A 57,671-nucleotide genomic window follows, 5' to 3' on the forward strand; every position below is an offset into this window, starting at 1 on the left:
CTCGCGGCCCTCCTTCTCGCAGCGGTTGGCCGCGTCGATGTACCCGCAGTAGCCGGCTGCGGGTTTGTCCTGGCCGTACTGGGTGCCGTTGTACTCCGGGGTCCTGGGGTAGGCCTCCTGGACCTGCGCCCAGGCCTGGGCGCCGTTGTCGACGCTGGGGTTCCAACCCGGGTCGAGGTACCAGGGGCCGGTGCCCTGACCGAGCACCGAGGCGTCCGGCACCAGGTCGATGCCGCTGCCACTCACGCTGGTGGCCATCGGCGCCGTCCTGGCGTTGGCACCGGGCCCCTTGCTGCTGGACTCGACCGGTACCGGCGTGTTGTCTGCGGGGGCCGCTGTGGCGGCCTTGCCCTGGGCTTCGGTCCGGGGCGCCGCACCGGGTGTGGGTGCGGTCGCTGGGGTGGAGTCCCACATCGCCGGTGCCGGAGCGGTGAAGCGAGGCTTGCCGGACACGTCCTCGGCCGTCAGGTTGCCGACGGCATCCGCCTTGACCGTCAACCCGTCGGCGACGATGTCCAGGTGCAGGTTCTTGATCTTCGGGTTGGTCGCGGCCTGGGCGGTGCGGACGATCAGGACCTGGCGCCAGCCGCCGGCGGTGGTGGCGCTCATCTCCAGATCGACGTCGGGCAGGACGGAGCGGTAGAGCGCGCTGTTCCCGTTGATCTCCGGCTTCGGCAGGTCGAACGGGGCCTTGAGTGACAGCTTCTTGCCGTCTGCTGTCGCCATGGTGGCCAGCGGTCCGCTGCCGCCGCCGGAGAGGGTCAGGGCGGAGGGGACGGCCGTCGGCGCGAGTGTGCCGTCCGGGTTGGTCCGGAGGGTCGCGTCCACGGCGCGCCAGGTGCCGTCGGCGTTCTTGACCCGCTCCGCGACCGAGGTGGAGTCGCTGGTCAGTGTGCCGTCCGGGTTGGCGGAGGTCTGGCTGCTGCCCGTGGTCAGTGCGTCGACGATGACGGGCTTCCCGGTGTTCTTCGCCTTGACCTGGGCCGCTCGTATCGCCTCGGCCTGCGCTGACCGGGGGTCGGTCGGGCCGCCCTTGGCTGGAGGCGCCGGATGGGGTGGCCAGGAGGTGTCGGCGGGGCCGTGGTTGCGGTCGGGGGGAGCCGCGAACGCGATGCTCGGCTCCGCCAGCAGGCCGGCACCGAGGGAGAGCGCGGCCGTGCAGGCGAGCGGCAGAAAGGCTGCGCCGAATGTCCGGCTTTTCATAGTTCGCTTGGAAGCTGAAAGGGATGGAGGTTGTGGCCTCGGCATGAAGAACCTGTCGTCTTTGGTGATGTGAGTAGAGGTCAGCCGCACGCTGCCTTCACGCCTGTTCGACTGTCAAAGCATTTTGTCGACAAGGTGTCCGAGTTGTCTGAGGTGGTGGCACATTGCTCTCCGAGTGACATGGATCACGCGGAGTAATTTTAAGATTTCCATACTGTTGATTGGTCGTGTGCCCCTAAAGTGCCGGTGGCCTGGGCTGACGTGGTCGGCCCGCTTCAAGGTTCGGCAATGTGTGGGGGAGTCAATTGTCTCGTCACTTCCGCCTGTTCAACCGCTCGAGAAGTTCGCGGCTGGCCGCGATGGCCGCCCTGGCCGTCTGCATGTCGGTGGTGACGCTCCCCTCGGTCGAGGCGGTCGCCAGCACCGCCGACCCCCCGAAGGTCTGGGTGCCGCCGAACACGCCAGTGCCGGAGACCCTCCCGGTGAAGGGCTCAAACGCCAAGGCCTCAGGCCGTACGCCCGACCCCGGAAAGAAGTGGTCGCCGCCGGCCGACTCCAGTCCACCGTCCGGCAGAGCCATCGCCACGCTCGACGGCGCGGGTGCCAAGGCGACTGCGGCGTCGGCCTCCAATGACGCGCTGGCCCCGACAGCCGCTTCCACGGGCGCGGTCCAGGCCGGCTCGCTACCTGTCTGGATCGCGCCATCCGCCGGCGCCCAACAGGCCCCCCGGAACGCCCCGTCGGCCCCGGCCGCCAAGGGCGGAGCCCCGACCCTCCAGGTCGACCTCGCCGACCAGGGCCTCGCGACGGCCGCCGGCGTGAACGGCGCCCTGGTCGCCCTCAGCGACACCGGCGAGGGCGGCGGAGCCGGGCGGGTCCAGGTCGGGATCGATGTCCAGCCCTGGGCGAAGAACGCCGGCGCCAACTGGGCCTCGCGGGCCCGGCTCGTCCAGTTGCCCGGGTGTGCCCTGACGACCCCGGGCGCCCCCGGCTGCACCTCGCGGACCCCCGTACCGTCCCACCGGGACGAGGCCACGGGCCGGTTGGTGGCCGAGGTCGACGTCCCGCAGCCGACTGCCGACGTCGCTTCCAAGTCCTTCGCCGCCGGCGCCTTCGGGAGTCCAGCAGCGAACACGTCCGCGGTGGCGCTCGCAGCCGAGGCGGCCCCCAAGGGCAGCGGCGGTGACTTCACCGCCTCGCCGATCACCCCGTCCGCCTCCTGGCAGGCGGGCGCCAACGCGGGCAACTTCACCTACGGCTACACCGTCGAGCTGCCCTCCGCACTGGCGGGCCCGGCTCCCGATGTCTCGCTCGGCTACGACTCCTCCGCCGTGGACGGCAAGACCGCTTCCACCAACGCCCAGCCGTCCTGGATCGGCGAGGGCTGGGAATGGCACCCGGGTTCCATCGTCCGCGGCTACAAGGGATGCAAGGACGCCGGGATCGACAAGTCGGGCGACCAGTGCTGGGGCGGCGACCTGCTCCAGCTCTCGCTCGCCGGCCACGCCGGCCAGTTGGTCAAGGACGACGACTCCTGTGAGTGGCATCTGCAGGGCGAGGACGGTACCAAGGTCGAGCGGCTGACCGGGCAGGCCAACGGTGCCTGGAACGGCGAAGCCTGGCGGATCACCACCGTCGACGGCACTCAGTACTACTTCGGCGCGAACCACCTGCCCGGCGGCGACGGCACCGACCAGGCCGGCAACTCGGTCTCCACCGTGCCGATCTACTGGCCAGGTGGCCAGGACCCGTGCCTGAAGGGCGGCTCACCGGCCACCAACTCCTGGTCCCAGATGGGCTGGCAGTGGTCGCTCGACTACGTCGTCGACCCGCACCAGAACCTGATCACCTACCGGTACGAGCAGGAGCAGAACTCCTACGTCCAGGGCGGCGGCCAGAACAACGGCAACGGCCCTCGGACCAAGTACCAGCGCGCGAGCTACCCGGTCTGGGTGGGCTACGGCCAGCGGCTGCCCGATCAGATCGCCGCCAAGGGCAAGGCCAACCCGGCCGCCCAGGTGTGGTTCCGCACCGCCGAGCGCTGCCTGCCGAACGGCACGACCACCTGCGACCCGTCGCAGCGGACCAAGGCCAATGCCAAGTCCTGGCCGGACACACCGATCGACCAGACCTGCGACGCGACCGGCGACTGCACCGTCTACTCGCCCACGTTCTGGACCACCAAGCGTCTCACGACGATCGACACCGAGGTCTGGACCGGCACCTCCTACCGCCCCGTCGACTCCTTCGCCCTCAAGCAGTCCTTCCAGGACCCGGGTGACGGCACCTCCCCGTCGCTGTGGCTGGACTCGGTCCAGCGCACCGGCAGCAACGACCGTACGCCGCTCACCCTTCCGGCGGTCTCGTTCCAGCCGCTGCAGATCGCCAACCGCGTCAAGGGCCAGATCGTCCGGCCGGACGGCACCTCGGCCTCGATCGAGCCGTACAACCGTCCGCGTATCCAGACGATCACCACCGAGACCGGTGGCCTGATCAACGTCGTCTACCGGACCGCCGAGTGCTCGCGCGAAGCGGGCGGGAAGATGCCGTCCTCCGAGGACGGCAACACGATGGCCTGCATGCCGGTCAAGTGGTACCTGCCCGGGCAGAGCGCGCCGGAGCCGGTGAACGACTGGTTCAACAAGATCGTCGTGCAGTCCGTGACCCAGGAGGACTCGGTCGCCGGCGGCCAGCCCGCGGTCGTCACGGACTACGTCTACGGCGGCGGCGCGGCCTGGCACCGCAACGACTCCGAGATGGCCGACCCCAAGACCCGTACCTGGGACCAGTTCCGCGGGTACGCGACGGTCACGACCCTCACCGGTAGCGGCAGCGACGTCGAGCCGCCGCGCACCAAGACGGTCGCCACGTTCCTGCGCGGCATGGACGGCGACGTCCGTGCCAACGGAACCGCGCGCCAAGTGTCCGTGACCGACGTCCACGGCGGCACCATCAAGGACGAGAACGTCCTGGTCGGCTACATCCGCGACTCCACCAACTACAACGGGGAGAACGGAGCGGTCCTCTCCACCACGGTCTCCGACCCGTGGCTGGGTCCGGTCACGGCCACCCGCAAGCAGTCCAGTGGCATGCCGCCGATCACCGCCCGGGCCGTCAACGCGGCCAAGGTGACCAACCGGGAGAAGCTGGCCAACGGCTGGCGCACGAGCGAGCGCTCCACCACGTACGACTCGACACCCGTCGCCCGCCCGTTGACCGTCAACGACAACGGCGACCTGGCCCACCCCGAGCAACTGCTCTGTACCTCCTTCACCTACGCCGGCGGCCCGAACGGCGCGGTGACGCAGCTCGCCTCGCGCACCCTGGTCCTCAAGGGCGCCTGCGGTCGGACCGCGACGAAGGACAACACCGTCGCCGACACCCGGGCGTACTTCGACGGCCTGCCCCTCGGCAAGTCCGGCGCCAAGTCCGAGCAGACCGCCACCGAGGTCCTGGAGCGTTACGACACCGCCGGCCAGCCGGTCTACCGGGCCACCGCGCGGGCGAGCTTCGACGCTTACGGCCGCGTGATCAGCACCGTCGACCCGAGTCGCACCGACGCTGCTCACCCGACCGGCGCGGAGACCAAGACCGCGTACTCCCCGGCCACCGGTCAGCTGCCGACCCAGGTCACCCACACCAACCCGATGGGCTGGCAGACCGTCAGCACTTTGGACGTGGGCCGTGGTTCGCCACTCAAGATCAAGGACGAGAACGGCCGCATCAGCGAGCAGGACTTCGACTCCCTCGGCCGCGCGACCGCGGGCTGGAGCCCGGGCAACGACCGCAGTAGTTTTCCGGACCGCCCGAACCGAAGGTTCTCCTACTCGGTCAACGGCACGAACGCGCCCTCGCAGGTGCTCACCCAGGCGCTGATGGGCGACCTGAAGACCTACACCTCCAGCTTCACCATCTACGACGGCCTCGGTCGCGTCCGCCAGACCCAGGCCAGTACCCCGTCGGGCGCCACCGGCCGCATGATCACCGATGCGCTGTTCGACTCGCAGGGTCGGCAGACCAAGACCAGCGCCGCCTACTACAACGACCAGGAGCAGCCCAGCGGCCAGCTCTTCCTGCCCAACGGCGGAGTGAACCCAGACCACAAGATCCCCTCTCAGACCGTCCAGATATTCGACGGCGCGGGCCGGGTCACCGACTCGATTTTCCAGTCCTATGGCGTCGAGCAGTGGCGCACCCACACCGACTTCCTCGGCGCAGACGAGGTCCGCACCACCCCGCCTGCCGGAGGCTATGCGTCCGCGACCGTCAAGGACGCCCGCGGCAACACGCTCGCGCTGCGCCAGTACAAGGCCAACACCCCGACCGGCGCGTACGACGAGACCACCTACGGCTACACGCCGGAAGGCAGGGAAGCCTGGCGCAAGGACGCGGCCGGGAACCTCTGGACGTACGAGTACGACCTGCTGGGCCGCCCGGTGAAGTCCACCGACCCTGACTCAGGCACCGGCACCACCAGCTACGACGACGCCAAGAACCTCGTCACCGCGACGGACTCTCGGGGAAAGAGCGCCACCACCGTCACCGACCTGCTCGGCCGCACCGTCGCGGCCTACGAGGGCGCGGTGACCGATCCGGCCAAGCAGGTCGGGGTCTGGACGTACGACACCCTTGCCAAGGGCAAGCCGACCTCCTCGACCCGCTATGCCGGCGGTGCTAGCGGGGCGGCGTACAAGTCGGAGATCACCGGTTACGACATTGGATACCGGGAACTCGGCACCAAGAGCACTATCCCTGCGGTTGAGGGTGGCCTCGCGGGCACTTACCAGACCGACAACACCTACGACGATGCCGGCACGCTGGCGAGCACGCTGATGCCGGCTGTAGCCGGCATGGGCCGGGAGACACTCAGCTTCACCACAGACAGCGTCGGGCAGTTCGTCGGCCTGACCAGCGTCTTCGGGTACGAGCCGTCCACGGCCTTCGTGGCCGACGTCCGCTACGACCCGTACGGCCGGCCGTACCGGACCACCGTGGGCGGCGCCGGCGCGCAGGTCGTCTCCACCATGATCATTGACAACGCCACCGGCCGGGTCACCCGTTCACTGCTCGACAAGCAGAACGCCCCTCTCTCACACGTCGACGCGATCGACTACACCTACAACCCGATGGGTCAGGTCACCTCGGCCCGCAATGCGCAGGACGGCCTGGTCGCCGACCTGCAATGCTTCACCCACGACTACCTTGGCCGGCTCACCCAGGCCTGGACCGACAACGGCACCCAGACCACCCGTCCACAGCCGAGCGTCCCCGGCGTCGGCGCCTGCGCCAACACCGATGGCCCGTCCATGAACGGTGGCACGTCGAGCGTCGGCGGTCCGGCCCCGTACTGGCAGCAGTACGAGTACGACCTCATCGGCAACCGCACCAAGCTGGTCCAGAAGGACGTCAACGGCGACACCGGCAAGGATGTCACCACCACCCAGACGTTCGGCGCCGGCCCCAACACCCCGTCCTCCGACCCGAAGACGGGCGGCGGCACCGGCGGTCCGCACGCGCTGATGAAGTCCACCCGGACCGGTCCGGCTGGCGCCGGGGTGACCTCGTACACCTACGACGCCGCAGGCAACACCGCCTCGATCACCGACACCCCAGGCACCAGGAACCTGACCTGGAACGCCCAGGGCAAGCTCGACCAGATCACCGGCACCGGCCAGAGCGGCGCCACCAGCTACCTGTACGACCTGTCCGGAAACCAGCTGATCCGCCGCGACCCGGGCAAGACCACGCTCAACCTGGGCGCGGACCAGCTGACCCTCGACACCAACACCGGAGCGGTCACCAACGTCCGCAGCTACGCGGCGCCCAACGGCCTCTCCATCACCCGCACCACCACCAACGGCACGTCCACGCTCGCCTACCAGGGTTCCGACCCACACGGCACCAACGGCGTGCAGTTCGACTCCTATGACCTTGCCCAGGTCCGCCGTCCCACCGACCCGTTCGGCAACGAACGCGGCACCCAGCCGGATGCGGGCGTCTGGGCCGGCGACAAGGGCTTCGTCGGCGGCACCAAGGAGAAGGCCACCGGCTTCACCCTCCTCGGTGCCCGTGAGTACGACCCCAAGACGGGCCGCTTCATCAGTCCCGACCCCATCACGGTCGCCAGCGATCCCCAGCAGTGGAACGCCTACTCGTACGCCAACAACAGCCCGATCAACAAATCGGACGCCAACGGCCTGAGGCCCACGTGTGACACCCCGGCCGAGTGCAACGGTCTAGCCGCCGAGAAGGACGACGGCCACGGCTACTCCTACATCACCCCGGCGACCTGGTCGCCCAGCACCCTGGCCTCGCTGCCCAAGCCCACAGCGCAGGAGCAGACCGCGAAGAGTCGGATGGACGCCGCCGACAAGGTCGTGAACGAGGCCAAGCACAAGCGCGATGAGCTCGTGCACAAGGTGGTCGACCTGGTCGGCGATCTGATCGGTTTCAACGACGCTCGCGACTGCTTCACCAAGGGCGACGTGATGAGCTGCATCAACACTGCGCTCAACGTGGTGCCCTGGGGCAAGATCCTCAAAGCCGTGAAGGCCGGCATCCAAGCGCTGAAGATCTACAAGGAGATCAACAAGGCCTACGACGCCATCAGGGCAGGTGAACGCACTGCCAGGGAGGCCGAAGCCGCCTACGTCACCGCCAGAACCGCAGCAGCGGAAGCTCGAGCGGCTGAGAAGGCAGCAGCCAAGGCGGCAGAAGAAAAAGTAGCAAGAGAGACGGCAACCGACGCGGCGGGAACGGAGAGTAAGGCCGCGGCCAAGGAAGCCGACGAAACCCCTGTCAGTTGCCGCAACAGCTTCCCCACCGGCACCAAGGTGCTGATGGGCGACGGCAGTCTCAAGTCCATCGACGACATCCACGAGGGCGACGTCGTCATGGCCACTGACCCCCAGACCGGCGAGACCCGCCCGGAGACGGTCACCGCCACCATCCTGACCCCCGACGACAAGGACTTCACCGACCTCACCCTCACCGACGACGCGGCCCCCCGAGGCCCGCCGGCGGACCACCAGTCGAAGATCACCTCGACTCACCACCACCCCTACTGGAGCGAAACCCGCCAGCAGTGGGTCGACGCCGGCGAACTCACCCCCGGCGAACACCTCCGCCAGCCCGACGGCACCACCCTCACCATCCAGTCCATCCGCAACTACCCCTACGCCGTCACCACCCACAACCTGACGGTCAACCAGCTCCACACGTACTATGTGCTCGCGGGCGCCGCTCCGGTCCTCGTTCACAATTGTGGGGAAACGGCCAGTGGTGCGGCGGGAGGAGCTGATGAGGCGGCGCAAGAAGCTCAGGAAACTGTGCTTCATGGGCCATTCCACCGCCTCTCGGGTGGGAGTACTCAGACCACGGAAACCCTCTCACTTGTTGAAGCGTCTGGCGAGTTGTGGGGGAATCCGTCGAGGATCTTCTGGCCAGAGGAGGGAATTGTTCAGGCGTGGCGTGGGCCGCTTCCCGAGAATGCTCCTCCAGGGAGTTTCGAGTTCTATACCACGGTCCACCCTTATTCCGCGCGAAATACTCTCCCAAGGCAGGCGTGGTGGCCAGCTAGCTTGCGCGGAGTGAGTTCGGCAAATGGAGGCGATGTGGCAAAGATACCAGTTATGGTATCCCGATCCGTGAGGCAGTAATGATTCCATTGGGGTTGGAAAGCTGGATTCCATCCAGGCCTCAGATGTGCGCTCAACTAAATATTGACAGGGGGGAGATCGAGGCTCTTGGCGGCTCTGTCGAGTCTCCCGTTGGAGATATTGGGGAGACAGAGATATCCGTCTTTGTCCTGAAGTCCGGGAGGATTGTTGCGCTAGTGAGGATCGCCGGGAATCCTGTTTCTGGATATACGCTAATGCTTAATGAGGGTGGTGACTCTAGCGAGGTGCTTCGGGAGTTCTTGGAGGAATCCGAGATCGACTCAAGTTTGGTGACATGGGTGCCCGATCTCCAATGAATGAGTCGTTGCATGGGTTGGCTCTCTGGAACTCAGGCGCCTGATATGTGGCGCAAGCAGTGAAATCGAACGCGTATGAAGCCCTCCCTGGAGTCCAGGGAGGGCTTCATGGCGTCTTGACGGCAGTAGTTGACGGCTCTGACGGCAACAGGGGTGGACAACAACGCGCTTCCACGAACGTTGACCGGTAGATTGCAGCTCATCTGCGAAAATGCAGTCAGGAAGGGGTCGCCTACCATACGTACTATGTGCTCGCAGGTACGACTCTGATACTTTTCCACAATTGTGGTCCGGTTGAGAACAACCAGCCAGAGAAGCTGTCGATGGAGATGCTCGAGGCAGACTTCTCAGGTATTTCCCATGCTGCTGTGAGAGCAGGTGTCTTTAGTGAATCTATTTCGGCCAGCGGTCGCCATATCTGGTCGGTGGACACGGCTGGCACTCTCCGGATAGCACCCGCGATGCCGGGTATCAAACACCCTATCCTGACCGAGGGAAGGGCAGTGGTTGGGGCGGGTGAAGCTCACATCAACGCACGTGGAATCGTCGAGTACATCAACAATCACACCGGGCACTACACGCCCTGCCAGGCATGCTCTGAAGAGTTCCTAATGAATGGCGTGCGCGCGTTCGAGGGGGCTGGAGTTCCAGTTCTTCGTCGGAGAATTACGAATCTGGGAGGTAAGTAGTGGACGTCACTCGACGAGATTTTCTCGACTTTTGCGCCCTAGAGCCCGATGAGCGCAACGGCTGGCTGCGAACTAGGTTTCCAGGAGGCACACCTATCCACTGGTGGTTCTTTGTGATCGAATCACTGGAATCTCAGCTCAGCCGCTTTTCGGAGACTCTGCCAGAGGACCGTGAGCAGGCGCTGACGCGCGGCATTGAGACGGCAGTCTTTGCGGCGTCAATAGGTGACATTTCCGCGGCTAGGAGCGTCGTGTTGATCGCAGGGCTATTGGTGCGGGCATCGCTACTCAAGGGGGTGGTGGATCTTCCCATCGAGGGCAAGGTCGAAAACGTGATCAGGTTGGCATTGGGCGCCATCTCGTTGTCGCCGGAGGCGGCTCTGGCTGCGGCTGATCGAAGGAGTGAGGAGGCGCGAAATCTGGAAGAGTCCGTCCAGTGGTCCGGAACTCCGACGATGCAATCCGAATTGCCTGAGGACGACGAAATATTCCGCTTGGTTGAAATCGAAGAGATGCTGGTGGCTCTTAGGCCTCTGTCGGATCTGACGGTTGACCCCGACCTGCGTCTCCAGGTTGGTATTTGGTTCAATCTCGAGGAGCGTTTCAGATTGGGTGATGCCGCATCAGGTGAGGTGCTTCGCAGGTGGAAGGAGAGGAGGGGCGAATAGGAGGGCGGATCATTTCGGGTGGGGCAATGTCATCACCATGAAGATTCGGCTCAGGTGGGCATAGCCTGTCAAGTCGTCGACAAATGCAGCAACTGTAGCCAGGCGCCTCTCCGGATCACGATCCGTGGGGCGCCTGGCCGTTCTGGCGGCAGCATGTGCGGCTGCCGGCGCGCGGAACCGACAGTATCGAAGAGGTGCAGCTCGAACTCCTGGGGCGCGCCCGTCGGGTCGTGGCCCCCGGAGCCAAGGAGCTATCGACCCCCGAGTGCCGGTGCCTTGCCTGCTGGCTGACCGAAGCTCTGACCGGCGAGCTTCGGATCGCCGAGTCGCGCGGCGAACGTATCCCCGGCCCGCCCGAGAACCCCGACTCCTGACAACCGGTAGATTGCCGTCCACCCGCGAATACGCAGCCAGAAAGGGGGGCTTCTACCACGCATACTATGTGCTGGCGGGCGCCATGCCGGTCCTGGTTAACAATTGCGATCTTGCCGAAATGGCGGATGATCACCGGAGCAAGGCAAATAGCGACCTCGGCGTTAAGGCGGGCAAAAATATCGCCGTAGCGCGGGTGCGTTCGATGGGTCGAATGATTTCATGACGGTGACGAGCGGGAAGCGTGCAGCGTCTCACTCCTGAATCCAAGGGCACGATAGATCTGTACTCTGAGCGCATCGTCGCCCGAGCTGCGAAGGTCTAATGGGTCAGTCCCCAAAGGCGTTTTCCTGGAGTCCAAATCAGTATTTTTACGGGAGCCGGCTGATGCTTTCTATCTCGAATATCGCTGCGACCGTGAGGCGGATTGCCCCTGGTTCCGTCGCGGGGATGACCAATGCAGAAATTGACCGCGTCCGCGACCTGTGGGGCATTCAGGGGGTCCCTGAGCGGCATGGGGAGTTCCTGTCCCTTATGGGGTGTGGTGCTGGCGGGATCCTCCGTGGAACCGGTGCCTTCTTCCCTGTAATCCTCGGTATGAGGCGAGCAGTCGATGATTTTTTCTCCGATAATCACGGAGGGGTGGATCTGCCTGATGGTGCTGTTGTATTTGCCATGCATCAGGGGTGTCAGGTCTATTGGATGGAGTTGACATCCCTGCAAGATCCTCCCGCCTCTCTCTGCATGGAAGGGGAGGCTGCTCCAATGGTCCGCTGGGAGTCTTTTGCGGAATTCCTGAACTCTGAATACGTGAACACCTGTCCGGAATTTTGATTCACTTTGCCAATCCCGTTGGTTCGTGGGGCTTACGGTCCCGGATCCCGTTTCGCAATCCGAGCGCACCCTGCGCTGCTGTGTGTGGGGGACTTCCACAAGGCTTTGCCTGGATGCGGTAGCAGAGCGTCGATCGTGCTGCAACGCGATCGAACATTAGCCCCGTCGGGTGACGGCGGTTTCCAGGGGTCGTTGTAATGCGTGGTTAGTTGATCAAGTCGCGATCAGTTTATTGAGGCGCTCGGCTAGGGTTTCCCAGCCGAGCGTCTTGCGTGGGCCGCCGTAGAGTTCGGCAGCGACGTGGGCCAGGTGTTCCGGGCCGTGGACGGCCAGGTCCGTGCCCTTCGGGAAGTACTGCTGCAGCAGGCCGTTCGTGTTCTCGTTCGAGCCTCGCTGCCACAGACTGGCGGGATCGCAGAAGTAGACCGGGATGTCGGTGGCGACCGTGAGCGAGCTGTGGGCGGCCATCTCGGCACCCTGGGGTCCCAGGTCAGCGGGCGGACCAGGTGGTTGGCCGAGAGCACGATGGCGTCTCGTTGTAGGCGGAGCCGGACGTGGGCGCAGACGGTGGCGGTGACGCCGATGTGGGCGTGGTCAAGCAACTCCTCGATGACGACGAGCTCGGCGCCTTGGTTGAAGAGAAGGATGGCGAACTCCCCCGAGGGCACGGCAAGATCGGTTGCGGCACCATTGAGGTGGTCCCGCGGTGGCGATCGCCGTGATGTGTGCCGTTGAGCCATTCAGAACGAGGGGTTATGGGTAATCCGGCCGGATCCGCAGCGCGGGTCCTCCATGAGTTCCGTACGCGCGGCTCCCTGTCCGTCGAGAGCGAGACCGAGGCGGACTGGGAAGATCGGCCGACTCGGGCCACGCCCGCACTGGTGCTGCTGCTCGCGACGAAAATCCTTCTCCAACTGAGGCGCGAGGCCGGCGAGGAGTTCCCGGTGGAGGCGCCCGCGCTCGCCGCGCGCGGTCTCGGCAGGGACGAGGCCGGCACGATGGTCGCGGCCCTGGTCGGGGATCTCTCCGCTGTCCGGGTCGGGCGCGGCGAGGGCCTGTTCTCCCTGCGGAACACCCTTGTCCTGCTGACGGTTCTGCTGGACGCCGGGGCTGTGCGCGAGAGCGAGGTGACCGCGCTGCTCCAGGCTGCGGAGGAGACCGCGGACGAGTTCCTCCGTGCCGAGGATCCGTTCCGCCCGGCGGGTCGGGGCGTGGATGTCGGTCCGTGGGACGTGAGCGAACGCGGCTGGCAGGGGACGGACCTCATCGACCTCAGAGGGCTCAGGGTTCCCCGGGAACCGGGCGTCAGGATCGAGCTGAACAGGGCGCCGTCCGGTGATCTCGTGGAGGCCGTCGTCGTGAAGGGTCGCCAGGCGGGGCTTCAACTCCAGGCGTATCACGCCACCCGGCCGGATGCCTGGGAAAGGGCACGTGAACGTCTGGCGGCCGGTGTCCTGGCGACGGGGGGCGAGGTCCGTGCCTGGGCGGGCCGGGCTGGGGTGGAGCTCAGGTGCGAGGTCTCCGTGGAGAAGGGGCCGGGTGTCAGGGGAGTGTCCGTCAACCGAGTGCTCGGCTGCGACGGCCCGGGCTGGTTGCTGAGGGGGATCGTGACCGGCGAAGGAGGCGCTGCCGAGACCCGTGACGAGTGGGCGTACGAGTTCTTCGAACGGATCGTGGTGGTTCCCTCCTTCCGGCCGCCTTCCGCCGCGTTCTTGTCGCCGAGCGGATTCGTCGGCCTGCAGCCGGTCTCGGACAATCAGCCGATCCCGTTGCGTCGACCCGACTGATCCGACCGCGCGGTCGTGTCGCGCAGCGTCGTCGGGCCGTCACCCGGGTAGGACTGTGGTCGTCCTGACCAGGCGTTGCCGAGACATCGCAGGAGCCGCGAGTGGCCGCTTATCTCGACCGTGACGGAGCCGACGGGCTGAGGGTGCCGATGCAGGACGCGCCGCCGCCACCGCCCGAACTGGTGGCGCTGGCGCAGGCGTACGGGGTGGACACCCGGTACCCCGGGCCGGGGGGTGTGACCGTGGGGGCGCGCACGCTGGTCGCGGTGCTGGGGGCCCTGGGGGTGGCGGCGGGGACGCCGGAGCAGGCGCGCGAGGCGCTGGAGCGTCACCGGGCCGCGCAGCAGGCCCGGTTGCTGCCGCCCTGCGTGGTGGTCCGTCAAGGGCGGCGGACGGCGCTGGACGTGCCGGCCGACGCGCGGCTGCACGTGGAGCTGGAGGACGGCGGGGTGTGGGAGCTGCCGCGCGGCCACTCGCACTGGCTGCCGCCGGACCTGCCGCTCGGGCGGCACACGCTCAGGGCGGAGAGCGGCGAGGGCAAGGCCCAGGCGGCGCTGATCGTCGCACCGGAGAAGCTGCCCCCGCTGCCCGGCTACAGCTGGGGCTTCCTCGCCCAGCTGTACTCCGTCCTGTCCGACCGCTCCTGGGGCATGGGCGACCTCGGCGACCTCGCCGAGCTGGCCCGGTGGGCGGGCGCCGGCCTCGGCGCGGGCTTCGTCCAGATCAACCCGCTGCACCAGGCGCTGTCCGCCGCCCCCGCCGCCCCCACCGACCCGTCCCCCTACCGCCCCTCCTCCCGCCGCTTCGCCGATCCGGTGCACCTGCGGGTCGAGGCCGTCCCCGAGTACGCCTATCTGACGGGTGACCAGCGCGCCGAGGCGGAGGAGCTGGGCCGCCGGGCCGCCCGGCTGCGCGACGAGGTGCTGGGGCACGACGGCCTGATCGACCGGGACGCCGTCTGGGCGCTCAAGCGCGAGGCGCTGGAACTGCTGCACGAGGTGCCGCGCGGCCCCGGCCGCCAGGCCGCGTACGAGGCCTACCAGCGCCGCGAGGGTGACTGGCTGCGCCGGAACGCGCTGTGGAACGCGATCGCCGAGGTGCACGGCGCCGACTGGCACGGCTGGCCGAAGGGGCTGCGTCACCCGGACGGCCCACAGGTGGGGCGCGCCTCCCGGGAGCTCTCCGACCGGGTCGAGTTCCACCGCTGGCTCGCCTGGCAGGTCGATCAGCAGCTCGCCGAGGCCCAGGGCGCGGCCCGGCAGGCCGGCATGCCGGTGGGCCTGATCCACGACCTGGCCGTCGGCGTCCACCCGGACGGCGCGGACGCCTGGGCGCTCCAGGACGTGCTGGCCGGCGGCATCTCCGTCGGCGCCCCGCCGGATGCCTTCAACGCCCACGGCCAGGACTGGGGCCTGCCGCCCTGGCGCCCGGACGCGCTGGCGGCGGCCGGCTACACCCCGTACGCGGAGCTGCTGCGCGCGGCGGCCCGGCACGCGGGCGCGGTCCGGATCGACCACGTGATGGGCCTGTTCCGGCTCTGGTGGGTGCCGGACGGCCACCCGCCGACCGAGGGCGCGTACGTGCGCTACGACGCCGAGGCGATGCTCGGCGTGCTGGCCCTGGAGGCGCACCGGGCCGGGACGGCGGTGATCGGCGAGGACCTGGGCACGGTGGAGCCGGGCGTCCGGGAGGAGCTGGCGGCGCGCGGGATCCTCGGCACCTCCGTGCTCTGGTTCGAGCGGGACTGGCAGGCGGCGGGGGAGATCCTCGCCCCGGACCGCTGGCGCCCGGGCTGCCTGGCCACCCTCACCACCCACGACCTGCCGAGCACCGCCGCCCGGCTCTCCGGCGAGCACGTCGAGCTGCGGCACCGGCTCGGGCTGCTGGCCCGTCCGCTGGGCGAGGAGCAGGAGGAGGCGGTGGCCGAGCTGGCGGACTGGCGGGCCGAGCTGACCGCGCGGGGGCTGCTCGCGCCGGGCGAGCCGCTGTCGATGCCGGTGCTGTACCGCTTCCTGCGCGCGACCCCGGCGGAGCTGGTCGGCGTCTGGCTGCCGGACCTGGTCGGCGATCCGCGCCCGCAGAACCTGCCCGGCACCTGGGACCAGTACCCGAACTGGCGCCTGCCGGTCGCCGACGGCGCCGGCGACCCGGTCACCCTCGACCGCCTGGCCGCCACCCCGGCCGCCCGCCTGCTCGCCCACCTGCTGGCCCCGCCCGGCGCCCACCCCGCCGTCTGACCCCGCCGTCCGACCCCGGCACCTGATCCCGGCACCTGATCCCGCCGCCTGCCCCCGGCACTGCGGACGGCCCCCTTCCGGAAGGCCGACCCCGACGCGCGGGGGGTCATAAGCGGCGGGTAAGTTGGAAACGTGGACAAGAGGAACGCTTTGCGAGCCGGCGCGGTCTCCGCAACGGTCACGCTGATGATGCTGCTGTCGTCGCCCGCCATGGCCCTCACCAGGGACGACGGCGACGACCCGGGTCCTGGCCTGAGCGTCGGCCAGACCATCGGCCTGTACGTGCTGATCCCGATCGCCGCCTTCGTGATCATCGCCGCCCTCGCGGGCCTGCCGTACGGCAAGGGCAAGGGCAAGAAGAAGTAACCACCGCGTCCACCAGGACCTGCACGACCCCGAAGGGGCACCGGAGATCTCCGGTGCCCCTTCAGGCGTTTCCAGCACCTTGACGGCGCCCGACGGCGCCCCAACGGAGCCCCGTCGGCGCCCGAAGGGACCCCGACCGGGGCCCCGACGGGCGCCCTCAGCAGGTCAGCGGCCGGCGCCCGCCGCCCGGTCGACCGCCTGGGCCTTGAGCGCGCGCTCGATCCCGGCCCGGGCCTCGACGACCTGGCGCCGCAGCGCCGGTGCCGGCTCGGCCTCGGTCAGCCACGCGTCGGTCGCGTCCACGGTGGCCTGCGTGACCTGCAGCGCCGGGTACAGCCCGCCGATGATCTGCTGCGAGATCTCGTGGCTGCGGGTCTCCCAGACCTCCTTGACGGCGGCGAAGTACTTGGCCGCGTACGGCGCGAGCAGCTCGCGCTGGTCGGACTGCTGGAAGCCCGCGATGGTCGCTTCCTGGACGTAGTTGGTGAGGGTGTCCGACTCGACGACGGCGGTCCAGGCCTCGGCCTTGGCCTCGGCGGTGGGCCGGGCGGCGCGGCAGGTGGCGGCGTGCTCCTGGCCGGCCGCGGTGTTGTCGCGGGCCAGCTCGGCCGTCACGGCGGCCTCGTCGGCGCGCCCGGTGGCGCAGAGCCGGGTGAGCAGGGTCCAGCGCAGCTCGGTGTCGACGGCGAGGCCCTTGATCTCGGTGGTGCCGTCGAGCAGGCCGGCGAGCAGGCCGAGCTGCCCGTCGGTGCGGGCGACGGAGGCGAGGGTGCGGGCCCAGGAGAGCTGGTGGTCGCTGCCGGGCTCGGCGGAGCGCAGGTGCTCCTCGGCGGCGTCTGCCCACTGGGCGAGGCCCTGCTCGCGCCAGTCGGGGTCGGTGTAGGCGTCGAGGGCGAGCCGGACCTGGCGCTGCACGGACTGCACGACGCCGATGTCGCTCTCCCGCCCGATGCCGGAGAGGGCGAGCGCCAGGTAGTCGCGGGCGGCGAGTTCGCCGTCGCGGGTCATGTCCCAGGCGGAGGCCCAGCACAGGGCGCGCGGCAGCGACTCGGTGAAGCCGCCGAGGTGCTCGGTGACGACGGCCATCGAGTCCTCGTCGAGCCGGATCTTGGCGTAGGAGAGGTCGTCGTCGTTGAGCAGCACGACGGCCGGGCGGTGCCGGCCGACGAGCTCGGGCACCTCGGTGCGCGGGCCGTCGACGTCGAGCTCGATCCGGTCGGTGCGCACCAGCGCGCCGTCGGCGAGCTCGTACAGGCCGATGGCGATGCGGTGCGGGCGCAGCACGGCCTCGCCCTTGGCGCCGGCGGGCAGCGCGGGGGCCTCCTGGAGGACGGCGAAGGACTCGATCTCGCCGTCGGTGTTCAGCGTGATGGCGGGCCGCAGCACGTTGATGCCGGCGGTCTCCAGCCAGGCCTGGGACCAGGTCCGCAGGTCGCGGCCGCTGGCCTCCTCCAGGGCCCCGAGCAGGTCGGCGAGCCGGGTGTTGCCCCAGGCGTGGCGCTTGAAGTAGGTCTGCACGCCCTGGAAGAAGGCGTCCTGGCCGACGTACGCCACCAGCTGCTTGAGCACCGAGGCGCCCTTGGCGTAGGTGATGCCGTCGAAGTTGACCTGGACGTCCTCCAGGTCGTTGATGTCCGCCATGATCGGGTGGGTGGAGGGCAGTTGGTCCTGCCGGTAGGCCCAGGTCTTCATCTGGTTGGCGAACGTGGTCCAGGAGTTCGGCCACTTGGAGTCGGGGGCCTCGGCCTGGCAGACGGCCTCGGCGAAGGTGGCGAAGGACTCGTTGAGCCAGAGGTCGTTCCACCACTCCATGGTGACGAGGTCGCCGAACCACATGTGGGCGAGCTCGTGCAGGATCGTCGCCGCGCGGGCCTCGTAGGCGGCGTCGGTGACCTTGGAGCGGAACACGTACTGGTCGCGCAGGGTGACGGCGCCCGCGTTCTCCATCGCGCCGGCGTTGAACTCCGGGACGAACAGCTGGTCGTACTTGGCGAACGGGTAGGGGAAGTCGAACTTCTCCTGGAAGTAGTCGAAGCCCTGCTTGGTGACGGCGAAGATGTCCTCGGCGTCCAGGAACTCGCGCAGCGAGGGGCGGCAGTAGACGCCCAGCGGCACCTTCTGGTCGCCGTTCTCGTAGGTGTCGAAGACCCCGACGTACGGGCCGGCGACGAGCGCGGTGATGTAGGTGGAGATCCGGCCGGTGGGCTCGAACGTCCAGACCTGCGCGGCGCCCTCGCCGACCGGGGTCGGGGTGGGCGAGTTGGAGACCACGACCCAGCCGGTGGGGGCGGTCACGGTGAACGCGAACGCGGCTTTCAGGTCGGGCTGTTCGAAGGAGGCGAAGACGCGGCGGGCGTCCGGCACCTCGAACTGGGTGTACAGGTAGGTCTCGCCGTCGACCGGGTCGACGAACCGGTGCAGGCCCTCACCGGTGTTGGTGTAGGCGCAGTTGGCGACGACGCGCAGCTCGTTCTCGGCGGCCAGGTTCGGCAGCGGGATCCGGCTGTCGGCGAAGCTCTCCGGGTCGAGCGGGGCGCCGTTGAGGGTGATCTCCTCGACGCTCGGTGCGACGAGGTCGATGAACGTGTCCGCGCCGGGGGTCGTGGCCGTGAACCGGACCACGGTGGTGGACCGGAAGGTGCCTCCTTCGCGGGCCGAACTCAGGTCGAGCTCGATGTCGTACGCGTCCACGTGGAGGAGGTCGGCCCGGGTGCGGGCCTCCTCGCGGGTCAGGTTGGTGCCGGGCACTCGCTGCACTCCTTCGTCAGGCTGATGGGGCGAATCCTCCCATGACCCAACGGACGGGCTCCCGGAATAATCACAGGCGGGGCGGGTCCGGACAGATCGCCCGTTCCCGCCCCGCCAGGACGGGCCCCGAGGGCCCGCGTTCGAGGAGTGCTCAGCCCCCCGCCGTCACTTCTTCCACTTGGTCAGCGGCGCGTCGGAGCTGCCGCGGCGGAAGGCGTAGACCGCGCTGCCGTCGTTGGAGAGGACGTACTCGGACATGCTCATCCCGATGTCCAGGCCGTTGGGCATGGCCATGGTGCCGAGGTCGGTCATCGAGCCGTCGGCCGGCGAGAGCGTCACCAGCCGGGCGGGCTTGTTGTAGCCCTGGCTGACGATGGCGCGGACCTTGCCGTCCTTGTCGGTGCCGGACACCAGCCGGATGTCCTGGCTGGACGTGGCGCTGGCGGCGGACCAGATCCGCTTGCCGGTGGTCAGGTCGTACGCGTTGACGGCCGACTTGGCGCCGGTGATCTGGGCGTACAGGGTGGTGCCGCTGACCACGTTCTGGGTGTAGGCGTCGGACTGGCCGGACAGCCGCAGGCTGTCCGCGCCGGGCTCCTTGACCGACATCTGGTTGCCGGGCTTGTTGCTCTTGTCGAACGGCAGGATGTAGTCGCCGTTGGGGCCGCTGCTCATCAGCAGCACCAGCGGCTGGTCCTGGACGACCTTGTCGATCCGCTCGATGCTGCCGGTGAGGGTGATCGGCGTGCTGGCGGCCTTGCCGCTGTCGGCGTCCACGACGACCAGCTGCGACTTCGGGCCGGAGCCGCCGTAGCAGCGGTCGCTGACCGCGATCTGGCTGCCGGCCGCGCGGCCGTAGAGGCTGCAGTCCTTGTCGCGCGGCTGGAACTGCCAGGCCGCCGAGCCGGTGTCGATGTTCAGGCCGCCGACCACGTTGCCGCCGATGGCGACCACCTTGTCGGTGACGCTGAGCGTCGGCGAGGACATCCGGTCGGTGGAGACCTTGACGCTCCAGAGCAGCTTGCCCTGGCTGACGTCGACGGCGCCGATGGTGGAGCAGTCGCTGTCACCGGTGTTGAAGGAGACGGCGGCGATGTTCTTCGAGTTGGTCGAGTAGGAGGCGGTGCACACCTCCTTGCTGCCGGCCGGGACCGGGATGTTCCAGGCCTCCTTGCCGTCGGAGGTGTTGTACGCCCGGATGCCGGTGCTGTCGGCGCGCACCGCGACCTTGTCGCTGCCCCAGATGCCGAGCAGCTGCGAGCCGCTGTCCCCGGTGGCGGCCTTGGGGGCGTTCCAGGCGATGTTGTACCCGGCCCCGCCGGTGTTGCCGCCGGTGCTGCTGCCGGTGGTGCCGTCGGCGGTCGGGGCGTTGGTGACGGTGCCTCCGGAGGTGGTGGTGCCGCCGGAGGTGGCGTTCGGCGTGGGGTCGGGGTCGTTGCCCTTGAGGAGCACGACCAGCCCGGCGACGATGGCGATCGCCAGGACGCCGCCGATGATCCCGCCCCACAGCATCACGGGGTTGCGCTGCTTGGGCGCGGGGGGCACCGGCGCGCCCGGGTAGTACCCGGGCTGCTGCTGCGGGTATCCGTAGCCGGCGCCGTAGGCCTGCCCGCCGTCCGGCGCGCCGTAGGCGCCACCGGGCATCGGGTCGTACGGGCCGACCGGCGCACCGGCCGGCGGCGGCGGAGCCTGGCTGGGGAAGGCGGCCGCGGTCGGCGCGTACGGCTGGTAGCCGGCACCGGCACCGGCACCGGCACCGGCACCGGCGGCGGGCGGCTGCGCGGGCGGAGCCGGCGGCTGGGCCGGCGGCGGTCCGGCGGGCGAGGCCGGGCGCGGGATAGCCGCGCCGTCGAGCTGTGTCATCTGGTCCGCCACGGCGGCCGGGTCCACACCGCCGGGCGGGCGCCCGAACGAGACGCCCCGATTGTCCTGCGGGCTGCTGCCCGACGCTTCGCCTGCCCCCGGCGTAGGGTGATCCCCTGCCATCTGATTCCCCGTCATTCCTGGAAGCGTCCCCCTGCCGATACCGCCCCGCGGTCCGGGGGGACGCGTGAGATAGGGCACCATGCTAGTGGCGAGTGTTTTTCGGTCGAACCCAGGACTCCGCAGGCCCGTTTCCGTCCGTTCCCCCGCGGCTTCCGGGCCCGCCGCCACCGGCCCCCGTCGTACCGCCCAGGTCCGATCCGCGCCGATCCACGGCACAGGCCCTACCCTTCAGGAGTTGAAGGGGACGTCCGGCGGAGGGGTCCCCGCCCTGGGAGGGTGGATCATGTCGACGGACACACCGGGCTCGCAGTCGTCCTTGCACCGGGCGAACCTGGAGCGGGTGCTGCGCGCGGTGCGGACGGCCGGTTCGCTGACCCAGGCCGAGATCGCCCGCGGCACCGGCCTGTCCGCGGCCACCGTCTCCAACATCGTGCGGGAGTTGAAGGAGAGCGGCACCGTCGTGGTCGCCGACACCTCCTCCGGCGGCCGGCGGGCGCGCAGCGTCTCGCTCAGCGGGGACGCGGGCATCGTGGTGGGCATCGACTTCGGCCACACCCACCTGCGGGTCGCGGTCGGCAACCTCGCGCACCGGGTGCTCGCCGAGGAGAGCGCCCCGATCGACGTGGACGTCTCCGCCGCGCAGGGCTTCGACCGGGCCGAGGCGATGGTGGAACGGCTGCTCCGGCAGGCCGGGTTCCGCCCGGAGAAGGTGATCGGCGTCGGCCTCGGCGTGCCCGGCCCGATCGACGTGGAGACCGGCGCGCTGGGCTCCACCGCGATCCTGCCCGGCTGGACGGGCATCGCCCCGGGCCGGGAGCTGGCCGAGCGGCTCGGCATGCCGGTGCACGTGGACAACGACGCCAACCTGGGCGCGCTCGGCGAACTGGTCTGGGGGGCCGGGCGGGGGCTGAGCGACCTCGCGTACATCAAGGTCGCCAGCGGGGTCGGCGCCGGACTGGTGGTCAACGGCCAGATCTACCGCGGGCCGGGCGGCACCGCCGGTGAGATCGGGCACATCACCCTGGACGAGGCCGGGCCGGTCTGCCGCTGCGGCAACCGCGGCTGCCTGGAGACCTTCGTGGGCTCCCGCTACCTGCTCTCCCTGCTGACCCCGACCCTCGGGCCGGACCTCACCCTGCCCCGGGTGGTCGAGCTGGCCCATCAGGGTGACCTCGGCTGCCGTCGGGTGATCGCCGACGCCGGCCGGCAGATCGGCACCGGCGTCGCCACCCTGTGCAACCTGCTCAACCCGCGCCGGGTGATCCTCGGTGGCGACCTCGCCGAGGCCGGTGAGCTGGTGCTCTCCCCGATCCGCGACTCGGTGGCCCGTTACGCCATCCCGAGCGCCGCCCGCCAGCTCTCGGTGGTCCCCGGCACGCTGGGCGGTCGGGCCGAGGTGCTCGGCGCGCTGGCGCTGGTGATGAGCGAGATGGGGGAGTCCGGGGCGCTGGGGCGCGGCTGAGCCGCCGCGGCCCGGATCGCGCCCGAACATTCATTCGTCAATCCAGGGTGACGCGCGACCCCCGGGCCGACCTCCGGGAATGGCGGTAACGGGTCGGTGGCACCGGCCGCGCCGCTCGGTGTCCGGCAAGCGGACATTAGACTCGACCGGTCGGCACCGGCCGCGACCGCCGGCCCGCCGCCAGACCGGGCAGCGACGCCCGTCGGACCGCCCGCGGTCCGCGAACACTGAACGAGGAGGAACGGGTGGCCCTGCTGACCCGCATTCGGGGACCGCGTGATCTCGACCGGCTCACGCCGGGACAGCTGGCCGCACTGGCCCAGGAGATCCGGACCTTCCTGGTGACCGAGGTCGCCAAGACGGGCGGCCACCTCGGCCCCAACCTCGGCGTGGTGGAGCTCACCATCGCGCTGCACCGGGTCTTCGACTCGCCGCGCGACCGCATCCTCTTCGACACCGGCCACCAGAGCTACGTCCACAAGCTGCTCACCGGCCGCCAGGACTTCTCGATGCTGCGGATGAAGGGCGGCCTGTCCGGCTACCCGTCCCGCGCCGAGTCCGAGCACGACGTGATCGAGAACTCGCACGCCTCCACCGTGCTCTCCTACGCCGACGGCCTGGCCAAGGCCAACAAGATCCTCGGCAAGCCGGACCCGGTCGTCGCGGTCATCGGCGACGGCGCGCTCACCGGCGGCATGGCCTGGGAGGCGCTCAACAACATCGCCGACGCCAAGGACCGCCCGCTGGTCATCGTCGTCAACGACAACGAGCGCTCCTACTCGCCGACCATCGGCGGCCTGGCCAACCACCTCGCCACCCTGCGCACCACCCAGGGCTACGAGCGCTTCCTCTCCTGGGGCAAGGACGCGCTGCAGCGCACCCCGGTGGTCGGCCAGCAGCTGTTCGAGACGCTGCACGGCGCCAAGAAGGGCCTCAAGGACTTCATCGCCCCGCAGGGCATGTTCGAGGACCTCGGCATCAAGTACATCGGCCCGATCGACGGCCACGACCTGACCGCCCTGGAGTCCGCGCTGACCAAGGCGCGCGGCTTCGGCGGCCCGGTGATCGTGCACTGCCTCACCGAGAAGGGCCGCGGTTACCACGCCGCGGAGAACAACGACGAGGACCGCTTCCACGCGGTCGGCAAGATCCACCCGGAGACCGGTCTGCCGATCCAGAACGCCGGCGGCCGGAGCTGGACCTCGGTCTTCGCCGAGGAGATGGTCGCGCTCGGCCACGAGCGGGACGACATCGTCGGCATCACCGCCGCCATGCTCCACCCGGTCGGCCTCGCGCCCTTCGCCGAGGCCTTCCCGGACCGCATCTTCGACGTCGGCATCGCCGAGCAGCACGCCGTCACCAGCGCCGCCGGCCTGGCCACCAACGGGCTGCACCCGGTCTTCGCGGTCTACGCGACCTTCCTGAACCGGGCCTTCGACCAGGTCCTGATGGACGTCGCCCTGCACAAGCTGGGCGTCACCTTCGTGCTCGACCGGGCCGGCGTCACCGGCGACGACGGCGCCTCGCACAACGGCATGTGGGACATGTCGATGCTGCAGATCGTCCCGACCCTGCGGCTGGCCGCCCCGCGCGACGCCGACCAGGTCCGCGCCCAGCTGCGCGAGGCCGTCGAGGTCAAGGACGCCCCGACCGTGGTCCGCTACTCCAAGGGCACCGTGGGCCCGGCCGTCCCGGCGGTCGGCCGGATCGGCGGCATGGACGTGCTGCGCGCCGCCGAGGAGCCGGGCGGCACGCACCGCGCGGACGTGCTGGTCGTCTCGGTCGGCGCGATGGCCGCCACCAGCCTGGAGGTCGCGGACCTGCTGGCCGCCCAGGGCATCACCGCCACCGTGGTGGACCCGCGCTGGGTCAAGCCGGTGGACGCCGTCCTGCCGGGCCTGGCGGCCGAGCACCGGGTGGTCGTCACGATCGAGGACAACGGCCGGGTGGGCGGTGTCGGCGCCGCGGTGGCGCAGGCGCTGCGCGACGCGGACGTGGATCTGCCGGTGCGCGACTTCGGGATTCCGCAGGAGTTCCTGGACCACGCGAGCCGGAACGAGATCCTGGCCGAGATCGGCCTGAACGCCCCGGACATCGCCCGAAAGGTGACGGCCCTGGTCGCCAGCCTGGACGCGGCTCGGGTCGAGGCCTGAGAACGGGCCCGGAACGCGTTCCACCGACGACTGTTCGTCGTAACTCCGTAACAGTTCGTCACGAAACAAGCTGACAATCGCACCGAAAGGCGGGACCGGCGCCGCCCGCGCCGATCCCGCCCGGTAGGTTGTCATCCGTGCCCACCCCCACCCGCTTCCGCCTCGCCGGACTGGCCGAGCGCCTGCCCGAGCGCGTCCGTACCCATGTGCAGACCGGGTACTGGACGAGGCTGGTGCCGGTGCTCGCGCTGGTCGCGCTGCTCACCCACATCCCGTCCTTCGCCCGGCCCGTCTGGAGCCCCGACGAGGGGTTCCTGGCCACCCAGGCCCGGATGCTGGCCGACGGCGGAGTGCTGTACGACACCGTGGTGGACCGCAAGCCGCCGTTGCTCCCCTGGCTCTACCAGGCCTGCTTCACGATCTTCGGCTCCGCCTCGCTGTGGCCGCTGCGCACCCTGGCGGTGGGCGCCCACCTGGTCACCGCGATCCTGCTGGCGTCCATCGCCCGCGGCCGCTGGGGCAACCGGGCCGGGGCCGGCGCGGGACTGCTCTACCTGCTGGTCTCCATCGGGCTCTCCCCGGAGGACACCCAGGCGGCGACCTTCGAGGTCTTCATGCTGCCCGCCATGGTGGCCGCGTTCCGGTACGCCGAGCGCCGCCGCTGGCTGGCCGCGGGCATCGCGGTGGCGCTCTGCTCGCTGACCAAGCAGACCGGCGGCGCGGTGCTGCTACCGGTGCTCTGGATGCTGTTCCAGGACGCCCGCCGGCGCGGGGTGCGCTGGCCGCCCGCCCTGTTCAAGATCGGCTTCGGCTTCATCCTGCCGATAGCGCTGGTCGCGGTCATCCTGACCAAGCCCAAGGGCTTCCTGTTCTGGGTGGTCACCGGCAGCGGGGACTACGCCTCCTTCGGCGGCGCCTGGCTCCAGATGATCGGCCGCGCGCTCGGCAACTCGGCCATCCTGGTCGCGGCCGGGCTGGGCTTCCTGCTCCCGGTCGGGCGCCGGCTCTGGCTCAAGCACCGCCACCGGCCGCTGCCCGTCGCCGGGGAGGAGCACGGCTCCACCGGGGACCTATGGGTCTGGCTGGCGTCCTCGGTCGTCGCGGTCAGCGTGGGCTTCCACTTCTTCGGCCACTACTACCTTCAGCTGATCCCCCCGCTGGTGCTGCTGGGCACCGGGGCGGTGGCCACCTCGGCGGTCCGCTGGAAGCCCGTCCTGGTGTACACCACGGTCGCCTCGACGGTCTTCTGGGCGCTGGCCCTGGCCTGGCCGGGGGAGCGGCTCAACCGCACCACCGAGGTCGCCACCGCGGTCGCCGCCCAGACCACCCCCAAGGACACCGTCCTGGTCTGGGGCATGCACCCCGAGCTGTACTGGCTGGCCGACCGAAAGCCCGCCACCCGCTACCTGACCGCCGGCTTCCTGACCAACTACAGCGGCGGCAAGGACGGCAACGCCAACGTGGGCGAGCAGTTCAGCGTCAGCAACGCCTGGCAGACCTTCGACAAGGAGCTCGCCGACAACCTGCCCGAGGTCGTGGTGGACGACTCCGGCATCGCCCCGTACCAGCCGGTGCTGGTCCCGCGGATCGAGAACCTGCTGGACACCCACTACGAGATGGTCGGCGTCTTCGCCGACACCGTGGTCTACCGCCTCAAGAAGAGCTGACCACCCCCCCCCGCACACGCCGGAGCCCCGGTGACCGTCCAGGTCACCGGGGCTCCGGCATGCGGTGGCGCTGCGCGTTACGCGGGCACCGAGGCCACGCCGGGGGCGAGGAAGCGCTTGCCGTTCACCCGCTCCGAGACGCCCTCACGGTCCAGGTACGGGGTGATCCCGCCCAGGTGGAAGGGCCAGCCGGCGCCGGTGATCATGCAGAGGTCGATGTCCTGCGCCTCGGCGACGACACCCTCCTCCAGCATCAGGCCGATCTCCTGGGCCACGGCCTCCAGGGAGCGGTTCAGGACCTGCTCCTCGGTCAGCACGGTGTCGCCGAAGGACAGCAGCTCCAGCACCTCGGGGTCGAGGACCTGCTTGCCGTCCACCCAGGTGTAGAAGCCGCGCTTGCCGGCCTTGACCACCTTGCCGAGGTTCTCGGAGACGGCGAACCGCTCCGGGAACGCGCCGTGCAGGGTCTCCGAGACGTGCAGCGCGATGGCCGGGCCGACCAGCTCCAGCAGCACGATCGGGGACATCGGCAGGCCGAGCGGCTCGACGCCCTTCTCGACGGTGGCGATCGGGGTGCCCTCGTCGATGATGGTCTGGATCTCGCCCATGAAGCGGGTCAGGATCCGGTTCACCACGAACGCCGGGGCGTCCTTGACCAGCACCGAGGTCTTCTTCAGCTTCTTCGAGACGCCGAAGGCGGTGGCCAGCGAGGCGTCGTCGGTCTGCTCGCCGCGGACGATCTCCAGCAGCGGCAGGATCGCGACCGGGTTGAAGAAGTGGAAGCCGACGACCCGCTCGGGGTGCTTCAGCTTCGAGGCCATCTCGGTGACCGACAGCGAGGAGGTGTTGGTCGCCAGCACGCAGGTCGGCGAGACCACGTTCTCCAGGTCCGCGAAGACGGTCTGCTTGACGCCCATCTCCTCGAACACGGCCTCGATCACGAAGTCCGCGTCGCCGAAGGCGGCGGCCTTGTCGAGCGAGCCGCTGACCAGGCCCTTGAGACGGTTGGCCTTGTCCTGGCCGATCCGGCCCTTGCCGAGCAGCTTGTCGATCTCGGCGTGGACGTAGCCGACGCCCTTGTCGACGCGCTCCTGGTCGATGTCGGTGAGGACCACCGGCACCTCCAGACGGCGGGCGAACAGCAGCGCCAGCTGCGAGGCCATCAGACCGGCGCCGACGACGCCGACCTTGTTGACCTGGCGGGCCAGCGACTTGTCCGGCGCGCCGACCGGGCGCTTGGCCCGGCGCTGCACCAGGTTGAAGGCGTAGATGCCGCTGCGCAGCTCGCCGCTCATGATGAGGTCGGCCAGGGCGGCGTCCTCGGCGTCGAAGCCGGCCTGGAGGTCGGAGTCCTTGACCTGCTGGATGATGTCCAGCGCCTTGTAGGCGGCCGGCGCGGCGCCGTGCACCTTGGCGTCGGCGACCAGGCGGCCCCAGGCGACGGCGTCGTCCCAGGCCTTGCCGCGGTCGATCTCCTCGCGCTCGACGACGACGTCGCCCTTGAGGACCTTGGCGGCCCACAGCAGCGACTGCTCCAGGAAGTCGGCCGGCTCGAAGATCGCGTCGGCGATCCCCAGCTCGAACACGTCCTTGCCCTTGAGCTGCTTGTTCTGGTTCATCGAGTTCTCGATGATGACCTTGATCGCCTTCGAGGGGCCGATCAGGTTCGGCAGCAGGGTGCAGCCGCCCCAGCCGGGGACGAGGCCCAGGAAGACCTCCGGCAGCGAGAACGCCGGGACGCCCGCGCTGACCGTGCGGTAGGTGGCGTGCAGGCCGACCTCGACGCCGCCGCCCATCGCCGCGCCGTTGTAGAAGGCGAAGGAGGGGACGGGCAGCGCGGCGATCCGCTTGAAGACCTCGTGGCCGCCCTTGCCGATGGCCAGCGCGTCCGCGTGCTCCTTGAGCAGCTCGACGCCCTTGAGGTCGGCGCCGACCGCGAAGATGAACGGCTTGCCGGTGACGGCGACGGCGACGACCTTGCCCTCGGCGGCCTCGGCCTCGACCTGGTCCAGCGCGGCGGACAGCTTCAGCAGCGAGCCCGGGCCGAAGGTGGTCGGCTTGGTGTGGTCGAAGCCGTTGTCCAGGGTGATCAGGGCCAGCTTGCCGGCCTGCAGCGGCAGGTCCAGGTGGCGCACGTGCGCGGTCGTGACGACCTCGCCCGGGAACAGTTCGGCGCCGTGCTGCAGCAGCTCAGTGGTGCTCGTCATGTTCACTTACCACCCTCGAGCTCGGACGACTTTTCCGCTCCGCTCCAGTGCGGGTTCTCCCAGATGACGGTCCCGCCCATACCGAACCCGATGCACATCGTGGTGAGGCCGTAGCGGACGTCCGGGCGCTGCTCGAAGCGGCGGGCCAGCTGGTTCATCAGGCGCACGCCGGAGGAGGCCAGCGGGTGGCCGAAGGCGATCGCACCGCCGTACGGGTTGACCCGCTCGTCGTCGTCCGCGATGCCGTAGTGGTCCAGGAAGGACAGCACCTGGACGGCGAAGGCCTCGTTGACCTCGAAGGCCTGGATGTCGTCGATGGTCAGACCGGCCTTGGCCAGCGCCTTCTCGGTGGCCGGCACCGGGCCGATGCCCATGACCTCGGGCTCCACGCCCGCGAAGGCGTAGGAGACCAGGCGCATCTTGACCGGGAGGCCGAGCTCCTCGGCGACGTCCTCGGCGGCCAGCAGCGAGGCGGTGGCGCCGTCGTTGAGGCCGGCCGAGTTGCCCGCGGTGATGTTGCCGTGCGGGCGGAAGGGGGTCTTCAGGCCGGCCAGGCTCTCCATCGTGGTGCCCGGGCGCATCGGCTCGTCCACGGTGGCCAGGCCCCAGCCGGTCTCGCCGACCTCGGGGTTGGTGTTGCGGATCGAGATCGGCACCAGGTCGGGCTGGATGTCGCCGTTGGCGTACGCCTTGGCGGCCTTCTCCTGCGAGCGCACGGCGTAGGCGTCGCAGCGCTCCTTGGTCAGGTGCGGGAACCGGTCGTGCAGGTTCTCCGCGGTCATGCCCATGAACAGGGCGGACTCGTCGACCAGCTTCTCGGAGACGAAGCGCGGGTTCGGGTCGACGCCCTCGCCCATCGGGTGGCGGCCCATGTGCTCGACGCCGCCGGCCACGACCACGTCGTACGCGCCGAAGGCGATGCCGCCGGCGGTGGCGGTCACGGCCGTGAGCGCACCGGCGCACATGCGGTCGATCGAGTAGCCGGGGACGGACTTGGGCAGGCCGGACAGCAGGGCGGCGGTGCGCCCGATGGTCAGACCCTGGTCGCCGATCTGCGTGGTGGCCGCGATGGCGACCTCGTCGATGCGCTCGACGGGCAGGTTCGGGTTACGGCGCACGAGCTCCCGGATGCACTTGACGACCAGGTCGTCGGCGCGCGTCTCGTGGTAGATGCCCTTCGGGCCGGCCTTGCCGAACGGGGTGCGGACGCCATCGACGAAGACGACGTCCCTCGCGGTACGAGGCACGGGGGCTCTCCTCCCAGGGACCAACATTTGAGGTGGGCAGGCTGCCGCCGGTGAAGACCCGAGCGGCGCCGCTCCACCGCCATGCTACCGGTCGGTAACCAACCTGCCCAGGCCTCACGGAGGGTTCACCCCGTGTGTCCCGCGACACGTCCGACCGGCGGGGTTCGAAAGACGGACCCCGGATACGCCGAAGGGGGCGCCGTCACAAGGACGGCGCCCCCTCCGGACACGCCCCGGGTCAGTCCTGGGCGGCCGCGGCCTCGGCGAACGCGGTGGCCATCACCGGCGCCACCAGGTCGACCTGCCACTGCCGGGCGCCGAGCCGGCGCAGTGCGGCGGCCACGCCCATGGCGGCCGGATCGGCCGGCGGCTCCCAGGAGACCCGGCGCACCAGGTCCGGGGTGATCAGGTTCTCGGCCGGCAGGTTGTGCCGCTCGGCGAGGTCCGCGACCGCGGCGCGCGCCCCGGACAGCCGGGCGGCGGCCACCGGGTCCTTCTCGGCCCAGGCCCGCGGCGGCGGCGGCCCGTCGTGCGGCGCGGAGGCCGGCGGCAGCTGGTTCTCCGGGACTTCCCGGCCCCGCTGGACGGCCGCCAGCCACTGCTCCAGCTGGCGCCGGTGGACCCGCGGCCCGAAGCCCTGGACGCCCTGCAGCGCGGCGATGTTCAGCGGCATGGCCAGCGCGGCGTTGACGATCGCGGCGTCCGAGAGCACCCGGCCCGGCGAGACGTCGCGCTCCTGCGCCAGCCGGTCCCGGGCCAGCCACAGCTCGCGCACCACGGCCAGCTGGCGGCGCCGGCGGACCTTGTGCAGCTGCGAGGTGCGGCGCCACGGGTCGGTGCGCGGTGCCGGGCGCGGTGCGGCGGCGATCGCCGCGAACTCCTCCAGCGCCCAGCCGAGCTTGCCCTGGGCGTCCAGCTCCTGTTCGAGTGCGTCGCGCAGCTCGACCAGCACCTCGACGTCCAGAGCGGCGTAGCGCAGCCACGGCTCGGGCAGCGGGCGGGTGGACCAGTCGACCGCGGAGTGCTCCTTGGCCAGGCTCAGCCCGAGCACGCTCTCGGTCATCGGCCCGAGGCCGACCCGGGCGAAGCCGGCGATCCGCCCGGCCAGCTCGGTGTCGAACAGCTGCCGGGGTCTCATGCCGACCTCGGCCAGGCAGGGCAGGTCCTGGGTGGCCGCGTGCACCACCCATTCGGTGTCGGCGAGGGCATCGCCCAGGCCGCTGAGGTCGGGGCAGGCGATCGGGTCGATCAGCGCACTGCCGGCGCCCACGCGGCGCAGCTGGATGAGGTACGCGCGCTGGCCGTAGCGGTAGCCGGAGGCCCGCTCGGCGTCGACGGCGACCGGTCCGGTGCCCCCGGCGAAGGCGGCGACGGTGGCGGCCAGCGCCTGCTCGTCCGCCACGACGGGCGGGATCCCCTCCTTCGGTTCGAGGAGCGGGACCGGGGCTGCTTCTTCTGGGATGGCTGCTACGGCGTCGGTCACCCACCAAGGGTACGACGGTCCTCGCGGCCGGGAGTGTTGTCGGACTGGTCAGACCGGGTCCGTGACTATGCCACGGGGCCCGGGCGGTGGCCGAGGGGCACGGCTACGGCGGCCGAGGAGGAAACGTTCCTCCTCGGCCGCCGTGGCGGGGCCGTCCGAGGACTCAGTGGATGATGCCGGTGCGCAGCGCGACCGCGACCATCCCGGCGCGGTCGCCGGTGCCCAGCTTGCGGGCGATCCGGGCGAGGTGGCTCTTGACGGTGAGTGCCGACAGGCCCATCGCCACCCCGATCGCCTTGTTCGACTGTCCTTCGGCGACCAGCCGCAGCACCTCGACCTCACGGCCCGACAGCTCGCGGTAGGCGGACTGCTGCGTGCCCGGCGCACCGGGTGCACCGGGGGCTCCGTGGGTTCCGTGGGCGCCCGGCGCACCCACGGCGCCCGGCATGCCCGGCATGCCGGGGCGGCGCATCCGCCCGGCCAGCCCGGCGGCGCCGAGCGGCAGGCCCGGGCGGCCGGGCATCGCCACGTTGGTGCGGGTGCCCGTGACGACGTATCCCTTGACGCCGCCGGCCAGCGCGCTGCGCACGGCGCCGATGTCGTCGGCGGCGGACAGGGCCAGGCCGTTGGGCCAGCCCGCGGCGCGGGTCTCGGCGAGGATGGTCAGGCCGGAGCCGTCCGGCAGGTGTACGTCGGCGACGCAGATGTCGCGCGGGGTGGAGACCCGGGGGCGGGCCTCGGCGATCGAGGACACTTCGATCACGTCTCGGACGCCGAGCGCCCACAGATGGCGGGTGACGGTGTTTCGGACACGGGGATCGGCGATGACCACCATGGCGGTGGGCTTGGTCGGCCGGTAGGCGACCACGTTTGCGGGGTGCTCAAGAAGGACCGACACCAGGCCTCCTGCGGGGAGTGGCGGACGGAACCCCGAGGGGGCGGTCGGAGTGTTCCGCGTTCGGAAAGGGTCACAGTCTGCTTCGGCAGCTACCGTGCCCGGCTTTAGCGAAAGATCACGATCTAGTGAGTAACAATACGGACAAATCGCGCATATGAGTGATGCGACCCGTCATGAATTCGCACAAAATCGATCAGATCTGGTGCTGATCGGTCGGTTTCAACCGGTTAATTGACCCAGAGCGGGATCGAAGTCACACTCCGTCAGCCCTGGGGGTGGCATCGGGGCCGCCGGGGCCGCCCGGCCCGGGGCGCCACTCCTCAGTGCGAACGAGGACGCCGCCGCGCGGGCATCGGGACCACCCCACCGAGTGACGGCACATCGGCCGGCGCCTGCGGGGCCGGCGAGGCCGGCGGCAGGCCGGCGCTGATGCACAGCAGGTCCCCCCAGGCCGCCAGGTGCCGCTCGAACCGGCCGTCGGCCGGCGTCCAGGAGGCCCGGATCTCGATCTCGGTCGAGGACGGGCGGTCCGCCAGCCCGCCGAAGTACTGCGAGGCGCAGTGGCTCACCGTGCCGGACGGCTCCGCGTACCCGGCCCCGTGCGCCTGCAGCGAGTCCAGCAGCCAGGCCCAGCCGACCTCCGAGAGCATCGGGTCGCCGGCCATCTCCGGCTCCAGCTCCGCCCGGGTCATCGTCACCACCCGGAACTCCCCGTTCCAGGCCTCCTGCCCGGCCGGGTCGTACAGCAGCACCAGCCGGCCGTCCGCCAGCTCCTCGCCGTCCACCTCCACCGAGGCGGTCACCGCGAACGCGTACGGGGCCAGCCGGCGCGGGGCCGGCGCGGGGGAGAGCTGGATCTCGGGCCGCAGCCGGGCGCCGTCGAGGGCCTCCACGGCGGCCCGGAACTCGCTCGGAGCCCCCTCCCGACCTGTTCCGCCACCTGCTCCGCCACCCTGCGCGGGGTGCCCGCCGACCGCTGCCATGACCCGAAGACTAGGTCGAAAACCGCGGTTAAGGCCGCAACTTCCGTCCGAGCGGCGTGCCGGAACGGCAAACCCGGCCAGATCTTGGAGGAACCGACGAGACCGGCCGGGAAGAGCGCCCCGAGGCGCATGCGAAGATTTGGACCGTGAGCGAGACTACGGCAGACACCACGGCGGCCACCCCCGACGGCCGGCCCACCCCCGCGCGCCGCGGCGCCGCGCACGACTCCGCGTTCCTGCGCGCCTGCCGGCACGAGCCCGTGCCGCACACCCCGGTGTGGTTCATGCGCCAGGCCGGCCGCTCGCTGCCGGAGTACCTGAAGGTCCGCGAGGGCATCCCCATGCTGGAGTCCTGCATGCGGCCCGAGCTGGTCAAGGAGATCACCCTCCAGCCGGTCCGCCGGCACAAGGTGGACGCGGCGATCTTCTTCAGCGACATCGTGGTGCCGCTCAAGGCCGTCGGCATCGACGTCGAGATCAAGCCCAACGTCGGCCCGGTCATCGCCGACCCGATCCGCACCGCCGAGGACCTCAAGCGGCTGCGCCCGCTGGAGCCCGACGACGTCCCCTACATCACCGAGGCCGTCGGCCTGCTGGTGGACGAACTCGGCGAGACCCCGCTGATCGGCTTCGCCGGCGCCCCCTACACGCTGGCCAGCTACCTGGTCGAGGGCGGCCCGTCCAAGAACCACGAGCACACCAAGGCCATGATGTACGGGCAGCCCGAGCTGTGGGCCGCCCTGGTCGACCGGCTCGCCGACATCACCTCCACCTTCCTGAAGGTGCAGATCGAGGCCGGCGCCTCGGCCGTCCAGCTCTTCGACTCCTGGGTCGGCTCGCTCGCCCCCGACGACTACCGCCGCTCGGTCATGCCGTCCAGCACCAAGGTCTTCGACGCCGTCGCCTCCTACGGCGTGCCGCGGATCCACTTCGGCGTCGGCACCGGCGAACTCCTCGGCCTGATGGGCCAGGCCGGCGCGGACATCGTCGGCGTCGACTGGCGGGTGCCGCTGAACGTCGCGGCCGAGCGGGTCGGCCCCGGCAAGGGCCTCCAGGGCAACCTCGACCCGGCCGTGCTGTTCGCGCCCACCAAGGTCGTCGAGACCAAGGCCCGCGAGGTGCTGCACGCCGCCCAGGCCCTCGGCACCAGCGGCCACATCTTCAACCTCGGCCACGGCGTCCTGCCGTCCATGGACCCGGACGCCCTCTCCCGTCTCGTCGCCTTCGTCCACGAGGCCAGCGCCCGCTGACCCCGGCGGCGGGCTCCCTCCCGGCCGGGAGGGAGCCCGCCGTGTTCAGTCCTCGCTCAGTCCTCGTTCAGTCCTCCGCGGGTCCTTCCTGCGGGCCGGACTTCGGGGGCGGCGCGGCCGCCGGGCGGCGCCGGCGCCACAGCCGGTACAGCAGCGCCCCCGGGACGCCCAGCACCAGCAGGAACGGCGCCACCGCCGCGAGCCCCACCGCCAGGGCGCGCACGATCGCCACCAGTACGTGCCAGCCGCCGCCCAGCGCGGAGCCGACCGACGCCCCGAAGCCCTCGCCGCCACCCTTCGGCGGTCCCGGGGTGGGCGTCGGCGAGGCGGCCGTACGGCGCACGTCCAGCGTGACGGTCGAGAGCGAGGTCTTGCCGGCCAGCTCCTTCTGCTGCTTCTGCAGCGACTCCAGATCGGCCTCCCGGCGGCTCAACTCGGCCTCCAGCGTGGTCACCTCGCTCAGCGACTTCGCCTGCCCCATCAGGGCCCGCACCCGCTCCACGCTCGCCTGCTGGGTCTGCACCCGGCTCGCCACGTCCGCGACCTGCTGGGTCAGGTCGTCCGCCTGGCTCCTGCGGGACACCACCTGGCCCAGCGCGGCCAGCTGGTCCAGCGTCTGCTGGTACGCGGCGGAGGGGATCCTCAGCGTCAGCTGGCCGCCCGCCTCGCCCCCCGCCGTGCTCCCCGGCCCGCCCTCCACCGCGCCGGAGACCGACTCGGCGCCGACGTAGCCGCCCGCGGCCGTCGTCAACTCCCGGGCCTTCGCCAGCACCTGGGCGACGTCCCCGGTCCGCAGCGTCAACTGCGCGGTGTACGCGATCAGCCGGTTGTCCGCGACCGGCTGGGCACTCGCCCCCGCCGCCGGCGCCGTCCCGGCGGCGCTCGGCGCGGCCGCCGGTGCCGCCGGTGCCGCCGGTGCGACGGCGTCCGCCTTCGCCGCCTCCCCCGCCCGGTCCGCACCGCCTGCGCTGCACGCCCCGACCAGCAGCACGCCCGCGGTCGCTACCGCCAGCGCCCCCGCCCCTGCCCGTCTCCCCATTCCGAAGCCCTCCCCAAGTCCGTTGTGAGATCTCCCCATTGGACGAAGGAACGCCCCGGGCGGACCCCGTCGGAAGGTCGCGACTCGATCACAGCTCGGCAGCGGACCGGACAACCTCGATGCCCGCCCGCCGCAGCAGCGCCGCCGTCACCCCGTCCCCGGGGCGCAGCTCCCCGGTGAACGTCCCGTCGTACACCCGCTCGCAGCCGCAGGACGGGCTGCGCGCCATCAGCACCGCCCGCCGCGCCCCCGCGGCCTCGGCCGCCGCCAGCGCCGCCCGGGCCCCGGCCACGAACTCCGCCGTACAGTCCGCGCCCGTCGCGTCCACCACCCGGGCCCGCCCGTCCAGCACGTCCGCGCCGTCCCCGCCCACGATCTCCGCCGCGGGCCGCGGGGTCGGCAGCCCGCCCGCCCCCTCCGGGCACACCACCACCGCCCGCCCCGCCTCGACCAGCCCCACCACGTCCGGCGAGGTCTTCGCCCGCCCGTCGTACCGACACGGCACCCCGGCCAGACACGCACTCACCACGATCGGTTCCATGGACCGAACCTTACGGGGCGTGCCCGATTCGCTACGTTGGGGCCAGGGATGAGCTGCCGGAGTGGATGTACGCACCCCGAGTCGAGGGCTGGTTCGCCGAGGATCTCGAACACCTGCCCGATGCGCCCAAGCACACCGAACTCATCGACGGCGCCCTGGTCTTCCGCAGCAGGCCCCAGTCGTTCTGGCACAGCCATGTCGGGTCGCAGCTGACCGCAGCACTGGACGGGCTGGTGCCGGCCGGGCAGCGGGCGACCGGGGGCATGACGATCACGCTGGACCGGCGCAGCCGCCTGGAGTCGGATGTGCTGGTTACCGATGCGGACTTCGACCCCGATCGGACCTGGTTCGCGCCCGGCGAGGTCCCGCTCGTGGTCGAGGTCGTCTCCCCGGAGTCCGCGCACCGCGACCGTACGGTCAAGGTCCGCAAGTACGCCGAGGCCGGGATCCCGCACTACTGGATCGTCGAGGAGGAGGACGGCCTGCCGGTCGTGCACGTCTTCGAGCTGGAGCCGGCGACGTCCTCCTACGTCCCGGCCGGGATCTTTCGCGGCAAACTCGAACGCCGGGTGCCGTTCCCGATCGCGATCGATCTGGACGGGCTGGTGCCGAGTGGCCGGCGTGCAGCGGATTGAGGGCCCGGTGTAAAGACCTGCGAGACTGCGAGGCATGTCGGATGCACAGGTCGTCGTCGTCGGTGGTGGGATCGCGGGGCTGGCTGCGGCCGCTTTTCTGAGCGGGGCCGCCGGGGGGCCGGTGCGGGCGCGGGTGACGCTGCTGGAGGCGTCGGAGCGGGTCGGCGGGAAGCTGCGGGGCGGCGAGGTCGGCGGGGTCCGGGTGGACCTGGGGGCCGAGTCGATGCTCGCGCGGCGGCCGGAGGCGGTGGAGCTGGCCCGGGCGGTCGGTCTGGGCGAGGAGTTGGAGCCGCCGACCACCGCGAAGGCCTCGATCTGGACGCGGGGCGCGCTGCGCCCGCTGCCGGGCGGGCAGGTGATGGGCGTCCCGGGCGATCTGGACGCGCTGGCGGCCTCCGGGGTGCTCACCGCCGAGGGGCTGGAGCGGGCCCGGCACGAGGGCGCCACCGAGGTCGGGGACGACGTGGCGATCGGCCGCTACGTCGCCGACCGGCTGGGCCAGGAGGTGGTGGACCGGCTGGTCGAGCCGCTGCTGGGCGGCGTCTACGCCGGGCGGGCCGAGGAGATCTCGCTGCGCGCCGCCGTGCCGCAGCTGCTGGCGATCGCGCGGGGAGGCGGCTCGCTGGTCGACGGGGTGCACGAGCTGGCCTCGCGGCCGAAGGTGGTCGGCACCCCGGTGTTCCAGGGCCTGCGCGGCGGGCTCGGCACCCTGCCGGAGGCCGTCGCCGCCGCCTGCCGGAAGGCGGGCGTGGACCTGCGCACCGGTACGGCGGTGGACGGGCTGCACCGCACCCCCGGGGGCTGGCGGGTGGTGACCGGCGGCGGCGAGGTGCTGCACGCGGACGCCGTGGTGCTGGCCGTCCCGGCGCCGGCCGCGGCCCGGCTGCTGCGCGCGGACGCGCCGGCGGCGGCCGCCGAGCTGGACGCCGTCGAGTACGCGGGCATGGCGCTGGTGACCCTGGCGTTCCGCCGGGCCGACCTGGCGGAGCCGCCGGCCGGCAGCGGGTTCCTGGTGCCGCCGGTGGACGGGCGGCGGATCAAGGCATCGACCTTCTCCTCCAACAAGTGGGGCTGGCTGGAGCGTTCCGCCCCGGACGCGTTCCTGCTGCGCACCTCGCTGGGCCGCTACCGCGAGGAGGAGGCGCTGGAGCTGCCGGACGAGGAGTTGGTGGCCCGCTCGCTGGCGGACCTCGGGGAGGCGATCGGCCTGACCGCCCGGCCGTACGACACCGCCGTCTCGCGCTTCCGGGCGGGTCTGCCGCAGTACCCGGTGGGCCACCTGGACCGGGTGGCCCGGATTCGGGCGGCGGCCGCCGGGGTGGGGGGACTGGCGCTGTGCGGCGCCGCGTACGACGGGGTCGGCATTCCGGCCTGCATCGGCTCGGCGGCCGCCGCGGTGGCGGCCCTCGACAAACTGTTGACCCCGGCAACCGGGGAAGGTTCCACGGAGAGGACAATGGGCGCATGACTGAGACCGTTGAGCGGCAGCCGGAGCAGCAGCCCGAGAAGAAGAAGGCGCGCGACCTGAACCAGGTCATCCGCTACACCATGTGGTCGGTGTTCAAGCTCAAGGGCACGCTGCCCGAGGACCGCACGGCGCTGGCCGCCGAGGTGGACGAGCTGTTCGCCCAGTTGGCCGCGAAGGACGTCACGGTGCGCGGCACGTACGACGTGTCCGGTCTGCGCGCGGACGCCGACCTCATGGTCTGGTGGCACGCCGAGGACTCGGACGACTTGCAGGAGGCGTACAACCGCTTCCGCCGCACGGGCCTCGGCCGCCAGCTGGAGCCGGTCTGGTCCAACATGGCGCTGCACCGCCCCGCCGAGTTCAACAAGTCGCACATCCCGGCGTTCCTCGCCGACGAGCGCGCGCGCGACTACGTCTGCGTGTACCCGTTCGTCCGCTCCTACGAGTGGTACCTGCTGCCGGACGCCGAGCGGCGCGCGATGCTCTCCGAGCACGGCCAGATGGCCCGCGGCTACCCGGACGTGCGGGCCAACACGGTGGCCTCGTTCGCGCTCGGCGACTACGAGTGGCTGCTCGCCTTCGAGGCGGACGAGCTGCACCGCATCGTCGACCTGATGCGCGACCTGCGCCCCTCCCGGGCCCGGCTGCACGTCCGCGAGGAGGTGCCGTTCTTCACCGGCCGCCGCAAGCCGGTCAGCGAGCTGCTCAACGGCCTGGCCTGAGTTCCGCGGGATCGGTGAACGGGGTCCGCTTCGGCGGGCCCCGTTTCGCGTGTCACGTCCGGTGGGGGCGGAGGGCGGCGCGCAGGCGGGGGTCGGGGAGGACGGCGGGGCCGTTCATGGCGACGGCGGTGAGCAGTTCGCGCTCCTCGTCGTCGGCGAGGCCGTGCTGGCGGGCCGGGCGGACCTCGCGCAGCACCTCCTGGCCGACCGGGGACGCCCAGCGGGTGTAGGGGTAGACGTCGACCCGGGCCATCAGCAGGGTGCCCGAGGTGAGCACCAGCGGCAGCGAGAACCAGGCGAGCGGGGCGACGGTGTCACCGCCGGTGAAGCCGGTGAGGGCCAGCGCGGCGGCCAGCAGGAGGAGCGTCAGCAGCAGTGCGTGCCGCACCTGCCGGACCACCAGGACGGTGCTGCGCTGGACCAGGGCCGGGGTGGCCAGGCCGGCCAGCGAGAGCCGGGCGCCGATCTCCAGGACGGTCGGGTGCTCGGCCATCGCCTGGCGCAGCCCGTCGGTGCGGCACTGGCCGTCGGGGCCGACGGTGACGATGACCGCGCGTTCCAGGCGGCTGCGGCCCCGGGGGTCGACCACCGTCGTCCAGCCGGTGTGCGCCAGGTGCAGCCGGCCCCGGCCGGTCATCAGGACGAGGGCGAGTTCGACCACCCGGTCCGGGCCGCCGGCCAGGTAGGCCGTCTCGTACAGCCCGATCCCGACGGCCTCGGGCGGGCGCAGACCGTCCGCCTCGGCCAGGGCGTCGGCGGTGGCGGTCGTCCGGACGAGCCGGAGACACGAGAGGACCGCCGCGACGCACGCCGGTATCAGGAACAGCAACCACATGGGCTTGTTGTATGCCTGGGCCGACGGCGCGGGGAACGGCTTCCCGGACCGCGATACCGAACTGTGACGTCAGGAGCCGCAGCCACCGCCGCCACCGCAGCTCGACGAGGACGACCCGCAACTGGACGAGGACGACCCGCAGCTCGACGAGGAGGAGCCGCAACTGCTGGAGCCGGAGCCGCAGCTGGAGGACGAGGATCCGCAGCTGCTGCTGCTTCCCCCGCAGCCGGAGGAGCCGGAGTGGGAGGAGCCGCACCAGGCCGTGGAGCCCCCGCAGGAGGACCCGGACGAGCTGCACGAGCTGGGGGGAAAGCTGCTGGAGGAGCCCGTCGAGGAGGAGGCGGCGTAGGAGCTCGCGGCGGCCGACTTCATCGCCTCGTCCTGGGCGGCCGCGGCCAGCATCGCGGACTGCAGCTCGTCGTCCTCCAGCCCGGCGGCGGCCAGCCCGCCGAGCGCGAGGGCGCCCAGCAGCACGCCGCCGGTCGTCTTCGGCGACAGGCCGGCGCTCGGCGTCCACGGCGTGCCGACCTTCATCAGGGAGAGCTGGCGCCGCCCGGCCGGGGTGATCCGGCCCTTGACCGGCCAGGTGACGAGCAGGCTCATCCCGCCGAAGACCAGGAGCACCACCGGGACCCACGGCGCGGGGCGGTCGGAGCCGGCGCCGCCGTCGTCCAGCACGTGGGCGAGGACGGTCGAGACGGCGACGCCGAGCAGCGCGAGCCAGAGCAGCCGCCGGGCGGTGCGGGCCCGCCGCAGCCGCTCGGGGCGGCGCATCAGGCCGCGGTCGGCGAGCCGGTTGCCGATCTCCTGCACGGCGGCGGAGCGCATCACGGCCCGGCGCAGCGGGGCGAGTTCACGGCTGCCGCCCGGGCCGACGGCGTCCAGGACGGCCTGGTCGACGGCGTCGTACGGCTTGTGCCCGGTGAGGGTGACCAGGCCGGCGCGGCTGATCACGGCCCGCTCGGAGAGGTGCATCCGGATCAGGGCGGTGTCGAAGACCCGGCCGGGGCCGCCGGACAGGAAGGCGGTGTCCATCAGCGGCAGGCCGCGGCCCGGCAGGCCCCGGACGTGTGTGACGTGGCCGACCCGATGCTTGGTCCGGGACGCGTACAGCGAGGCCGCCACCAGCAGGACGGCGGGGATGACGAAGTAGGTGTTGTGCCACATGGGCGGGTTCCCCCCGAAGGTGTGCGGTGAAGACGGGTGCTCAGCGCCTGCTCAGCGCCTGCTCAGTGCCTGCTCAGTGCCGCAGGGCTCGGCGCAGGCGGGCGAACGCGCCGGGCGGCCGCTCGGTGGCCGGGTGGAGCCACTGTTCCAGGGCCCGGCGGTGGTCGGCGGCGAGCGGGCCGCCGTCGGCGAGTGCCCAGGCGGCGAAGGCCCGGGCGTCGGTGCGGTAGCCGCCGGTCTGCGGGTGCCGGCGGGCGTAGTCGAGGAACAGCGGCCCGTACGGCCGGCCGAGCAGGCGGGGCAGTTCGGGGGCCACCTTGGCGACGGTGTCCCGCCGTTTGGTGGCCAGGCCGGTGGACTGGGCGCGGACCTGGTCCGGGTCGAAGCCGGGCGGGACTGGCCCGCCGGCCACCAGGGCGGCGAGCAGGTCCTCCTGGCGCCGCGCCAGCCGGGCGCGGGTGCCGCTCGGGCACGCGCCCGCCGCGGTCTCCCGGGGCTCGGTGCGGGGGGCCGGTGGGGCCGTCCGCGGGGTGCTCCCCTCCAGCACCCGGCGGATGGCGTCCAGTTCGCCGGCCAGCTCGCTGGGCGGCGGGAAGGCGGCGTCCCGTTCCAGCAGGACGCCGGGTGGTGCGACCCGTGCGCAGAGTTCGGCCAGGACCTCCAGCACCGGTTCGGTGACGGGGTGGGCGTGGGTGTCGTGCCAGACGCCGTCGACCAGGGTGCCGCCGGCGACGTGGACGTAGGCGAGCGCCTCCAGCGGCAGGCGGTCCAGTTCGGCGGCCGGGTCGATGCCGAGGTTGACCCGGTTGGTGTGCAGGTTGGCGACGTCGATCAGCAGCCGGACGCCGGTCCGCTCGACCAGTTCGGCGAGGAACTGCCCCTCGGTCAGCTCGTCGTCGGGCCAGGCCAGCTGGGCGGCGATGTTCTCCAGCGCGAGCGGCACCGGGAGGTGGTCCTGGGCGATCCGGACGTTCTCGGCGATCACCCGCAGCGAGTCCCGGGTGCGGGGGACGGGCAGCAGGTGGCCGGCCTCCAGGCCGCCGGCCCGGACGAACGCCAGGTGCTCGGTGACCAGCGGGGAGCCGAGGGCGAGCGCCGCCCCGGCGAGCTTGGCGAGCCGGGCGGGGTCGGGCAGGTCGGCGCCGCCGAGGCCGAGCGCCACGCCGTGCGGGATGACGGTGACGCCGCGGGCGCGCAGGACCTTCAGGGACTCGGGCAGGTGGTCGGCGCAGATGTTCTCGGCGACCACCTCGACCCAGTCCAGGCCGGGTTGGCGTTCGACGACGGTGTCGATCTCGCTGCGCCAGCCGAGGCCGACGCCGAGGCGGGGTGCGCCGCCCCGCGCCGGGGTGGCGGAGCCGGGCAGGTCCAGGGCAGGGGAGGTCATCGGTTCGCCCCCTTTCGGAGGGCCGGGTGGGGAGGCCGTCGGGTGGTGCGGGCTTCGTCGCCAGGACCGCGCGGCCGTGTTGCTGAGGATGTCCCCGGGTGGGGCGGCTGCCAAGCCCCGCCCGGTCTTCTCAGAGCATTATTTGAGCTTGCCGCCGCGGGGGTGAGGGACTTTGGTCCCGAGCCGGGGCCGTTGCCGCAGGTGAGGCGCACCGGCGAGGGAAAATTCGCAGGCGCCGGACGGGCGGGCGGGGCTAGCGTGGGAACCCATGACTTCTTTGACGATCCGTGACTTCCGCCCCGACGACGCCGAGGCCGTGGCCGCCGCCCACCGGGCCGGGCGCGAGCACCTGGTGATGACCTCCGAGGCCCTGCTCTGGATGAACGGCCGGCAGAGCCCGGGCGAGCACTTCCGCACCTTCGTCGCCGAGCTGGACGGCCGGGTGGTCGGCGCGGTGCGCTGTGCGGCGGTGCTCGGGACGACGACCGCCGGCGTCGGGTACGCCAACGGCAGCGTGCTGCCGCGGTTCCGGCGGCGCGGCGCGGCCACCGCGCTGCTGGCCGCGGCCGAACGGCACCTGGCCGGGCACGGGGTGAGCGAGCTGCACACCTGGCTGGACGACGAGCCCGCCTCGCTGGCCTTCGCCGCCGCCCGGGGCTACGAGCTCGGGCGCGCGGCGCAGTTCGGCGGACGGGACTTGGCGCTGCCGCTGCCGCAGGCGCCCGTACGGCCGGCTGGCGTCGAGCTGCGCCCGGCCGCCGACTGGGCGGCCGACCCGCGCCCACTGTTCCTGGTCGAGGCGGACGCCGTCCGGGACGAGCCCGGCGAGGTGCCGATGGACGCCCTGGAGTACGAGGACTGGCTGCGGGGCGATTGGGCCCGGCCGGACCTGGACCGGGCACTGACCGTCGTCGCCGTGGTGGACGGCGAACCGGCCGCGTTCAGCATGGCGCAGACCGACGGGGTGGACCGCTACTGGTCCGCGTTCACCGCCTGCCGCCGGGGGTTCCGCGGGCGCGGGCTGAGCAAGCTGGCCAAGCTGGAGTCGCTGCGCCTGGCGGCCGGGGCGGGCTACCGGCGCGCGTACACCTCCAACGACGAGACCAATGCGCCGATGCTCGCGATCAACGCGTGGCTGGGGTACGAGCGGTGCGCCGGGGAGCGCAAGGGGATCAAGCGCTTGAAGTGACGCTGGGTGCGGCAATCCTGACGGTCGGAATTGCCGCGAGGGGGGTATTTCCGGCCACGGAGGGGACTTAACCAGGGCACACAGTTCGTGGTCGAGTCTTTCTCCGTGGGGATGATATGGAGATCCTGCTCCAGGTGTTCATCGCATCGGTTCCGGCCGTGATCGGCTTCCTCGCGGCCCGCTCCCTCGCCCGGACCAGACTGTTCCTGCGCTACGGCTTCCTGCGGGCGCTGCTGGCGCCGTACAGCCGGGTGCAGATCATCACGCCGAGCATCGAGGTCGCGGAGTTCGCCTTCACCACGGACGGCTGCCAGCTGACCAGCCGCGGGCCGAAGAACGTGCTGTTCATGCCGATGGCCGAGGCCAGGGCGATAGCGGGGCTCACCGACCTGCTGCGGAAGGTCAACCGGAAGGCGACGATCGAGCTGGTGGTGGCCGGCGCGCAGGATCCGCGGATGCCGACGTTCTCGATCGGGGGCCCGAGCGTCAACTCCTATTCCGGCGGCGTGCTGGACGCGGTGTTCCCGGATTTCGCCATCGAGTACCCGGACGAGGCCCGTGCCCGGTGGGGCGCAATGACCTTCGAGGCGCTGTACAACCCGGCCGGGGAGCTGATCCGCGACCACGGCTTCATCTTCGTGACCCGCACGCCCCGGCAGGCGCCCTGCGTCGTGCTCTGCGGGGTGTTCGCCTTCGGCTCCGCGATGGCGGTGGAGGCGTTGACCGCGGCGAGCCGCAACTCCCCGCTGGCGGCGCTCTTCCGCTCGGGGGAGAAAGGATTCGTCGCGGTGGAGGGGCGGGTGATAGGCCTGGACACCGTCGACGTCACGGTCGAGGTCTGCCGCACCCTGCCCGCGCCCCGGTCCGACGTCCCGTCGGGATTCCGGGGCGAGGTGTCCACGGGTCGTCCCGACGGTTGAGACGATTGGTCTCGACCACAGGGGGCGAAACCGGACAGCTCGGGAGAGTCTGGGGCAGTAACTCCTGGCGGCCGTACAGGTTTTGCCCCGCCCCTGACACGCTTTGGGCATAATCGCGCACATGACGATCAACCGTGCGAACGTGAGCGCGATTGCCGAGGACCTGTACGTGTGGCTCCCCCCGAAGCGGGGCTGGGGCCTGGCCAACTGCGGACTGCTGGCCTCGGCGAAGACCGCGCTCTGGATCGACACCCCCTACGACCCCACCCTGGCCGGGGAGTTCCTCGCCGCCAGCCGCCGCCTGCTGCCGGCCGGGGTCGAGGTCGACCGGGTGATCGTCACCCACGCCAACGGCGACCACCTGTGGGGCGCCGGAGTCGTCCCGGACGCCGAGGTGATCTCCACCCGCGAGGCGCTGGAGCACATCCACTACGAGCCCACCCCGCAGCAGCAGCACGCCCTCGTCGTCGGCGGCGACCCGGACTCCCCGCTCGGCGGCTACCTCAGAGAGCACTTCGGACGGTTCGACTGGTCCGCCACCGACCCCGTGCACCCGGACACCGTCTTCACCGGCGAGCTGGAACTGCGGGTGGGGGAGTACCCGGTGCAGGTGACCGGCCTGCCCGCCGCCCACACCAGCGGCGACCTGATCGTCCACCTCCCGTACCAGCGCGCCGTCTTCACCGGCGACGTGATCTTCGGCTCGACCCCCGAGTACCCCGGCGACCACCCGGTGCACTGGGCCGGCCCGCTGGAGAACGTGATCACCGCCTGCGAGCGGATCCTGGCCACCGGCGCCGAGATCTTCGTCCCCGGCCACGGCCCCGTGCTCGACCGCGACGGCGTCCGCCACCACATCGCCTACCTGACGTACGTCCGGGAGCGCGCGCACGCCCTGCACACCGCCGGGATCCCCGCGCTGGACGCCGCCCGACGGGTGATCGCCGAGCAGCGCCACCCCGAACTCGGCCTGCCCGAGCGGCTGGTGCTCACCGTCGCCGCCGAGTACCGGCACCTGGACGGCACCGAGGTGCCGAACGTCCTGGAGGCCATGGGCCAGGTCGCCCAGGTGGCCCGCGAACTCTCCGAGGACGCCGCCCGCAGCCCGCGCCCGCGCGCCGCCGCCCGGGACTGACCGCCCGCCGCGCCCCGGCCGGACCACCACCGGCCCCCGGCCCGGCAGCAGCCGACCAGCCAGGACCCCCAGAGGACTCCCGAGGACTTCGATGACGCAGATCGCGCAGATTGCGCTGATCGCCCTGGCGCTGGTCGCCGCCGCGACGGCGGGCGTGCTCGCCCGCGGCCGGGCCCGGGCCCTCACCCGGGCGGTCGCCGCCGAGACCGCCCGCGGCCACGGCGAGGAACGCGCCCGCGCCGCCGAAGGCCGGCTGGCCCGCGCCGAGCAGCAACTGCGCGAGGCGCAGGAGGCCGCCCGGCGCGCCACCGAGGAGACCCACCACGCCGAGAGCCGCTACCGGGCCGCCGAGGAGCGCACCCGGGAGGCCGAGAGCCGCGCCCGCACCGCCGAGGACGCCACCCGGGAGACCGACCAGCGGGCCGCCGCCGCGAGCACCCGGGCCGGGGAGGCCGAACGGCGGCTCACCGTCGCCGAGGAGCACACCGCCGCCCTGCTCGCCGAGATCGGCCACCTCGCCCAGGAACGGGTGGCCGCCACCGCCGTCCGGCTCAGCCACGTCAATGCCCCGCTGGTCGGCCCGCTGGACTCGCAGGCCGTCGGCCCCGAGGCCGTCCGGGCGCTGCAGTCCGTCCTGGACGCCGCCTCCGCCGCCCTCACCGACGAGCGCGAACGCGTCGACGCCGCCGCCCGCGCCGCCATGCGCGGCGCCACCTCCCGGATCCAGACGCTGCTCTACCAGATCCAGAGCCTGGTCCAGCAGCTCCAGCACGACAACGACGACCCCCGGCTGCTGGAGGTCGACTTCCGCAACGAGGTCGCGCTGCGCCGGATCCAGACCGTCGCCGTGCTCTGCGAAGCCTGGCCCGGCCTGGCCCGCACCGACTCGCCGCTCGCCGAAGTGGTGGTCGGCGCGCTCTCCCGGGTGCCCGGCTACGCCCGGATCAAGGTCGCCAACCACCTGCGCGAGCAGCGGCTCGCCGTGGTCGCCCGGGCCGCCGAGCCGCTGGCCATCACCGTCGCCGAACTCCTCGCCAACGCCTCCGCCTACTCGCACCCGGAGACCGACATCCCGGTCACCGTCCAGCAGGGCGGCCGCGGCGCGCTGGTGATCATCGACGACAGCGGCATCGGCATGGACGACGACCAGCTGCGCCGGGCCCGCCGACTGCTGGCCGGCCCGCCCGACGTCCTGCTCACCGAACTCGGCAACCCGCCCAAGACCGGCTTCGCGGTGATCGGCAAACTGGCCCGCCAGTACGGCTTCTCCTGCCACATCGAGCCCTCGCCGTACGGCGGGATGCGCACCATCCTGCGCATCCCGGCCGCGCTGGTGACCGTCGTCGACGACGAGCAGCCGCTGTCGGTGCTCACCCCGCTGCCGCTGCGGGCCGGCGCCGGCCCGGCCCCCGCGCCCACCGTCCAGGCCGTCCCGCCGATGCGCGACGCCGACGAGGGCGACGGGCCGCCCCCGCTCGCCGACCGGCACAACCAGCCGGGCCCGCACCCCGCGCCCGCCATCCACGCGGTGCCCGACGCGCCGGCCGGCCCCGCCGACCCGGTCGACGACGGCACCGGCCTGCCCAGCCGGCGGCGCCGCCGACCGGTCACCGCCGACGGCCCCGGCGCCCCCGAGCCCGCCGCCAGGCCGTCCGCCGTACCGGCCGAGCCGCCCGCCCGGGCCCCCGAGCGGACGCCCGAGCGCGCCGCCGCCCACTGGCAGGCGCTCCAGGAGGGCACCGACTCCGGCCGCGCCGCCGTGGCACAGGCCGCCCGCGGGACCAGCCCGGCCAGCGAATCCAGCCCGACCGGCGGGAGCGGCCCGACCGCGGCCGCCCGCGACACCGGTGCCCGCACCACCGTCCGTCCGCCCGCCCCGACCCCCGAAGGAGCCGAGCAGTGACCAGCACGCCCAGCCCGACCACCACCGACGAGATCTCGTGGGTGCTGACCCCGCTGCTGGAGCTGCCGGGGGTGCTGCACGCGGTCATCGCCACCGGTGACGGCCTCGTCGAGGGAGCCTCCGACGGGCTCGACCGCGCCTCCGCCGAGCGGGTCGCCGCGATGACCGCCACCGTGCACGCCGCCGCCCGAGCGTTCACCAGCGCCTTCACCGACACCGAACGGCCCCGGCTGGCCCAGACCGTCGTCGAGTCCGACCTCGGCTACGCCGTCGTCGTCCCGGCCGGGGAGAACACCTCGCTCGCCGTGTTCACCTCCCCGGAGGCCCAACTCGGCAACGTGGCCTACCAGATGCAGGTGCAGGTCGCCGCCCTGGGCCGTGCCCTCGCGAGTCCGACCCGGCAGCAGGACACCACCGTCCGATCATGACCGCCGTACCCCGCAGGCGGATGGTGCCCGCCTACCTGGCCACCGGCGGCCGCAGCCGCCCCGGCACCGCCGGCTTCGACCGGCTCACCGTGCTGTTCGCGGACCGCACCGAACCGCCCCGCGAGCTGGAACCCGAACACCAGCGGCTCTGGGAACTGCTGCGCCCCGGCGCGCTGACCGTGGTGGAGGCCGCCGCGCACCTGTGCCTGCCGGTCAGCGCCACCGTCTTCCTCGCGGCCGATCTGGTCGAGGCGGGCTGCCTGCGCGCCCGCGCGCCGATCCCGCGCGCCCAGCAGACCGACCGCTCCATCGTCGAGAGGCTCCTCGTTGGACTCCGTGCGCTCCGGTAGCCCGGCCGACCGGCCGAGCCGGGTGGGCTACCTGCCCGACCGGGACCAGACGCTGATGAAGCTGGTGGTGGCCGGCCCGTTCGGGGTCGGCAAGACGACGCTCATCCGCACCCTCTCCGAGATCGCCACCCTGCACACCGAGGAGGCGATGACCGAGACCGGACGGCCGGTGGACGACCTGGCCGGCCTGCCCGAGAAGGCCACCACCACGGTCGCCGTCGACTTCGGCCGGCTGACCCTGCCCGGCAACCTCGTGCTCTACATGTTCGGCACCCCCGGCCAGCGCCGCTTCTTCCCGCTCTGGCAGGACATCGCCCGCGGCGCCCTCGGCGCGCTGGTGCTCGCCGACACCCGCCGGCTCGCCGACTCCTTCGAGATCATGGACATGGTCGAGGAGCAGGGCCTGCCCTACGCCGTCGCCGTCAACTGCTTCCCGGACGCGCCGGTCCACTCGATCGAGGTGCTGCGCGCCCACCTGGACCTGCACCCCACCACCCCGCTGCTGCTCTGCGACGCCCGCGAGCGCGGCGCCAGCCTGGACGCGCTGATCGCGCTGGCCGAGCACGTCCTCGACGGCCTGCCCGCCGCCCCCGCGAACGCCCCCGACCCCGTAGACCAGGTAGCGACCGTCCCTGCCGCCTCCGCCGCCGAGGAACGCCCGTGACCACCGACACCCGCCCGACCCCGATCTACGGCCCGGTCTTCGCCGCCGACCCGCAACTGGTCTACGACCGGCTGCGCCGCTACGGCGCCGTCGCCCCGGTGGAGATCGCGCCCGGCGTCGAGGCCCTGCTGGTCACCGACTACCAGGCCGCCCTGGACCTGCTGCGCGACACCGACACCTTCTCCAAGGACTCCCGCGCCTGGCAGCGCACCGTCGCCCCCGACAACCCGCTGCTGCCGGTGCTCGGCTACCGCCCGACCGCCCTGTTCAGCGACGGCGAGGTCCACGCGCGCTACCGCGCGGTGATCACCGACGGCCTCGCCCTGCTCGAACCGCACCGGCTCCAGCGCCGGGTCGCCGAGGTCGCCCACCAACTGGTCGACCGCTTCGAGGCGGCCGGCACCGCCGACCTGATCGCCGAGTACGCCCGCCAGCTGCCGGCCTTCGTCCTCACCACCTGGTTCGGTGTGCCCGAGGAGCACAGCGCCCGGCTGGTCGCCGGGATCGCCGGGATGATCGAGTCCACCGAGAAGGCCGTCGTCGCGTACGGGGACCTCGTCGCGGTGGTCACCGCCATGGTCGCCGAGCGGCGCGAGCGGCCCCGGCACGACCTCACCTCCTGGTTCGTCACCCACCCGGCCGGGCTGGAGGACGACGAGGTGATCCGGCAGATCACCCTCACCATGATCGCCGGGCACGAGCCGACCACCAACCTGATCGGCAACGCCCTGCTGCGCCTGCTCACCGACGCCCGCTACGCCGGCTCCCTCATCGGCGGCGCGATGACCGCCTACCAGGCGATCGACGAGGTGCTCTGGCACGAGCCGCCGCTGGCCAACCTCTCCGCCCACTACCCGCGCTACGACATCACCTTCCACGGCCGGGAGATCCCGGCCGGCACCCTGGTGCTGGTCTCCTACGCGGCCGCCAACTCGCAGGCCGCGCCGCCCACCGACGGCACCGAGCTGCGCAGCGGCGAGAGCGCCCACCTGGCCTGGGCGGCCGGCCCGCACGGCTGCCCGGCCCGTGACCCGGCGCTGCTGATCGCGATCACCGCGATCGAGCAGCTGACCAGCCGGCTCAGCGACCTGGAACTGGCCACCCCGGCCGAGGACCTGCTCTGGCGCCCCGGCCCGTTCCACCGGGCCCTGGTCCACCTCCCGGTCCGCTTCGCCCCGACGGCCTGAGCCCCGGTGCTCTGAGTGGTCCGAACCCGAGCGGTCCGAGCGGTTCGGGCCCTGGCGGCCGGGACGGACGAGGGCCCGGGTGTCCGTCCGTACGGAAACCCGGGCCCTCGCGGCGCGACCGGCCGGCGCTACTCGGCCGGCTTCAGCGTCAGCGAGACGCTGTTGATGCAGTACCGCTGGTCGGTCGGCGTGCCGTAGCCCTCGCCCTCGAAGACGTGGCCCAGGTGCCCGCCGCAGCGGGCGCAGCGCACCTCGACCCGGCGCATGCCGAGCGTGGTGTCCTCGATGTACTGGACCCGGTCCCCGGCCAGCGGCGCGTAGTACGACGGCCAGCCGCAGTGGCTGTCGAACTTGGTCTCGGAGCTGAACAGCTCCGCGCCGCAGGCCCGGCAGCCGTAGACGCCGACGGTCTTGGTGTCGGTGTACTCACCGGTGAACGGGCGCTCGGTGCCCGCCTCGCGGAGCACGTGGTACTCCTCGGGGCTCAGCTCGTCCCGCCACTCGGCCTCGGTCTTCTCGATCTCGTAGCTCATCACGGCTCCCGGTCGGGGTACGTCAGACGTTGGAGGCAACGTTCGAGAGGTGCTGCACGCTTCCCCGGATCTCCTCCAGGATGGCGGGGCCCAGGTTGGTGACGTCGCCGGCGCCCATGGTGAGCAGCAGGTCGCCGGGGCGGGCCAGGCCGGCCAGCACGGCGGGGGCGGCGGCGAAGGAGTGCTCGGCGGTGACGTCGGCGCCGGCCCGGTGGGCGGCGTCGATGATCAGCTCGCTGGTCACGCCGGGGATCGGGTCCTCGCGGGCCGGGTAGATGTCCAGCACCACCGAGGCGTCGGCCAGCGCCAGGGCCTGGCCCATCTCCTCGGCGAGCTGCTGGGTGCGGCTGAACAGGTGCGGCTGGAAGACCACCAGCACCCGGCCCTCGCCCTCCAGACCCTCCCGGATCGCCTCCAGGTCGGCGGTCATCTCGGTGGGGTGGTGGGCGTAGGAGTCGATCACCTGGACGCCGCCGGCCTCGCCCTTGAGCTGGAGGCGGCGCCGCACGCCGGTGTAGGCGCCGAGGGCCTTGGCCAGGTCGGCGGCCGGGACGCCCAGCGCGACGCCGGCGGCCAGCGCGGAGACCGCGTTGTGCGCGTAGTGCCGGCCGGGCACCGAGACGGTGAAGGACAGCTCGGCGCCGTCCAGCTCGACGGTGACCTCGCTGGTCATGCCGCGGGCGACCACCGAGCGGACCCGGACGTCGGCGTCCTCGGCGGCGCCGACGGTCACCACGGTGAGGCCCTCGCGGCCGGCCACCCGGGCGGTCAGCTCGCGGGCGCCGTCGTGGTCGGCGGAGACCACCAGGGTGCCGCCGGGGGTGATCCGGCCGACGAAGGTCTCGAAGGACTCGTAGATCTCCTCGATCGAGGCGTAGTTGGCGTGGTGGTCCAGCTCCACGTTGAGCACGATCGCCACCTCGGGCGCGTACTTGTGGAAGCTGCGGTCGCTCTCGTCGGCCTCGGCGACGAAGATCTCGCCGGCGCCGTGGTGGGCGTTGGAGCCGGGCGTGTCGAGGTCGCCGCCGATCGCGTAGGACGGGTCCAGGCCCAGCTCGCCGAGGGCGACGGCGAGCATGCTGGTGGTGGTGGTCTTGCCGTGGGTGCCGGCCACCGCCAGCGCCCGGCGGCCGCCCATCAGGGCGGCCAGCGCGTCGGAGCGGTGCACCACCGGGATGCCGCGCTCGTGGGCGGCGGCCAGCTCCGGGTTGTCGGCGCGGATCGCGCTGGAGACCACCACGCTGCTGGTGCCGTCCGGCACGTGCTCGGCGGCGTGGCCGACGTGCACGGTCGCGCCGAGGGCGCGCAGCGCGAGGACGGTCTCGGACTCCTTGGAGTCGCTGCCGGAGACGCTGGCGCCGCGCACCGCGAGGATCTTCGCCAGGCCGGACATCCCGGCGCCGCCGATGCCGATGAAGTGCGGGGCGTGCAGGTCGTGCGCGGCGTCGTTCAAGGCGGGGCTCCGTAGGGCGGGGGCGGAATGGTCGGGCGGACGGGATGGGGAATCGTCCTCGCGGGCGGACCGCAAGGACGATTCTGCACCACCGGCCGGGATCCCTAGGAGTCGCTGGCGAACAGCCGCAGCACCGGGACCCCCACCTTGTGCCGGGCCTGGGAGGCCCAGTCGCGGTGGAAGAACTCCTCCACGAAGTGCGGTGAGGTGAGCACCACCACCTCGTCCGCGCGGTGCTCCTCGACCGCCGTCCGCAGCCGGTCCAGCGGCTTCTCCTCGACCAGCTCGCCGACCGCCTCGGCCCCGGCCGCGCGCAGGTGGCGCAGGCTGTGTTCGAGCGACTCGGTGGCCACGGTCGGCCCGGACTCGGACTCGTCGTGCTCGTGCACCACCTTGTCGAGGTGGCCGAGCGCCACGTCGTCCAGCGCCCGCAGCAGCTCGTCCTGCTTGCCGCGCGGCTGCATCAGGACGACGAAGGAGACCTTCTCGTCGCTGTGGAGCGTGGTGACGAGTTCCACGTCCGCGTCGGAGAGAGCCTTTTCGATCATCAGTACCGTCTTGAACACGTGAGTCCCTTCCAGTGGCCGGCCCCCGGGCCCCGGCATCGCATTAACGGGATCACGACCCGTCGGTCACGGGGTCGGCGGACGCAGGTAGCGGGTGAAGAGGAATCCTTTCTGCTCGATCAATGAGACCAGCCGCATCCGCTGCACGTCAGGCATTTGCGCATCGCGGATGATGCGCGGCGCGTCGCCGCCCGTGATCAGCGGAGCCAGCGACAGGCACAACTCGTCCAGCAGACCCGCCGCCGCCAGCTGTCCCAGCAGCCGCGGGCCGCCCTCGCTCAGCAACCGCGTCCAGCCCCGCTCCGCCAGCGCCGACACGCCTGCCCGCAGGTCCACCGACCCCTCCCCGGCGAGCACCAGGTCGGCCACCTCGGCGACCGCCCGGCGGCGCTCCTCGGGCGCGTCCGCGGTGGTGATCACCACCGTCCTGACCAGCGGGGCGGTGAACAGCGGCGCGGTCAGGTCCAGGGTCAGCGAGCGGCTCACGATCGCGATCGCCGGAGCCGGGGCCTGCCCGGCCGCCGCCCGCGCCGCCGCGAACTCGGCCCGGGTCCGGGCCGGCCGGTAGCCCTCCGCGCGGACCGTCTCCGCGCCCACCAGCACCACGTCCGACAGCGCGCGCAGCACACCGAAGATCCGCTTGTCGGCGTCCCCGGACAGGCCCTCCGAGAGGCCCTCCAGCCTCGCCCCGCCGTCCAGACCGGCCACCATGTTGGCGCGCAGCCAGGGCCGCCCCCGATTCACCTGGTCGGGGTACGCGTAGACGGCGGCGAGCGACTCCAGCGAGGCCGGGTCGGCGACCGGCTCGCCCAGCGGGCTGATCAACTGTTGCATGCCCTCAGTCTTCCACCGGCCGCCGTCCCGAGGCGCTCTGCACCAGGCGTACCCTCTACTAACGTGCCAGCAGCCCCCCGCCCCGACACCGCGACCGAGTCCATAGCCGCCGCGAGCGCGGCCGGCTCCCCGATCGCGCTCGCCGACCGCCGCCCCGTCGTGCCCGCCGAGCGGCTGGTCGCCGAGATGGTCCCGCCGCCCCGGTTCTCCGACGTGAGCTTCGGGACGTACATTCCGGACCCGAACCAGCCCAGCCAGTACGAGGCCGTCCAGGTCCTGGAGCAGTTCGCCACCACCCTCGGCGGGGGAAACGGTTCCGCGCCCAAGCGCAGCTGGTTCCGCCGCTCAGCCCCGGCGCCCACCGGCCCGGCCGGCGTGTACCTCGACGGCGGCTACGGCGTCGGCAAGACCCACCTGCTCGCCTCGCTCTGGCACGCCGCCCCCGGCCCCAAGGCCTTCGGCACCTTCGTCGAGCTGACCAACCTGGTCGGTGCGCTCGGCTTCCAGCAGGCCGTCCGGACCCTCTCCGAGCACACGCTGCTGTGCATCGACGAGTTCGAGCTCGACGACCCGGGCGACACCGTCCTGGTCTCCACGCTGCTCACCCGCCTCGTCGACAACGGCGTCAAGCTCTGCGCCACCTCGAACACCCTGCCGGAGAAGCTCGGCGAGGGCCGCTTCGCCGCCGCCGACTTCCTGCGCGAGATCCAGGGCCTGTCCGCGCACTTCCGCCCGATGCGGATCGACGGCCAGGACTACCGCCACCGCGGCCTCCCGGACGCCCCGCCGCCCTACCCCGACGCGGCCGTCGACGCCGTCGCCGCCCGCACCCCCGGCGCCTCCCTGGACGACTTCGACACCCTCCTCGCCCACCTCTCCGCGGTCCACCCCAGCCGCTACGGCGCGCTGCTCGACGACGTCACCGCCGTCTGCCTGCGCGGCGTCCGCCAGGTCGACGACCAGTCCACCGCCCTGCGCCTGGTCGTCCTCGCCGACCGCATGTACGACCGCGAGCTCCCCATCACCGCCTCCGGCCTCCCCTTCGACCAGGTCTTCCCCGACGACATGCTCCGCGGCGGCTACCGCAAGAAGTACCTCCGCGCCATCTCCCGCCTGGTCGCCCTCGCCCGCGACAGCGCGAAGACCTGACCCCGTAACCCCCGCCCCGGCCGGGCGTTGCTCCCTAGCGGAGCAGAGGGGGGGACGCATGGCCGGTGGCGGGTGAGGCCGAGCATCTGCCCGCCGCCGACCACGACGTCTATGACCGGGAGGAGCAGCGGTGAGCAGCGGTTATCACACGCGGTGGGTCGTGCCGCCGGAGCATCGGGAGAGCGAGCAGTACCGGGCGGCTGGGCGGCGGATGGCGCTGGCCGAGGCCGTGTACGCCCGCCGATCCGCTCTCGGCTGGACGCTCGCCGAACTCGCGGAGCGGGCCGGGCTGGACGAGGCGACGGTCGAGAGCATCGAGGAGAGCGGTGTCGATCCGACCCTGCCGTTGATCGAACGCCTCGCCGCCGCGTTCGACTCGGTCGTCCGCATCGACCCGGCCCGCGAGCCCGCCATGAGGTTCGAGGCGCACGCGGCCTGAGGAAGCCGCACCGCTTGTCGGTGGTGGGTCGTACGGTGGACTCGTGCGACCCATCACGAGTATTGAGCGGTCAGTGACGCCCTTCGAGGTCGTCAGTCCCTTCCAGCCGAACGGGGACCAGCCGGCGGCGATCGCCGAGTTGGAGCGGCGGATCAAGGGCGGGGAGAAGGACGTCGTCCTGCTCGGTGCCACCGGTACCGGGAAGTCGGCCACCACGGCCTGGATGATCGAGCGGCTGCAGCGGCCCACCCTGGTGATGGCGCCGAACAAGACGCTGGCCGCCCAGCTGGCGAACGAGTTCCGCGAGCTGCTGCCGAACAACGCGGTCGAGTACTTCGTCTCGTACTACGACTACTACCAGCCCGAGGCGTACGTCCCGCAGACGGACACCTACATCGAGAAGGACTCCTCGATCAACGAGGAGGTCGAGCGGCTGCGGCACTCGGCGACCAACTCGCTGCTGACCAGGCGGGACGTGATCGTGGTCGCCTCCGTCTCCTGCATCTACGGCCTCGGCACCCCGCAGGAGTACGTGGACCGGATGGTCCCGCTCAAGGTCGGCGAGGAGATCGACCGGGACGTCCTGCTGCGCCGTTTCGTGGACATCCAGTACGCCCGCAACGACGTGGCGTTCACCCGTGGCACCTTCCGGGTCCGCGGCGACACCATCGAGATCTTCCCGGTCTACGAGGAGCTGGCCGTCCGGATCGAGATGTTCGGCGACGAGATCGAGGCGCTGTACACCCTGCACCCGCTCACCGGCGAGATCATCAGCCAGGACGAGTCGGTGTACGTCTTCCCCGCCTCGCACTACGTGGCCGGTCCGGAGCGCATGGAGCGGGCGATCACCGGCATCGAGAAGGAGCTGGAGGAGACGCTCGCCCGGCAGGAGAAGCAGGGCAAGCTGCTGGAGGCCCAGCGGCTGCGCATGCGCACCACCTACGACATCGAGATGCTGCGCCAGATCGGCACCTGCTCGGGCGTCGAGAACTACTCGATGCACTTCGACGGCCGCGAGCCCGGCTCCCCGCCGAACACCCTGCTCGACTACTTCCCGGAGGACTTCCTCCTGGTCATCGACGAGTCGCACGTCACCGTCCCGCAGATCGGCGCGATGTACGAGGGTGACGCCTCGCGCAAGCGCACCCTGGTGGAGCACGGCTTCCGGCTGCCCTCCGCGATGGACAACCGCCCGCTGAAGTGGGAGGAGTTCCTGGGGCGGATCGACCAGACGGTGTACCTGTCGGCGACGCCCGGCCCGTACGAGCTGTCCCGCGGCGACGGCCAGGTCGAGCAGATCATCCGCCCGACCGGTCTGATCGACCCGGAGGTGATCGTCAAGCCGACCGAGGGCCAGATCGACGACCTGGTGCACGAGGTCCGCACGCGGGTGGAGCGGGACGAGCGCGTCCTGGTGACCACGCTGACCAAGAAGATGGCCGAGGACCTCACCGACTACATGCTCGGCCTGGACATCCGGGTCCGGTACCTGCACAGCGACGTGGACACCCTGCGCCGGGTGGAGCTGCTGCGCGAGCTGCGCGCGGGCAGGTACGACGTGCTGGTCGGCATCAACCTGCTGCGCGAGGGCCTGGACCTGCCCGAGGTGTCGCTGGTGGCGATCCTGGACGCGGACAAGGAGGGCTTCCTGCGCTCCGGCACCTCGCTGATCCAGACGATCGGGCGGGCCGCCCGAAACGTCTCGGGCCAGGTGCACATGTACGCGGACCGGATCACCCCGTCGATGGAGAAGGCGATCGACGAGACCAACCGCCGCCGGGTCGTGCAGCAGGCGTACAACAAGAAGCACGGGATCGACCCGCAGCCGCTGCGGAAGAAGATCGGCGACATCCTGGACACCCTCGCCCGCGAGGACGTGGACACCGACGAGCTGCTCTCCACCGGCTACCGCGGGGCCGCCGGGAAGGGCAAGGCCCCGGTGCCGGCCCTGGGCATGGAGCGCAAGCAGGGCGAGAGCCTGCCGGCCGCCGAGCTGGCGGAGCTGATCCAGTCGATGACGGACCGGATGCACGCGGCCGCCGCCGACCTCCAGTTCGAGGTCGCGGCCCGGCTGCGTGACGAGGTGAAGGAGCTGAAGCGGGAGCTGCGCCAGATGCGGGAGGCCGGCGTGGCCTGAGCGGGGGCCGAGGGGGCCGAGGGGGGCTGAGGGGGCCGACGGGGGTCTGAGGCGGGTCGAGGCGGCCGCCGGGCCGGGCCGGTGTGACACCGGTCAAGCCCGGCGGTGTCTCAGCCTTGCCACAATGCGGCGACCGCCGGGAGGTGCGGGGTGCCGCAGGCCCTAGGCTGGCCTGCGGCATCGACCTCGGGACGGGGTGGTGCGACAGCAACAGGGGGCCTCAGCCGGGGGACGGCACGGGGTGTTCCACCGTGGCGCCGCGCGGGGAGCGACCGCGTGGCCGGGTAGAGAGGACAACGCCGTGTCGGTGAACCTTGCCAAGGGACAGCGGGTCAGTCTCCAGAAGGGGCCGGGCGGCGCGTTGACCGTGGTCCGGATGGGCCTCGGCTGGCAGGCCGCGCCGAAGCGGGGCCTGTTCGGCAGCCGCACCAGGACGATCGACCTGGACGCGTCGGCGCTCCTGTACGCCGAGAAGACCCCGTCCGACGTGGTGTTCTTCCAGCACCTGGAGAGCACGGACGGTTCCGTCCGGCACACCGGGGACAACCTGGAGGGCGGCTCCGGCACGGAGGACGACGAGGCGATCCTGGTGGACCTGCTGCACGTGCCGGCGCACATCACCCAGGTGGTGTTCACGGTGAGCTCGTACACCGGGCAGACCTTCGCGGAGGTGCAGGGCGCCCACTGCCGGCTGGTGGACGAGACCACGGGCGAGGAGCTGGCCCGGTACGAGCTGGCCGGGGGAGGGCCGCACACCGGGCAGATCATGGCGAAG

43 protein-coding genes and 2 pseudogenes (2 of these 45 cut by a window edge) are annotated in these 57,671 nt (G+C 71.6%); 26 read left to right on the forward strand and 19 right to left on the reverse strand.

Annotated features, from left to right (window positions below; all coding sequences use genetic code 11):
- Nucleotides 1–1,203: the beginning of a ricin-type beta-trefoil lectin domain protein gene (locus A6F73_RS22655; RefSeq protein ID WP_063349457.1), read on the reverse strand. Its footprint begins 3,141 nt before the window's first position; 1,203 of the gene's 4,344 nt are visible here — the first part of the coding sequence; its start codon is at nt 1,201–1,203; its stop codon lies beyond the left edge, outside the window.
- A gap of 359 nt (nt 1,204–1,562) precedes the next feature.
- On the opposite strand from A6F73_RS22655, the gene A6F73_RS22665 reads away from it, so the two are divergent.
- From A6F73_RS22665 to A6F73_RS41595, 4 genes are all read left to right on the forward strand, one after another.
- Nucleotides 1,563–8,861 carry an RHS repeat-associated core domain-containing protein gene (locus tag A6F73_RS22665; protein ID WP_159398513.1) on the forward strand — a complete coding sequence of 2,433 codons (7,299 nt, stop codon included), beginning with the start codon at nt 1,563–1,565 and terminating at the stop codon, nt 8,859–8,861.
- 640 nt (nt 8,862–9,501) lie between these two features.
- Nucleotides 9,502–9,867: a hypothetical protein gene (locus tag A6F73_RS41590; RefSeq protein ID WP_159398514.1), complete on the forward strand. Its 366-nt coding sequence runs from the start codon at nt 9,502–9,504 to the stop codon at nt 9,865–9,867.
- Nucleotides 9,868–9,980: 113 nt separating this feature from the next.
- On the forward strand, nt 9,981–10,535 hold the full coding sequence (locus A6F73_RS22670; protein WP_063349460.1) for a hypothetical protein: 555 nt from the start codon (nt 9,981–9,983) through the stop codon (nt 10,533–10,535).
- 822 nt (nt 10,536–11,357) lie between these two features.
- Nucleotides 11,358–11,741 (forward strand): SMI1/KNR4 family protein, encoded by a 384-nt coding sequence (locus A6F73_RS41595; protein WP_159398515.1) that lies wholly within the window; start codon nt 11,358–11,360, stop codon nt 11,739–11,741.
- Nucleotides 11,742–11,954: 213 nt separating this feature from the next.
- Here A6F73_RS41595 and A6F73_RS22680 read toward each other — a convergent pair.
- Both A6F73_RS22680 and A6F73_RS44095 read right to left on the reverse strand, forming a co-directional pair.
- Nucleotides 11,955–12,235: pseudogene (locus A6F73_RS22680) on the reverse strand (IS30 family transposase); the annotation flags it as partial.
- A gap of 30 nt (nt 12,236–12,265) precedes the next feature.
- Nucleotides 12,266–12,385, reverse strand: a pseudogene (locus tag A6F73_RS44095) (integrase); the annotation flags it as partial.
- A 237-nt stretch (nt 12,386–12,622) separates the two neighbouring features.
- Between A6F73_RS44095 and A6F73_RS22685 the strand changes: the two are divergent.
- The 3 genes from A6F73_RS22685 to A6F73_RS22695 all read left to right on the forward strand — a co-directional run bounded on the left by A6F73_RS22685 (nt 12,623) and on the right by A6F73_RS22695 (nt 16,131).
- Nucleotides 12,623–13,528, forward strand: coding sequence for a DUF3710 domain-containing protein (locus tag A6F73_RS22685; RefSeq protein WP_159398516.1), 906 nt, complete (start codon nt 12,623–12,625; stop codon nt 13,526–13,528).
- Between the two features lie 149 nt (nt 13,529–13,677).
- The gene (malQ, locus tag A6F73_RS22690; RefSeq protein ID WP_063351437.1) at nt 13,678–15,765 is read left to right on the forward strand and encodes a 4-alpha-glucanotransferase; all 2,088 of its coding nucleotides are present in this window, start codon (nt 13,678–13,680) and stop codon (nt 15,763–15,765) included.
- Between the two features lie 132 nt (nt 15,766–15,897).
- Entirely contained in the window at nt 15,898–16,131 is a 234-nt protein-coding gene (locus tag A6F73_RS22695; protein ID WP_079135908.1) for a hypothetical protein, read from the forward strand.
- 165 nt (nt 16,132–16,296) lie between these two features.
- On the opposite strand, the gene pepN is transcribed toward A6F73_RS22695, so the two are convergent.
- Together pepN and A6F73_RS22705 are read right to left on the reverse strand one after the other, a co-directional pair.
- Entirely contained in the window at nt 16,297–18,879 is a 2,583-nt protein-coding gene (pepN, locus tag A6F73_RS22700) for an aminopeptidase N (RefSeq protein WP_063349465.1), read from the reverse strand.
- A 165-nt stretch (nt 18,880–19,044) separates the two neighbouring features.
- The gene (locus tag A6F73_RS22705; RefSeq protein ID WP_159398517.1) at nt 19,045–20,742 is read right to left on the reverse strand and encodes a PQQ-binding-like beta-propeller repeat protein; all 1,698 of its coding nucleotides are present in this window, start codon (nt 20,740–20,742) and stop codon (nt 19,045–19,047) included.
- Between the two features lie 406 nt (nt 20,743–21,148).
- Between A6F73_RS22705 and A6F73_RS22710 the strand changes: the two genes are divergently transcribed.
- From A6F73_RS22710 to A6F73_RS22720, 3 genes are all read left to right on the forward strand, one after another.
- Nucleotides 21,149–22,327 carry an ROK family transcriptional regulator gene (locus tag A6F73_RS22710; protein ID WP_063349467.1) on the forward strand — a complete coding sequence of 393 codons (1,179 nt, stop codon included), beginning with the start codon at nt 21,149–21,151 and terminating at the stop codon, nt 22,325–22,327.
- A 245-nt stretch (nt 22,328–22,572) separates the two neighbouring features.
- Entirely contained in the window at nt 22,573–24,480 is a 1,908-nt protein-coding gene (gene dxs, locus A6F73_RS22715; RefSeq protein WP_063349468.1) for a 1-deoxy-D-xylulose-5-phosphate synthase, read from the forward strand.
- Nucleotides 24,481–24,617: 137 nt separating this feature from the next.
- Complete coding sequence (locus tag A6F73_RS22720; RefSeq protein ID WP_244293472.1) at nt 24,618–26,147, forward strand: glycosyltransferase family 39 protein; 1,530 nt, start codon at nt 24,618–24,620, stop codon at nt 26,145–26,147.
- A 77-nt stretch (nt 26,148–26,224) separates the two neighbouring features.
- On the opposite strand, the gene A6F73_RS22725 is transcribed toward A6F73_RS22720, so the two are convergent.
- The 5 genes from A6F73_RS22725 to A6F73_RS22745 form a co-directional block, all read right to left on the reverse strand.
- Nucleotides 26,225–28,354, reverse strand: coding sequence for a 3-hydroxyacyl-CoA dehydrogenase NAD-binding domain-containing protein (locus tag A6F73_RS22725; RefSeq protein ID WP_063349469.1), 2,130 nt, complete (start codon nt 28,352–28,354; stop codon nt 26,225–26,227).
- Nucleotides 28,355–28,356: 2 nt separating this feature from the next.
- Entirely contained in the window at nt 28,357–29,601 is a 1,245-nt protein-coding gene (locus A6F73_RS22730; RefSeq protein ID WP_063349470.1) for an acetyl-CoA C-acyltransferase, read from the reverse strand.
- 238 nt (nt 29,602–29,839) lie between these two features.
- A complete protein-coding gene (locus A6F73_RS22735) occupies nt 29,840–31,084 on the reverse strand; it encodes a ribonuclease D (RefSeq protein ID WP_063349471.1) in 1,245 nt (414 codons plus the stop codon).
- 163 nt (nt 31,085–31,247) lie between these two features.
- Nucleotides 31,248–31,982: a response regulator transcription factor gene (locus tag A6F73_RS22740; protein ID WP_063349472.1), complete on the reverse strand. Its 735-nt coding sequence runs from the start codon at nt 31,980–31,982 to the stop codon at nt 31,248–31,250.
- Between the two features lie 320 nt (nt 31,983–32,302).
- A complete protein-coding gene (locus tag A6F73_RS22745) occupies nt 32,303–32,965 on the reverse strand; it encodes a DUF3000 domain-containing protein (protein ID WP_063349473.1) in 663 nt (220 codons plus the stop codon).
- Nucleotides 32,966–33,201: 236 nt separating this feature from the next.
- On the opposite strand from A6F73_RS22745, the gene hemE reads away from it, so the two are divergent.
- Nucleotides 33,202–34,215 (forward strand): uroporphyrinogen decarboxylase, encoded by a 1,014-nt coding sequence (hemE, locus tag A6F73_RS22750; protein ID WP_244293679.1) that lies wholly within the window; start codon nt 33,202–33,204, stop codon nt 34,213–34,215.
- A 67-nt stretch (nt 34,216–34,282) separates the two neighbouring features.
- On the opposite strand, the gene A6F73_RS22755 is transcribed toward hemE, so the two are convergent.
- Complete coding sequence (locus tag A6F73_RS22755; RefSeq protein WP_159398518.1) at nt 34,283–35,254, reverse strand: DUF4349 domain-containing protein; 972 nt, start codon at nt 35,252–35,254, stop codon at nt 34,283–34,285.
- Nucleotides 35,255–35,342: 88 nt separating this feature from the next.
- On the reverse strand, nt 35,343–35,795 hold the full coding sequence (locus A6F73_RS22760; protein ID WP_063349476.1) for a DUF523 domain-containing protein: 453 nt from the start codon (nt 35,793–35,795) through the stop codon (nt 35,343–35,345).
- 65 nt (nt 35,796–35,860) lie between these two features.
- Here A6F73_RS22760 and A6F73_RS22765 point away from each other — a divergent pair, with 65 nt between their 5' ends.
- From A6F73_RS22765 to hemQ, 3 genes are read left to right on the forward strand one after another with little or no spacing between them, the layout of a single operon-like run.
- Nucleotides 35,861–36,430 (forward strand): Uma2 family endonuclease, encoded by a 570-nt coding sequence (locus A6F73_RS22765; protein ID WP_063349477.1) that lies wholly within the window; start codon nt 35,861–35,863, stop codon nt 36,428–36,430.
- 34 nt (nt 36,431–36,464) lie between these two features.
- Complete coding sequence (hemG, locus tag A6F73_RS22770; protein WP_063349478.1) at nt 36,465–37,898, forward strand: protoporphyrinogen oxidase; 1,434 nt, start codon at nt 36,465–36,467, stop codon at nt 37,896–37,898.
- A complete protein-coding gene (hemQ, locus tag A6F73_RS22775) occupies nt 37,895–38,620 on the forward strand; it encodes a hydrogen peroxide-dependent heme synthase (protein ID WP_063349479.1) in 726 nt (241 codons plus the stop codon). Before hemG ends, hemQ begins: the two co-directional genes overlap by 4 nt.
- Before the next feature lie 52 nt (nt 38,621–38,672).
- On the opposite strand, the gene A6F73_RS22780 is transcribed toward hemQ, so the two are convergent.
- From A6F73_RS22780 to A6F73_RS22790, 3 genes are all read right to left on the reverse strand, one after another.
- Nucleotides 38,673–39,455, reverse strand: a complete 783-nt coding sequence (locus A6F73_RS22780) for a TIGR04222 domain-containing membrane protein (RefSeq protein WP_063349480.1) — start codon at nt 39,453–39,455, stop codon at nt 38,673–38,675.
- Between the two features lie 69 nt (nt 39,456–39,524).
- The gene (locus A6F73_RS42550) at nt 39,525–40,622 is read right to left on the reverse strand and encodes a TIGR04222 domain-containing membrane protein (protein WP_063349481.1); all 1,098 of its coding nucleotides are present in this window, start codon (nt 40,620–40,622) and stop codon (nt 39,525–39,527) included.
- Between the two features lie 73 nt (nt 40,623–40,695).
- Complete coding sequence (locus tag A6F73_RS22790) at nt 40,696–42,009, reverse strand: DUF692 domain-containing protein (protein ID WP_063349482.1); 1,314 nt, start codon at nt 42,007–42,009, stop codon at nt 40,696–40,698.
- 268 nt (nt 42,010–42,277) lie between these two features.
- Here A6F73_RS22790 and A6F73_RS22795 point away from each other — a divergent pair, with 268 nt between their 5' ends.
- From A6F73_RS22795 to A6F73_RS22830, 8 genes are all read left to right on the forward strand, one after another.
- Nucleotides 42,278–43,198 (forward strand): GNAT family N-acetyltransferase, encoded by a 921-nt coding sequence (locus tag A6F73_RS22795; RefSeq protein ID WP_063349483.1) that lies wholly within the window; start codon nt 42,278–42,280, stop codon nt 43,196–43,198.
- 116 nt (nt 43,199–43,314) lie between these two features.
- Complete coding sequence (locus A6F73_RS22800; RefSeq protein WP_063349484.1) at nt 43,315–44,118, forward strand: hypothetical protein; 804 nt, start codon at nt 43,315–43,317, stop codon at nt 44,116–44,118.
- Between the two features lie 121 nt (nt 44,119–44,239).
- On the forward strand, nt 44,240–45,253 hold the full coding sequence (locus A6F73_RS22805) for an MBL fold metallo-hydrolase (RefSeq protein ID WP_063349485.1): 1,014 nt from the start codon (nt 44,240–44,242) through the stop codon (nt 45,251–45,253).
- Nucleotides 45,254–45,344: 91 nt separating this feature from the next.
- Nucleotides 45,345–47,156 carry an ATP-binding protein gene (locus tag A6F73_RS22810; protein ID WP_063349486.1) on the forward strand — a complete coding sequence of 604 codons (1,812 nt, stop codon included), beginning with the start codon at nt 45,345–45,347 and terminating at the stop codon, nt 47,154–47,156.
- A complete protein-coding gene (locus tag A6F73_RS22815) occupies nt 47,153–47,584 on the forward strand; it encodes a roadblock/LC7 domain-containing protein (protein WP_063349487.1) in 432 nt (143 codons plus the stop codon). Before A6F73_RS22810 ends, A6F73_RS22815 begins: the two co-directional genes overlap by 4 nt.
- A complete protein-coding gene (locus A6F73_RS22820) occupies nt 47,581–47,934 on the forward strand; it encodes a DUF742 domain-containing protein (RefSeq protein ID WP_063349488.1) in 354 nt (117 codons plus the stop codon). Before A6F73_RS22815 ends, A6F73_RS22820 begins: the two co-directional genes overlap by 4 nt.
- Nucleotides 47,935–47,989: 55 nt before the next feature.
- Entirely contained in the window at nt 47,990–48,598 is a 609-nt protein-coding gene (locus A6F73_RS22825; RefSeq protein WP_079136330.1) for an ATP/GTP-binding protein, read from the forward strand.
- The gene (locus A6F73_RS22830) at nt 48,595–49,785 is read left to right on the forward strand and encodes a cytochrome P450 (RefSeq protein WP_063349490.1); all 1,191 of its coding nucleotides are present in this window, start codon (nt 48,595–48,597) and stop codon (nt 49,783–49,785) included. Before A6F73_RS22825 ends, A6F73_RS22830 begins: the two co-directional genes overlap by 4 nt.
- A 128-nt stretch (nt 49,786–49,913) precedes the next feature.
- Here A6F73_RS22830 and msrB read toward each other — a convergent pair whose 3' ends face one another.
- The 4 genes from msrB to A6F73_RS22850 all read right to left on the reverse strand — a co-directional run bounded on the left by msrB (nt 49,914) and on the right by A6F73_RS22850 (nt 53,171).
- Nucleotides 49,914–50,318: a peptide-methionine (R)-S-oxide reductase MsrB gene (gene msrB, locus A6F73_RS22835; protein WP_063349491.1), complete on the reverse strand. Its 405-nt coding sequence runs from the start codon at nt 50,316–50,318 to the stop codon at nt 49,914–49,916.
- Nucleotides 50,319–50,340: 22 nt separating this feature from the next.
- The gene (gene murC, locus A6F73_RS22840) at nt 50,341–51,771 is read right to left on the reverse strand and encodes a UDP-N-acetylmuramate--L-alanine ligase (protein WP_063349492.1); all 1,431 of its coding nucleotides are present in this window, start codon (nt 51,769–51,771) and stop codon (nt 50,341–50,343) included.
- A gap of 104 nt (nt 51,772–51,875) precedes the next feature.
- Nucleotides 51,876–52,337, reverse strand: a complete 462-nt coding sequence (locus A6F73_RS22845) for an indole-3-glycerol phosphate synthase (protein ID WP_107452931.1) — start codon at nt 52,335–52,337, stop codon at nt 51,876–51,878.
- 66 nt (nt 52,338–52,403) lie between these two features.
- Nucleotides 52,404–53,171 carry a pyrimidine reductase family protein gene (locus tag A6F73_RS22850; RefSeq protein ID WP_063349494.1) on the reverse strand — a complete coding sequence of 256 codons (768 nt, stop codon included), beginning with the start codon at nt 53,169–53,171 and terminating at the stop codon, nt 52,404–52,406.
- 102 nt (nt 53,172–53,273) lie between these two features.
- On the opposite strand from A6F73_RS22850, the gene zapE reads away from it, so the two are divergent.
- The 4 genes from zapE to A6F73_RS22870 all read left to right on the forward strand — a co-directional run.
- A complete protein-coding gene (zapE, locus tag A6F73_RS22855; protein WP_063351439.1) occupies nt 53,274–54,320 on the forward strand; it encodes a cell division protein ZapE in 1,047 nt (348 codons plus the stop codon).
- 130 nt (nt 54,321–54,450) lie between these two features.
- Complete coding sequence (locus tag A6F73_RS22860; protein WP_063349495.1) at nt 54,451–54,759, forward strand: helix-turn-helix transcriptional regulator; 309 nt, start codon at nt 54,451–54,453, stop codon at nt 54,757–54,759.
- A gap of 43 nt (nt 54,760–54,802) precedes the next feature.
- Nucleotides 54,803–56,896 carry an excinuclease ABC subunit UvrB gene (gene uvrB, locus A6F73_RS22865; protein ID WP_063349496.1) on the forward strand — a complete coding sequence of 698 codons (2,094 nt, stop codon included), beginning with the start codon at nt 54,803–54,805 and terminating at the stop codon, nt 56,894–56,896.
- A gap of 301 nt (nt 56,897–57,197) precedes the next feature.
- A protein-coding gene (locus A6F73_RS22870; RefSeq protein ID WP_063349497.1) for a TerD family protein crosses the window boundary here: on the forward strand, nt 57,198–57,671 show its 5' portion. 105 nt of this gene lie beyond the right edge of the window; only the first 474 of its 579 coding nucleotides appear in the window; it begins with the start codon at nt 57,198–57,200; its stop codon lies off the right edge, out of view.

This window comes from Streptomyces sp. MJM8645 (assembly GCF_001625365.1).
Taxonomy (GTDB): domain Bacteria; phylum Actinomycetota; class Actinomycetes; order Streptomycetales; family Streptomycetaceae; genus Kitasatospora.

Bases quoted from the DNA above. Each gene is read 5' to 3' on its own strand.
- A6F73_RS22790 (WP_063349482.1), bottom strand. From the start codon at position 42,009: ATGACCTCCCCTGCCCTGGACCTGCCCGGCTCCGCCACCCCGGCGCGG.
- msrB (WP_063349491.1), bottom strand. From the start codon at position 50,318: ATGAGCTACGAGATCGAGAAGACCGAGGCCGAGTGGCGGGACGAGCTG.
- A6F73_RS41595 (WP_159398515.1), top strand. From the start codon at position 11,358: ATGACCAATGCAGAAATTGACCGCGTCCGCGACCTGTGGGGCATTCAG.
- A6F73_RS22725 (WP_063349469.1), bottom strand. From the start codon at position 28,354: ATGACGAGCACCACTGAGCTGCTGCAGCACGGCGCCGAACTGTTCCCG.
- A6F73_RS22755 (WP_159398518.1), bottom strand. From the start codon at position 35,254: ATGGGGAGACGGGCAGGGGCGGGGGCGCTGGCGGTAGCGACCGCGGGC.
- malQ (WP_063351437.1), top strand. From the start codon at position 13,678: ATGCAGGACGCGCCGCCGCCACCGCCCGAACTGGTGGCGCTGGCGCAG.
- A6F73_RS41590 (WP_159398514.1), top strand. From the start codon at position 9,502: ATGGAGATGCTCGAGGCAGACTTCTCAGGTATTTCCCATGCTGCTGTG.
- A6F73_RS22810 (WP_063349486.1), top strand. From the start codon at position 45,345: ATGACGCAGATCGCGCAGATTGCGCTGATCGCCCTGGCGCTGGTCGCC.
- A6F73_RS42550 (WP_063349481.1), bottom strand. From the start codon at position 40,622: ATGTGGCACAACACCTACTTCGTCATCCCCGCCGTCCTGCTGGTGGCG.
- hemG (WP_063349478.1), top strand. From the start codon at position 36,465: ATGTCGGATGCACAGGTCGTCGTCGTCGGTGGTGGGATCGCGGGGCTG.
- A6F73_RS22665 (WP_159398513.1), top strand. From the start codon at position 1,563: ATGGCCGCCCTGGCCGTCTGCATGTCGGTGGTGACGCTCCCCTCGGTC.
- A6F73_RS22805 (WP_063349485.1), top strand. From the start codon at position 44,240: ATGACGATCAACCGTGCGAACGTGAGCGCGATTGCCGAGGACCTGTAC.
- A6F73_RS22760 (WP_063349476.1), bottom strand. From the start codon at position 35,795: ATGGAACCGATCGTGGTGAGTGCGTGTCTGGCCGGGGTGCCGTGTCGG.
- A6F73_RS22825 (WP_079136330.1), top strand. From the start codon at position 47,990: ATGAAGCTGGTGGTGGCCGGCCCGTTCGGGGTCGGCAAGACGACGCTC.
- hemQ (WP_063349479.1), top strand. From the start codon at position 37,895: ATGACTGAGACCGTTGAGCGGCAGCCGGAGCAGCAGCCCGAGAAGAAG.
- A6F73_RS22820 (WP_063349488.1), top strand. From the start codon at position 47,581: ATGACCGCCGTACCCCGCAGGCGGATGGTGCCCGCCTACCTGGCCACC.
- A6F73_RS22710 (WP_063349467.1), top strand. From the start codon at position 21,149: ATGTCGACGGACACACCGGGCTCGCAGTCGTCCTTGCACCGGGCGAAC.
- A6F73_RS22705 (WP_159398517.1), bottom strand. From the start codon at position 20,742: ATGACACAGCTCGACGGCGCGGCTATCCCGCGCCCGGCCTCGCCCGCC.
- A6F73_RS22795 (WP_063349483.1), top strand. From the start codon at position 42,278: ATGACTTCTTTGACGATCCGTGACTTCCGCCCCGACGACGCCGAGGCC.
- A6F73_RS22850 (WP_063349494.1), bottom strand. From the start codon at position 53,171: ATGCAACAGTTGATCAGCCCGCTGGGCGAGCCGGTCGCCGACCCGGCC.
- A6F73_RS22800 (WP_063349484.1), top strand. From the start codon at position 43,315: ATGGAGATCCTGCTCCAGGTGTTCATCGCATCGGTTCCGGCCGTGATC.
- A6F73_RS22765 (WP_063349477.1), top strand. From the start codon at position 35,861: ATGTACGCACCCCGAGTCGAGGGCTGGTTCGCCGAGGATCTCGAACAC.
- A6F73_RS22745 (WP_063349473.1), bottom strand. From the start codon at position 32,965: ATGGCAGCGGTCGGCGGGCACCCCGCGCAGGGTGGCGGAGCAGGTGGC.
- A6F73_RS22780 (WP_063349480.1), bottom strand. From the start codon at position 39,455: ATGTGGTTGCTGTTCCTGATACCGGCGTGCGTCGCGGCGGTCCTCTCG.